This window comes from Candidatus Stoquefichus sp. SB1 (genome assembly GCF_001244545.1).
GTDB lineage: Bacteria > Bacillota_I > Bacilli_A > Erysipelotrichales > Coprobacillaceae > Stoquefichus.
Map to the genome: position 1 here is coordinate 230,686 of NZ_LN852695.1, position 57,671 is coordinate 288,356.

Annotated in this window: 55 protein-coding genes, 1 other RNA gene and 1 other annotated feature (2 of these 57 only partly in view); of the genes, 29 read left to right on the forward strand and 27 right to left on the reverse strand. The window is 40.6% G+C overall.

The window, feature by feature from the left end; translation table 11 throughout:
* The 3 genes in view from recF to gyrA are tightly spaced (at most 14 nt apart) and all read left to right on the forward strand, a layout consistent with a single transcriptional unit that may run on beyond the window.
* Positions 1 to 1,060: the 3' portion of a DNA replication/repair protein RecF gene (gene recF, locus BN1865_RS09200; RefSeq protein WP_050636973.1), read on the forward strand. The gene continues 50 nt to the left of window position 1, outside the view; only the last 1,060 of its 1,110 coding nucleotides appear in the window; its start codon lies beyond the left edge, outside the window; its stop codon occupies positions 1,058 to 1,060.
* A complete protein-coding gene (gyrB, locus tag BN1865_RS09205; protein ID WP_050636974.1) occupies positions 1,047 to 2,969 on the forward strand; it encodes a DNA topoisomerase (ATP-hydrolyzing) subunit B in 1,923 nt (640 codons plus the stop codon). Before recF ends, gyrB begins: the two co-directional genes overlap by 14 nt.
* A 14-nt stretch (positions 2,970 to 2,983) precedes the next feature.
* On the forward strand, positions 2,984 to 5,440 hold the full coding sequence (gyrA, locus tag BN1865_RS09210; RefSeq protein ID WP_050636975.1) for a DNA gyrase subunit A: 2,457 nt from the start codon (positions 2,984 to 2,986) through the stop codon (positions 5,438 to 5,440).
* Positions 5,441 to 5,453: 13 nt separating this feature from the next.
* On the opposite strand, the gene BN1865_RS09215 is transcribed toward gyrA, so the two are convergent.
* Positions 5,454 to 6,011 carry a hypothetical protein gene (locus BN1865_RS09215; protein WP_050636976.1) on the reverse strand — a complete coding sequence of 186 codons (558 nt, stop codon included), beginning with the start codon at positions 6,009 to 6,011 and terminating at the stop codon, positions 5,454 to 5,456.
* Positions 6,012 to 6,106: 95 nt separating this feature from the next.
* On the opposite strand from BN1865_RS09215, the gene BN1865_RS09220 reads away from it, so the two are divergent.
* From BN1865_RS09220 to BN1865_RS09230, 3 genes are all read left to right on the forward strand, one after another.
* Positions 6,107 to 6,721 (forward strand): DUF4230 domain-containing protein, encoded by a 615-nt coding sequence (locus BN1865_RS09220; RefSeq protein ID WP_050636977.1) that lies wholly within the window; start codon positions 6,107 to 6,109, stop codon positions 6,719 to 6,721.
* A 274-nt stretch (positions 6,722 to 6,995) separates the two neighbouring features.
* On the forward strand, positions 6,996 to 7,844 hold the full coding sequence (locus BN1865_RS09225) for a hypothetical protein (protein ID WP_050636978.1): 849 nt from the start codon (positions 6,996 to 6,998) through the stop codon (positions 7,842 to 7,844).
* Positions 7,845 to 7,949: 105 nt separating this feature from the next.
* Entirely contained in the window at positions 7,950 to 9,296 is a 1,347-nt protein-coding gene (locus BN1865_RS09230; RefSeq protein ID WP_050636979.1) for a dicarboxylate/amino acid:cation symporter, read from the forward strand.
* A gap of 182 nt (positions 9,297 to 9,478) precedes the next feature.
* On the opposite strand, the gene BN1865_RS09235 is transcribed toward BN1865_RS09230, so the two are convergent.
* From BN1865_RS09235 to BN1865_RS09260, 6 genes are all read right to left on the reverse strand, one after another.
* Positions 9,479 to 10,675 carry a tyrosine-type recombinase/integrase gene (locus BN1865_RS09235; protein WP_050636980.1) on the reverse strand — a complete coding sequence of 399 codons (1,197 nt, stop codon included), beginning with the start codon at positions 10,673 to 10,675 and terminating at the stop codon, positions 9,479 to 9,481.
* Positions 10,676 to 10,764: 89 nt separating this feature from the next.
* Entirely contained in the window at positions 10,765 to 10,968 is a 204-nt protein-coding gene (locus BN1865_RS09240; RefSeq protein ID WP_016284327.1) for an excisionase, read from the reverse strand.
* A 450-nt stretch (positions 10,969 to 11,418) separates the two neighbouring features.
* Complete coding sequence (locus BN1865_RS09245; RefSeq protein ID WP_016289899.1) at positions 11,419 to 11,679, reverse strand: helix-turn-helix domain-containing protein; 261 nt, start codon at positions 11,677 to 11,679, stop codon at positions 11,419 to 11,421.
* Positions 11,660 to 12,100, reverse strand: a complete 441-nt coding sequence (locus tag BN1865_RS09250; protein WP_050636981.1) for a sigma-70 family RNA polymerase sigma factor — start codon at positions 12,098 to 12,100, stop codon at positions 11,660 to 11,662. Before BN1865_RS09250 ends, BN1865_RS09245 begins: the two co-directional genes overlap by 20 nt.
* 536 nt (positions 12,101 to 12,636) lie before the next feature.
* Positions 12,637 to 13,626, reverse strand: a complete 990-nt coding sequence (gene rlmN, locus BN1865_RS09255; RefSeq protein ID WP_002569187.1) for a 23S rRNA (adenine(2503)-C(2))-methyltransferase RlmN — start codon at positions 13,624 to 13,626, stop codon at positions 12,637 to 12,639.
* Between the two features lie 23 nt (positions 13,627 to 13,649).
* Positions 13,650 to 13,829: a cysteine-rich KTR domain-containing protein gene (locus tag BN1865_RS09260; RefSeq protein WP_002588768.1), complete on the reverse strand. Its 180-nt coding sequence runs from the start codon at positions 13,827 to 13,829 to the stop codon at positions 13,650 to 13,652.
* Between the two features lie 383 nt (positions 13,830 to 14,212).
* Between BN1865_RS09260 and BN1865_RS09265 the strand changes: the two genes are divergently transcribed.
* The 3 genes from BN1865_RS09265 (at position 14,213) to BN1865_RS09275 (ending at position 16,477) form a co-directional block, all read left to right on the forward strand.
* Entirely contained in the window at positions 14,213 to 14,566 is a 354-nt protein-coding gene (locus BN1865_RS09265; protein WP_009447119.1) for a helix-turn-helix transcriptional regulator, read from the forward strand.
* Positions 14,567 to 14,834: 268 nt separating this feature from the next.
* Positions 14,835 to 15,164: a plasmid mobilization protein gene (locus BN1865_RS09270; RefSeq protein ID WP_002569185.1), complete on the forward strand. Its 330-nt coding sequence runs from the start codon at positions 14,835 to 14,837 to the stop codon at positions 15,162 to 15,164.
* Positions 15,125 to 16,477, forward strand: a complete 1,353-nt coding sequence (locus BN1865_RS09275) for a relaxase/mobilization nuclease domain-containing protein (RefSeq protein WP_050636982.1) — start codon at positions 15,125 to 15,127, stop codon at positions 16,475 to 16,477. Before BN1865_RS09270 ends, BN1865_RS09275 begins: the two co-directional genes overlap by 40 nt.
* A gap of 182 nt (positions 16,478 to 16,659) precedes the next feature.
* On the opposite strand, the gene BN1865_RS18015 is transcribed toward BN1865_RS09275, so the two are convergent.
* The 19 genes from BN1865_RS18015 to BN1865_RS09365 all read right to left on the reverse strand — a co-directional run bounded on the left by BN1865_RS18015 (position 16,660) and on the right by BN1865_RS09365 (position 38,258).
* Positions 16,660 to 17,025: a cysteine-rich VLP domain-containing protein gene (locus BN1865_RS18015; protein ID WP_082189949.1), complete on the reverse strand. Its 366-nt coding sequence runs from the start codon at positions 17,023 to 17,025 to the stop codon at positions 16,660 to 16,662.
* On the reverse strand, positions 17,022 to 17,237 hold the full coding sequence (locus tag BN1865_RS09280) for a transposon-transfer assisting family protein (protein WP_082189950.1): 216 nt from the start codon (positions 17,235 to 17,237) through the stop codon (positions 17,022 to 17,024). The genes BN1865_RS18015 and BN1865_RS09280 overlap by 4 nt, the downstream gene beginning before the upstream one ends.
* A 2-nt stretch (positions 17,238 to 17,239) precedes the next feature.
* Positions 17,240 to 18,193: a hypothetical protein gene (locus BN1865_RS09285; RefSeq protein ID WP_050636984.1), complete on the reverse strand. Its 954-nt coding sequence runs from the start codon at positions 18,191 to 18,193 to the stop codon at positions 17,240 to 17,242.
* A gap of 2 nt (positions 18,194 to 18,195) precedes the next feature.
* Positions 18,196 to 23,559 (reverse strand): YodL domain-containing protein, encoded by a 5,364-nt coding sequence (locus BN1865_RS18405; protein ID WP_082189951.1) that lies wholly within the window; start codon positions 23,557 to 23,559, stop codon positions 18,196 to 18,198.
* A 215-nt stretch (positions 23,560 to 23,774) separates the two neighbouring features.
* Positions 23,775 to 25,868: a DNA topoisomerase 3 gene (locus tag BN1865_RS09300; protein WP_050636985.1), complete on the reverse strand. Its 2,094-nt coding sequence runs from the start codon at positions 25,866 to 25,868 to the stop codon at positions 23,775 to 23,777.
* A gap of 194 nt (positions 25,869 to 26,062) precedes the next feature.
* Positions 26,063 to 26,791: a DUF4366 domain-containing protein gene (locus BN1865_RS09305; RefSeq protein WP_050636986.1), complete on the reverse strand. Its 729-nt coding sequence runs from the start codon at positions 26,789 to 26,791 to the stop codon at positions 26,063 to 26,065.
* Positions 26,781 to 27,050, reverse strand: coding sequence for a DUF4315 family protein (locus BN1865_RS09310; RefSeq protein WP_050636987.1), 270 nt, complete (start codon positions 27,048 to 27,050; stop codon positions 26,781 to 26,783). The genes BN1865_RS09305 and BN1865_RS09310 overlap by 11 nt, the downstream gene beginning before the upstream one ends.
* 35 nt (positions 27,051 to 27,085) lie before the next feature.
* Entirely contained in the window at positions 27,086 to 29,239 is a 2,154-nt protein-coding gene (locus BN1865_RS09315; protein WP_445082207.1) for a C40 family peptidase, read from the reverse strand.
* Positions 29,240 to 29,300: 61 nt separating this feature from the next.
* On the reverse strand, positions 29,301 to 31,727 hold the full coding sequence (locus BN1865_RS09320; protein ID WP_050636988.1) for a VirB4-like conjugal transfer ATPase, CD1110 family: 2,427 nt from the start codon (positions 31,725 to 31,727) through the stop codon (positions 29,301 to 29,303).
* Complete coding sequence (locus BN1865_RS18030) at positions 31,672 to 32,079, reverse strand: PrgI family protein (RefSeq protein ID WP_082189953.1); 408 nt, start codon at positions 32,077 to 32,079, stop codon at positions 31,672 to 31,674. The genes BN1865_RS09320 and BN1865_RS18030 overlap by 56 nt, the downstream gene beginning before the upstream one ends.
* A 19-nt stretch (positions 32,080 to 32,098) precedes the next feature.
* A complete protein-coding gene (locus BN1865_RS09325) occupies positions 32,099 to 32,794 on the reverse strand; it encodes an MT-A70 family methyltransferase (RefSeq protein WP_445082208.1) in 696 nt (231 codons plus the stop codon).
* 18 nt (positions 32,795 to 32,812) lie between these two features.
* Positions 32,813 to 33,682 (reverse strand): VirB6/TrbL-like conjugal transfer protein, CD1112 family, encoded by an 870-nt coding sequence (locus BN1865_RS09330; RefSeq protein WP_050636989.1) that lies wholly within the window; start codon positions 33,680 to 33,682, stop codon positions 32,813 to 32,815.
* A gap of 20 nt (positions 33,683 to 33,702) precedes the next feature.
* Positions 33,703 to 33,918: a Maff2 family mobile element protein gene (locus tag BN1865_RS09335; protein WP_050636990.1), complete on the reverse strand. Its 216-nt coding sequence runs from the start codon at positions 33,916 to 33,918 to the stop codon at positions 33,703 to 33,705.
* Positions 33,919 to 34,372: 454 nt separating this feature from the next.
* Positions 34,373 to 34,567, reverse strand: a complete 195-nt coding sequence (locus BN1865_RS09345; protein WP_050636992.1) for a hypothetical protein — start codon at positions 34,565 to 34,567, stop codon at positions 34,373 to 34,375.
* Complete coding sequence (locus BN1865_RS18615; protein ID WP_166459869.1) at positions 34,560 to 34,727, reverse strand: hypothetical protein; 168 nt, start codon at positions 34,725 to 34,727, stop codon at positions 34,560 to 34,562. The genes BN1865_RS09345 and BN1865_RS18615 overlap by 8 nt, the downstream gene beginning before the upstream one ends.
* Entirely contained in the window at positions 34,720 to 36,507 is a 1,788-nt protein-coding gene (locus tag BN1865_RS09350) for a VirD4-like conjugal transfer protein, CD1115 family (protein ID WP_050636993.1), read from the reverse strand. The genes BN1865_RS18615 and BN1865_RS09350 overlap by 8 nt, the downstream gene beginning before the upstream one ends.
* Positions 36,504 to 36,980, reverse strand: coding sequence for a PcfB family protein (locus BN1865_RS09355; RefSeq protein ID WP_050636994.1), 477 nt, complete (start codon positions 36,978 to 36,980; stop codon positions 36,504 to 36,506). The genes BN1865_RS09350 and BN1865_RS09355 overlap by 4 nt, the downstream gene beginning before the upstream one ends.
* Positions 36,981 to 37,021: 41 nt before the next feature.
* Complete coding sequence (locus BN1865_RS09360; RefSeq protein ID WP_016220940.1) at positions 37,022 to 37,249, reverse strand: DUF5348 domain-containing protein; 228 nt, start codon at positions 37,247 to 37,249, stop codon at positions 37,022 to 37,024.
* A 31-nt stretch (positions 37,250 to 37,280) separates the two neighbouring features.
* Positions 37,281 to 38,258 (reverse strand): DUF6017 domain-containing protein, encoded by a 978-nt coding sequence (locus BN1865_RS09365; protein ID WP_050636995.1) that lies wholly within the window; start codon positions 38,256 to 38,258, stop codon positions 37,281 to 37,283.
* Between the two features lie 468 nt (positions 38,259 to 38,726).
* Positions 38,727 to 38,916: a binding site (T-box leader), on the forward strand.
* Positions 38,917 to 38,951: 35 nt separating this feature from the next.
* On the opposite strand from BN1865_RS09365, the gene serS reads away from it, so the two are divergent.
* The 18 genes from serS to BN1865_RS09445 all read left to right on the forward strand — a co-directional run bounded on the left by serS (position 38,952) and on the right by BN1865_RS09445 (position 55,263).
* Positions 38,952 to 40,229 (forward strand): serine--tRNA ligase, encoded by a 1,278-nt coding sequence (gene serS, locus BN1865_RS09370; RefSeq protein ID WP_050636996.1) that lies wholly within the window; start codon positions 38,952 to 38,954, stop codon positions 40,227 to 40,229.
* Between the two features lie 109 nt (positions 40,230 to 40,338).
* Positions 40,339 to 41,850 carry an amino acid adenylation domain-containing protein gene (locus BN1865_RS09375; protein ID WP_050636997.1) on the forward strand — a complete coding sequence of 504 codons (1,512 nt, stop codon included), beginning with the start codon at positions 40,339 to 40,341 and terminating at the stop codon, positions 41,848 to 41,850.
* Position 41,851: 1 nt separating this feature from the next.
* Positions 41,852 to 42,082 (forward strand): acyl carrier protein, encoded by a 231-nt coding sequence (locus BN1865_RS09380; protein ID WP_050636998.1) that lies wholly within the window; start codon positions 41,852 to 41,854, stop codon positions 42,080 to 42,082.
* A gap of 3 nt (positions 42,083 to 42,085) precedes the next feature.
* A complete protein-coding gene (locus BN1865_RS09385) occupies positions 42,086 to 43,666 on the forward strand; it encodes an MBOAT family O-acyltransferase (protein ID WP_050636999.1) in 1,581 nt (526 codons plus the stop codon).
* A 12-nt stretch (positions 43,667 to 43,678) separates the two neighbouring features.
* Positions 43,679 to 44,668, forward strand: a complete 990-nt coding sequence (locus BN1865_RS09390) for a hypothetical protein (RefSeq protein WP_050637000.1) — start codon at positions 43,679 to 43,681, stop codon at positions 44,666 to 44,668.
* Between the two features lie 29 nt (positions 44,669 to 44,697).
* Positions 44,698 to 44,785, forward strand: an RNA gene (gene ffs / locus BN1865_RS18035) — signal recognition particle sRNA small type.
* Positions 44,786 to 44,801: 16 nt separating this feature from the next.
* Entirely contained in the window at positions 44,802 to 45,251 is a 450-nt protein-coding gene (locus BN1865_RS09395) for a nucleoside deaminase (RefSeq protein ID WP_050637001.1), read from the forward strand.
* A 124-nt stretch (positions 45,252 to 45,375) separates the two neighbouring features.
* Complete coding sequence (gene dnaX, locus BN1865_RS09400; protein ID WP_050637002.1) at positions 45,376 to 47,247, forward strand: DNA polymerase III subunit gamma/tau; 1,872 nt, start codon at positions 45,376 to 45,378, stop codon at positions 47,245 to 47,247.
* A 2-nt stretch (positions 47,248 to 47,249) separates the two neighbouring features.
* Complete coding sequence (locus BN1865_RS09405; RefSeq protein WP_050637003.1) at positions 47,250 to 47,558, forward strand: YbaB/EbfC family nucleoid-associated protein; 309 nt, start codon at positions 47,250 to 47,252, stop codon at positions 47,556 to 47,558.
* The gene (recR, locus tag BN1865_RS09410; protein WP_050637004.1) at positions 47,558 to 48,151 is read left to right on the forward strand and encodes a recombination mediator RecR; all 594 of its coding nucleotides are present in this window, start codon (positions 47,558 to 47,560) and stop codon (positions 48,149 to 48,151) included. Before BN1865_RS09405 ends, recR begins: the two co-directional genes overlap by 1 nt.
* Positions 48,152 to 48,164: 13 nt before the next feature.
* On the forward strand, positions 48,165 to 48,368 hold the full coding sequence (locus BN1865_RS18040) for a pro-sigmaK processing inhibitor BofA family protein (RefSeq protein ID WP_082189954.1): 204 nt from the start codon (positions 48,165 to 48,167) through the stop codon (positions 48,366 to 48,368).
* Between the two features lie 73 nt (positions 48,369 to 48,441).
* Positions 48,442 to 49,065 carry a dTMP kinase gene (tmk, locus tag BN1865_RS09415; protein ID WP_050637005.1) on the forward strand — a complete coding sequence of 208 codons (624 nt, stop codon included), beginning with the start codon at positions 48,442 to 48,444 and terminating at the stop codon, positions 49,063 to 49,065.
* Positions 49,062 to 50,015 carry a hypothetical protein gene (locus BN1865_RS09420; RefSeq protein WP_050637006.1) on the forward strand — a complete coding sequence of 318 codons (954 nt, stop codon included), beginning with the start codon at positions 49,062 to 49,064 and terminating at the stop codon, positions 50,013 to 50,015. Before tmk ends, BN1865_RS09420 begins: the two co-directional genes overlap by 4 nt.
* Positions 50,016 to 50,027: 12 nt before the next feature.
* Positions 50,028 to 50,858, forward strand: a complete 831-nt coding sequence (locus BN1865_RS09425) for a PSP1 domain-containing protein (protein WP_050637007.1) — start codon at positions 50,028 to 50,030, stop codon at positions 50,856 to 50,858.
* Positions 50,839 to 51,573, forward strand: a complete 735-nt coding sequence (locus BN1865_RS09430) for a tRNA1(Val) (adenine(37)-N6)-methyltransferase (protein WP_050637008.1) — start codon at positions 50,839 to 50,841, stop codon at positions 51,571 to 51,573. Before BN1865_RS09425 ends, BN1865_RS09430 begins: the two co-directional genes overlap by 20 nt.
* Positions 51,566 to 52,414: a 16S rRNA (cytidine(1402)-2'-O)-methyltransferase gene (gene rsmI / locus BN1865_RS09435; RefSeq protein WP_050637009.1), complete on the forward strand. Its 849-nt coding sequence runs from the start codon at positions 51,566 to 51,568 to the stop codon at positions 52,412 to 52,414. Before BN1865_RS09430 ends, rsmI begins: the two co-directional genes overlap by 8 nt.
* Before the next feature lie 64 nt (positions 52,415 to 52,478).
* Positions 52,479 to 53,405, forward strand: coding sequence for a 1-phosphofructokinase (gene pfkB / locus BN1865_RS09440; protein ID WP_050637010.1), 927 nt, complete (start codon positions 52,479 to 52,481; stop codon positions 53,403 to 53,405).
* Positions 53,395 to 55,263 carry a PTS fructose transporter subunit IIABC gene (locus tag BN1865_RS09445; protein ID WP_050637011.1) on the forward strand — a complete coding sequence of 623 codons (1,869 nt, stop codon included), beginning with the start codon at positions 53,395 to 53,397 and terminating at the stop codon, positions 55,261 to 55,263. The genes pfkB and BN1865_RS09445 overlap by 11 nt, the downstream gene beginning before the upstream one ends.
* 47 nt (positions 55,264 to 55,310) lie before the next feature.
* Here BN1865_RS09445 and BN1865_RS09450 read toward each other — a convergent pair whose 3' ends face one another.
* The gene (locus tag BN1865_RS09450) at positions 55,311 to 56,186 is read right to left on the reverse strand and encodes a LysR family transcriptional regulator (RefSeq protein WP_050637012.1); all 876 of its coding nucleotides are present in this window, start codon (positions 56,184 to 56,186) and stop codon (positions 55,311 to 55,313) included.
* A 123-nt stretch (positions 56,187 to 56,309) separates the two neighbouring features.
* On the opposite strand from BN1865_RS09450, the gene BN1865_RS09455 reads away from it, so the two are divergent.
* Together BN1865_RS09455 and BN1865_RS09460 are read left to right on the forward strand one after the other, a co-directional pair.
* A complete protein-coding gene (locus BN1865_RS09455) occupies positions 56,310 to 57,467 on the forward strand; it encodes a M20 metallopeptidase family protein (RefSeq protein WP_050637013.1) in 1,158 nt (385 codons plus the stop codon).
* 82 nt (positions 57,468 to 57,549) lie between these two features.
* Positions 57,550 to 57,671: the beginning of an L-lactate dehydrogenase gene (locus tag BN1865_RS09460; RefSeq protein ID WP_050637014.1), read on the forward strand. 832 nt of this gene lie beyond the right edge of the window; only the first 122 of its 954 coding nucleotides appear in the window; it begins with the start codon at positions 57,550 to 57,552; its stop codon lies beyond the right edge, outside the window.

A 57,671-nucleotide genomic window follows, 5' to 3' on the forward strand; every position in this document is an offset into this window, starting at 1 on the left:
TTCTGTAGAATTTAATCCATTTATTAATATTTTAATTGGTCAAAATGCACAAGGAAAAACAAACTTATTAGAGGCTATTTATATTTTATCAATGTCAAAAAGTTTTAAGACAAAGATTATTGATGAGTTGATTTATTTTGATGAAGATTTTGCAAAGATTCAAGGAGATATTGTAACTCATGAAAGGAATATGAATTTAGAAGTTGTTTTATCTCATATGGGGAAAAAAGCTTTTATTAATCATAATGAAATTAAAAAGACAAGTGATTATGTAGGCTATCTTAATGTTGTATTGTTTGTGCCTGAAGATTTAATGTTAATAAAGGGTAGTCCTAGATTAAGAAGAAAATTAATGGATATGGAAATATCTAAGATTTCTCCTATTTATATGTATAATTTAAATAAATATAACAAGCTTTTGAAAGAACGTAATAAGTATTTAAAGATGTTACATGACTCTCATAAAGGTGCGGATGAATATTTAGAGGTTTTATCTGAACAAATGGCACAAATTCAAGTGAGTTTAATGAAGAAGCGTTTTGAATTTATAGAATTATTAAATGACATAGCTGTAAAGATGTATGATTATATTGCAATGCATAAAGAAACGTTAAGAATTGCATATAAGACTCATTATAAAGAAATGAGTTATGAATGTATTTTAGATAAATATCGTTCTCAATATCAAAAAGATATTCTTTTTGGACAGACCAATAGTGGTATTCATAAAGATGATATAGAGATGTATTTGAATGATAATGATGCAGTGATTTATGCATCACAAGGACAACAAAGATCAATTGTATTGGCTTTAAAGATTGGTTTATTAGAACTTATAAAAAAAGAAATAGGTGAATATCCTATTTTATTGCTGGATGATGTTTTAAGTGAGTTAGATGATGTACGAAAAACTAAGTTATTAAATTTAATTCAAGGAAAAGTGCAAACATTTATAACTTCTACATCAATTGATGGAATTCATCATCAGGTGATAGATATGGCAAAAAAGATTGTCATTGAAGATGGACATGTGAAAGGAGAAGACAATGGAAGAAAATAAAGTACAACATAGTTATGATGAATCTGATATTCAGGTATTAGAGGGATTAGAGGCTGTTAGAAAAAGACCAGGTATGTATATTGGAACAACTTCTTCTAGAGGGTTACATCATCTTGTTTGGGAAATTGTTGATAATTCAATTGATGAAGCTTTAGCAGGATTTTGTACTGAGATAAAAGTTATCTTAGAAGAAGGAGATATTGTTAAGGTTATTGATAATGGACGTGGTATGCCTACTGGTAAACATGCAAAAACTGGGAAAAGTACAGTTGAAACTATTTTAACAGTCTTACATGCTGGTGGTAAATTTGGTGGAGGCGGTTATAAAGTCTCTGGTGGTTTACATGGTGTTGGTGCTAGTGTTGTTAATGCGTTGAGTGAATGGTTAGAAGTGCATGTTCATAGAGATGGACATATTTATTATCAACGTTTTGAAAAAGGTGGAGCTCCAGTCGGTGATTTAAAAATCATTGGTGATTGTGATGATACTGGAACGATTGTTACTTTTAAAGCTGATCCATTGATTTTTAATGAAACAACTGTCTATGATTATGAAACATTAAATCAAAGAATTAGAGAATTAGCATTTTTAAATAAAGGTTTAAAATTAATTCTTGAAGATCATCGTATAACTCCTCATAAAGTCAATGAATATCATTATGAAGGTGGTATTAAAGAATATGTTGCTTATTTAAATAGAAATAAAACAGCTATTCATGAAGAAATCATTTATGTAGAAGATGAAGTTGATGATATTAAAGTTGAAGTCAGTATGCAATATAATGATGGATATCAACCTAATATTTATTCATTTTGTAATAATATTAATACTCAAGAAGGTGGAACACATGAAGAAGGTTTCCGTTTAGCTTTAACAAGAGTTATTAATGCTTATGCTAAAAATAATAATTTCTTAAAAAAGGATGATGAATCATTAAGTGGTGATGATTGTCGTGAAGGATTAACAGCAATTATATCTGTTAAACATCCAGATCCTCAATATGAAGGACAAACCAAAACAAAATTAGGAAATGCTGAAGTACGTAAAATTGCAAGTAATATTATATCTGTAGCGTTAGATAAATTCTTGTTAGAAAATCCAAATACAGCTTCAATTATTATGAATAAAGCCATTGTTGCAAGTCATGCCAGAATGGCTGCAAAACGTGCAAGAGAAATGACACGTCGTAAAACAGCATTGGATAGTATTGCTTTACCTGGAAAATTAGCTGATTGTTCGTCTAAGGATCCAACTGAGTGTGAAGTATTCATAGTCGAAGGGGATTCTGCCGGTGGTAGTGCTAAGATGGGGAGAGATAGAAGAACACAGGCTATCTTGCCACTTCGTGGTAAAATCTTAAATGTTGAAAAAGCAAGATTAGATAGAATATTAGGAAATGCAGAAATTCGTTCTATGATTACTGCTTTTGGTACTGGTATTGGTGATGAATTTGATATTAGTAAGTTAAGATATCATAAAATCGTTATTATGACCGATGCCGATGTTGATGGTGGACATATTCGTATCTTAATGTTGACATTCTTATACCGCTTCTTAAAACCATTAATTGAAGAGGGATTTGTGTATGCTGCTCAACCTCCACTTTATTTATTAAAACATGGTAAAGAAGAACATTATTTATATTCTGATTATGAATTGGAAAGAAAAAAAGAAGAATTAGGACCAAATGCAAAATTCTCTATTCAGCGTTATAAAGGTCTTGGAGAAATGAATGCTGAACAGTTATGGGAAACAACAATGAATCCTGAAAATCGTGTATTATGGCAAATAGATTTAGATGATGCAATGCAGGCTGATGCAATGTTTGATATGCTGATGGGTGAAAAAGTAGAACCAAGACGTGAATTTATTCAAGAAAATGCCCAAGAAGCAGAACTTGATTTATAATAAAGGAGAAAACAATGGAAGAACGTGGAATTAAAAAAAGACCTTTAACATCTGAAATGAAACAATCATTCATTAACTATGCAATGTCAGTTATTGTCCAAAGAGCATTACCTGATGTCAGAGATGGACTCAAACCAGTTCAACGTCGTATTGTACATGGAATGAATGAGTTAGGATGTTATAGTGATAAACCTTATAAGAAATCAGCCCGTATTGTCGGAGAAGTCATGGGGAAATATCATCCACATGGAGACTCTTCAATTTATGATGCATTGGTTCGTATGGCACAGGATTTCTCATATCGTTATATGATTGTTGATGGACATGGTAACTTTGGTTCAATTGATGGTGATGGTGCTGCCGCAGCTCGTTATACTGAAGCCAGAATGTCTAAAATTTCAATGGAACTGGTTAAAGATATTAATAAAGATACAGTTAATTTTGTTCCTAACTATGATGGTGAAGAAACAGAACCAGAAGTCTTACCAGCGAGATATCCTAACTTATTGGTTAATGGAACAACAGGTATTGCAGTAGGGATGGCAACGAATATTCCTCCTCATAATTTAGGTGAAATTATTGATGCTATTTTAGCTGTTTCACATAATCCTGATATTACTATCATGGAATTAATGGAAGATTATATCCAGGGACCAGATTTTCCAACAGGAGCTTATATTTTAGGAAAATCAGCTATTAAAAAAGCTTATGAAACAGGTAATGGTTTAATTGTTATGCGTGCCAAAACGGATATTATTGATATTCATGGTGGTAAAAAGGCTATTATTGTTACTGAAATTCCTTATATGGTTAATAAAGCTCGTTTAATTGAGAAAATGGCAGAACATGTTAAAGAAAAACGTATTGAGGGAATTACTGAAATTCGTGATGAATCTAACCGAGAAGGAATTAGAATTGTTATTGAGTTACGTAAGGATATACAACCAGAAGTTATTTTAAATCAATTATTTAAATTAACTTCGTTACAAACAACTTTTGGTGTGAATTCAATTGCTTTAGTAAATAATGAACCACAAACATTAACTTTAAAACAAATGATTACATACTATCTAGAACATCAAGAAGAAGTTATTAAAAGAAGAACTGCTTTTGATTTAAAGAAAGCTGAAGATCGTGCTCATATATTAGATGGATTAAAACGAGCATTAGATCAAATAGATGCTATTATTGAATTAATTCGTACATCTAGAACAACAGAAGTTATTCAACAAAGATTAATGGATGAATTTGATATGTCTGAAAGACAGGCAAAAGCTATTCGTGAAATGCAACTACAAAGATTAGCTGGTTTGGAAAGAGAAAAAATTGAAAATGAATTAAATGAATTATTAGCACTTATTGCTGATTTAAAAGATATTCTTGAAAATAGAGAGCGTATTTTATCTATTATTGAAGAAGAATTATTACAAATTAAAGATAAATTTGCTGATAAACGAAGAACTGAAATTATTCAGGGAACATTTGATTTAGAAGATGAAGATTTAATTCCAGTTGAAGATGTTATTATTTCTTTAACAACAAATGGTTATGTTAAACGTACACCTGTTGATACTTATAAGACTCAAAATAGAGGCGGTAGAGGTATTAAAGGTATGGGAACAAATGAAGATGATATTGTTGATTCATTAATTCATATGAGTACCCATGATGATTTATTATTCTTTACTAACTTTGGTAAAGTTTATCGTATTAAAGGATATAATGTTCCTGAGTTTGGAAGAACAGCAAAGGGATTACCAGTTGTTAATTTATTAAATCTAGAAAAAGATGAATATGTTAAATCTATGATTTCTATTCATAAGGATGATATAGAAGATGATAAAGATTTATATTTATTCTTTGTAACATTAAATGGATTAGTGAAGAAAACACCAATTGATGAATTTAAAAATATTCGTCAATCTGGTAAGATTGCAATTAATTTAAGAGATGGAGATCAGTTAGTTGCTGTGAAATTAACAACAGATCATGATGAAATATTAGTTGCTGCTTCAAATGGTAAATTAATTCGATTTAAAGAAAGTGATGTTCGACCAATGGGAAGAACTGCTTCTGGAGTTAGAGGTATCAATGTTGATGGTGGACATGTCGTTGGTATGACAACAAATGGAGAAGGTCAATTTATTATGGCTATCAGTGAGAATGGTTATGGTAAGATGTCTCCAATTGGTGACTATCGTGAATCTCATCGTGGTGGTAAAGGTGTTAAAACAATTAATACAACTGAAAAGACAGGACAACTTGTCGCATTAAGAGCTGTAAATGGTGATGAAGATTTATTAATTATTACAAGTGAAGGTATTGTTATTAGATTACCAATGGAACAAGTCAAAATGGCTGGTAGAAATACACAAGGTGTGAGATTAATTAAAGTTTCTGAAGGTGCAACAGTTTCTAGTGTTGAAGTTGTAGAAAAAGCCGAGGAAGAAGAACCTGATGTAGAAGAATAAGAAAAGATGTGATTTATTCACATCTTTTTGCTTGCCCTATGAACTCATGACTTTGATTGTTAATTCTTATTTCTTCAGGAGCAGAACCACCAACATCAAGAACAGAAATACCATATGAGTAAGGATAAAACTCAGTATTATAGGTTGTTGTTTCATAAGCACCTAGTGGATAAAATTCTATGATTTCATCTTCAAAATTATAACCAAATGCAAAAACAGTATAATCATCTTGATTAGATATCACTTTATAATATATATTTTTATCTTTTACACCCATTGTTTTTGTATACAAAATTTCATAATAATTTCCTAATGTACTTTTAAAAAGATAAAAATAGATTTGATCTTTATATTGAGCAAGAACACCTATATATTTTCTTACAGTTATTGATTGATGAATTGTTATTTCCTCTTTATTTTCAATATGGTTAATCTGAGCTATAGTATCACTATAGCTTTGTTCTGTATTTAAATAATATTCTTGAGGAGAATTTTGTTTTATATAATAACCTGCTAATATTAAAATCAAAGATATAACGAGTCCTAATATAATGATTATTTTCTTTTTCATGTTTCCCACCTCTTATTTTATTTTATCATAAAAGAAAACATAAATTGACAAATTTAGCAATCTTTCATACAATAAGTTTAAAGTAGGTGAAAAAAATGGCAAAAGATAAGAAAATACATATAAATCAAACGTTTAAAAATATCATCATTATTATCGTGATTGCAGTTGTTTTCTTTTTCGTTGGAAAAGTTTGGCCAAGTGGTGAAGATCCAACTGTTATGACAAGTGATTTATTATCACAACAAATTCAAAGTATTAGTGAACTTGCTACTGTAGAATATAATTATACAAATATGGGAAAATTTGAAAATCAAGCAACTTTTTATGGATGGAAAGTTCCATTTACAACCAAAAGTTTTATTATTTCATATGATGGAAAAATAAAAGCTGGTATTGATATGAGTGTTGTAGAAGTTAAAATAAGTGGTAAGACAATTCATGTTAAGGTTCCACAAGCTAAAATACTATCACATGAAATAGATGAAAAGAGTATTGAAGTTTTTGATGAAACAAAAAATATTTTTAATCAAATAAGTATTACTGATTATAATCAATTTGCAATTGATCAAAAGGATAAAATGGAATCAAATGTTAAAGAAAAAGGATTACTAAAAGAAGCTCAAGAAAAAGCTCAATCAACAATAGAAACATTTGTAAAATCTTTAGATTTAAAAGATGAATATAAAATAGAAATAACTGAGCTTCAGTAAAGTCTTTGAAAACAAACTCTATGCTTATGTGTTTTCTCAATATATTTATTCATATCTAATTTTTATTCAAAAAATAAAATTGATTTAAAATAAGTATAAGAAAAAACTAATTTTCAAAATATGAAAGTTAGTTTTTTTACTTTAAAAAAGAAAAATGAACTTTTTTTGTGTATATATAAGTATAGGGATCTTTTGAATAAATATTTACTTTAAGCAATTATTATGGTATATTGTTATTAGATTCCTTATATCAATATAAGGAGGGATTTATTAAATGACTTTATTTGTTCATGAAGGCAATACTGATTATCTTGATTCTATTGCCAGACTGAGACTGATGGATGATGACTTCATGAGGATTGTCTTTAAGGATGAGGATGTTGTCAGACAGTTTCTTGAAATTATCCTTGATAGGAAAGTTGATATCATTGAATGTCATGCTCAGTATGATATCAATAATATTCTGGGTAGATCTATCAGTATTGATGTACTTGTCAGGGATGGTGATGACTATATCAACATTGAAGTGCAGAGAGATACCAAAGGAGCACATCCTAAAAGAGCGAGGTTTCATGGAAGCCTGATAGATGCGAATACATCATTTCCCAATGAACAATGGGATAAGCTACCCAATGTCATCATTATCTTTATAACAGAGACAGATGTATTGGGATATGGATTGCCAATCTATCATATTTGTTCAATAATTTCTGAAAATACTCAATGGTTTAAAGAAGGAAGGGAGATTATCTATGTGAATGCAAGCATTCAGGAGGATACAGCACTAGGGAGATTAATGCATGATATGTTCTGTACTGATCCAAAAGATATTCATTATGAGTTTCTAAGAAAGAGAGTAAGATATTACAAAGAAAATGAAGGAGGGAAAAGAAAGATGTGTGAGATATGGGAAGAAATCAAAAATAAAGGAAAACTTGAGGGCTTACGTGAAGGCGAATCCATTGGAAAGCAAGCTGGATTGGCTGAAGGAGAGATAATAGGAATCCTAAAATCAATTCGCAAACTTATAGCTAAGAATGGTTACACATTAGAAGAAGCACTAGATTTCTTAGATATCCCTAAAGATGAACAATCTAAGTACATAGAAAAATTCACTTCATAATAAAATTGGACAAATTAATTTTGTCCTTTTTTTAATATGTTATTGAAATTCATTTGATATATAGTATAATATTAGCAATTTGGGGATTTTTTTAGGAGGTTAGTTATGAATTCAATGAAAAACGGGAAGAAACTTGCATTTAAGATGGTTATTGCCTTGGTATGTGGTTTATTAGCAGGATTTGGATGTATCATGTTAAGAGAAAATTTATTAGCAAGTGGTCAAAGTGGTGTATGGACAACGATAAATAATATCTTTTTTCAAGACATTACTGCTGAAGGTGCAACTCAGGCTATAGGTATCTTCTATATTATTGGACAACTCTTTGTTAATTCTTTACAGTTAATTATTGTACCAATGGTTTTTGTTTCAATTGTCTTAGCAATCTGTGTTATTACTGATACAAAGAAATTAGGAAGAATATCATCAAAAACAATATTAACATTTTTTATTACAACAGTTTGTGCACTTATCTTTGCAGGGGCAATTGGATCTTTTGTTTATAGTACAGGTGCATTTAATGCGGTTGATGCTACAAATATAACAGTTCAACAAGGAACAGTAGGAACGAATCCTTTAAGCATTATTTTATCTATTGTCCCTAATAATCTTATTTCTGCATTTTCTAATAATGGTGGTGTTTTGGCTATCGTTTTCTTAGCAGTTGCAATTGGACTTGCTATGAATCAGTTAAAGGAAAAAACAAAGACACTCAAAAAGTTATTGATTGAATTAAGTGATATTATTTCTGTTTGTTTATCTTTCATTATTAATAAATTTGCACCTATTGCTATCTTTTGTTTATTAACAAGAACTTTTGCAGCTTATGGTATAGATTATTTAATGCCAGCATTAGCCTATGTTGTGACGGTTCTTATTGCATTAATTATCTATTTAGTGGTTGCTTATCCAATATATTTGCTAACTATGGCTAAAATGAATCCAAAACCTTTTATGAAGAAAATTGCGAAAGTTGCATTATTTGGTTTTTCAACATCATCTAGTGCTGCTACACTTCCATTAAATAAACAAACAACAGTAGAAGAAATGGGTGTGAGTGAGCAGATTGCATCATTTACATTACCGCTTGGTATGACGATTAATATGGATGGTACAGCTATCATGCAAGTGATTGCAGCAATATTTGTTGCAGCAAGTTCTGGTTATGATGTGACATTTACATCAATGGCTGTTATTGCTGTATTGGCTTTAATTGCTTCTATTGGAACACCTGCTGCACCAGGTGCTGGAGCCGTTATCTTATTTACAATTCTAACAGGAATGGGTTATACAAATGATGCAGCATTACTTGCCTATTCACTAATTCTTGCGATTAATCGTCCAATTGAGATGTTAGTGACTTCATTAAATGTTGTTGGTGATTCATCAACGTCTATCATAGTTGCTAAAAAAGAAAAAATGCTAGATGAAAATATATATAATCAAGATTAACTTTTTCAATAAAATTATTGGTGAATTTAGATTATCTCTTTAGAAGTTCTTATATGTCGGTATAGCCCGTATTTTCGGGCTTTCCCGGCATTTTAGATATGGGGAGAAGTTCTTATATACCCTCATAACCTTTTAGGTTTTCCCTCTCAATGGTAGTAAAAAAGTAGTAAATTGCTCTGCGGCTATGCTGCAATCAGCCTTTCCATTTCAGCCTTTGCGGAAGCGAAAGTTGCGTGTGCGTAATAATTCAGTGTCATGGTGATATTGGAGTGTCCCATAATATACTGTAACGCTTTCGGGTTCATGCCCGCATTGGCTAAGTTGGTGCAGAACGTATGACGCAGGGTGTGAGGTGTCATTACTTTGGGTAAGGCTTCCTCATGGCACTTGTTGTACTTCTTCGCAAGCCCCCGGAACATATTATCATAGCTTGTCGCCGTTTTCGGGCAACCGTCCCGGTTGAGGAAAAGGAAATTGCTGTAACCGTCAATCGTGATCGGCTTCGATCCCTTGCGGTTCTCCAACACGCGCCCCAACGCTTCATATACTTTTTCACTCATTGGAATTTGTCTGATACCGCTTTCTGTTTTGGGCTTCTCTATGTAGTAGCCTGTTTCCGCGCTCCGTAAAAGCTGGTGGTCTACATTGATTATCCTGTTTTCAAAATCAAGGTCGGTTTCAGTTAGTCCGCAGAGTTCGGAAACCCTAAGCCCTGTCCCCAGCAGTATGATAACCTCGTCACGGTATTTCTGATAGACGCTATCACCTTGCATAAAGGATAAAAGGCTTTCTTCCTGTTCCGCTGTGAGAGGTACTTTCGGCTCTGTGTCGTCCTCAATCACGGTGTTTAGCTGGAAGTCAAAGGGGTTCTTCCTTATACAGTCGTCCTGTATCGCTGTGTAAAAAGCAGCTTTCAAAGAACGCTTGTCATTGCTTATGGTCTTATAGGATATTCCCTTTTCTTTCATGCGCAACGCCCATTCTTTCGCGTCGGACAGTTTCACACTGTCAATGGGGCAGGAACCAAGTTTATCCGCTTCCAGCAGCTTCATCAGCCGTTCGCGCCCCTTTGTGGTGTTATGCCTTACGTTCCCCCGGTGGCGGTTCTGCTTTGCGTAAAGCTCGCAGACGGTCATTTTCTTTCCGATTGTGTCTATCCCGTCGTCAAGGTCTTTCCGTATCTCTTTTTCTTTTTCTCTAAGGGATATGTCGTCACGCTTCCCGGCTGGGGTCTTGTCCGTAGGTACTAACTTCCACGCATAGACAAATTGCACTTTACCAAAAGTATCGGTATATTTATAAGCATATCTCCCGTCTTTTCTCTGGCTCTCTCCCGAACGCAAAATGCGGTTTTTATTATCACGTCTTTTCTCCGACATTGTTTTTGCTCCTTTCCGTGTCGGAAAGAGCCTTGATATGCTTATATTTATTATAGCACATTCAAGGCTCTTTTTCACTATCTTTTTCGCTAAATTGCGTCCAGTGTGTCGATGATTTTTTCAAACTGTTTCCTCTTGATCTGAATACGATTCCCGTTCAAGATCACCCAGCCCGCCGTAGGGTTTTCCTCCGCAAGTTTCCGCAGTTTGTTCTCTCCAATGCGGAAATATTTTGACGCTTCCTCAATCGTAAGCGTGTACTTTTCCCAAATAGGCACATCAGCATTGTTCATTCTATAAATCCCCCTTTCAAAAATGGGTAAAAGGTTAATAGTGAAAAGGGGCTGTGATCGGACGGTTATTAGCATAACCTCATGGGAATTTCACCCCGGCATGGTTCTCATGCAGCCCTACCCATTGCCTGCGACGCTCTTAACGCTCGGACTGTGGCTGTAAGGAAGTATCATTGTATATTCTGCGTGTCGTTGCCCGCAAACCGCTACACTTGCTTTCCGGCGCGGTGTTGGTCGCTCGGCTGTCCGGGCGGTGATAACCTCGCCCGGATAGCGTCATGGCGCACCCGCCGTATGGCTCGACGCAAAAGGAACGTATCCGATTTGCCCTATGCTGCGCCGCCGTTATCTTGCGCCGCTTTCTTTTTCAAGGTTCAAAATGGCTGTGCTACCCGCGTCAACAGCGGAACGGAAAAGGGGGTGAGAGAAAGCGTCCCGCCGCCGTTGCGGTTATTCCTCTGTCCTAAAGGTGAGGACAGCCATCATCAGTTTTGCTTGCAGCCGTTCCCGAATGTCGTGGTCTACGCCGAAATAGACGTTCCCGCGCTCGTCGTACAGCTTCCGCATGGAGAGGCGGGCTATGTAGCCGCTAAAATGCTGCAAGACAATCTTCATGGCGTCCGGGTCACCCTTTGTCGCTGCCACAATGACAGGATAGGGAACAAGGGCATTTTCCGGGTAGCCGGGTTCGTTACCATTCGTCCCATTCATCAGCATTTTCCTCCAGATATTTTCTTAATTTCTCAAAAGAGCTTGTCCGCCTGTACTGTATCGTGCTTCTCGATGTATTGAACAACTTCGCAATCTCGGTGTCGTTCATTCCCTCGAAATAGTACAGGAGTACGGCTTTGCGCTTTTCTTCCGGCAAAGTACGGATTGCTTCAAGAAGCAGCTTCGGCGTGATTTTCTTCCCGGCTTTCTCAAAGACGGTTTCGGCGGTTTCCCGTTTGAAATATTCATCAAAGGTATGAAGCTGCCGCGCTTCGTCTAAGGGCAAATCGGAAAAGGTGACTTCCCTTGCCTTATGCCTGTGCAGCTCCCTGTGAGCGTCACACGCTTCATTGTGCAGCACCGTATTACAAAACTTCTGAAAAGCACATTGTTTGTAAAACTCCCTGCTATTAGGTTCCACATTCTCACCTCCTTTCTCGTTGGAAAGTTGGTGGTGCTTCCCCCTTTTCGCGGGGCAATACGGCGTTTTTGAAAAACGCCGAAGATTTTTTGAAATTTTTTCAAAAAATTTTTTGAGCAGCAAAATACGCCTGTCCGAAAAGCCCGGACAGGCGTATAGGTATTGTAAGCAGTATTTAGATGATTAGACAGTTCATAGTCAAGGGTAGAGAGGTTCCCGGCGGTGGTCGGGCTTTTTTTGATATGTCAATGACCGTCGGATTTTGTCGATAGGGTATGTGCTTCATGGCGGCTACCTCCTTTAGCCGCCGCTTTTAACAGTGATACCGCGTCATTTCATTAGAAGATAAAAAGAAACGGCGGCTTTGATTTTTCAAAGCTGCTGCGGAAATCAAAGAACGACAAGCAACATTTCTGATTTTGCTCCAATATGGTTATTAGGGGCACAAATTAAAATCAAAAAAGAGCCGATAACAGCAGTATTTCAAACTGCATATTATCGGCTCTGCGTCTGTGCGTCTGGCTCTTTTAATTAAATTATTTCTGTTGTTTTTTGGCTTTATTATATGTATTAGCTAACTGTCCACAAGCTGCTTTAATCTCTCTACCATGAGAAACTCTCATGGTAACTTCAAGTCCTGTTTGCTCTAATTGATGTTTGAACGCAACCATTTCTTGTTTTTGTGGTGCTCTAATTTTTGAATTACTCGTCGGGTTGTATTGCAGCACGTTAATCATAACATTTTTGCCCTTAAACCATTTTGCAAGTTGCCTTATATCTGAGGAACGGTCATTTATACCTGGTAAAAGCAAATACGCAAATACCACTTTTCGATTATGCCTTTGAGAATAGGACAATGCTTGCTTAACAACATCTTCAATAGCGTACATGTGCATATGAGGAATGATACAGTTTCTCGCAGCCTGTGTTGCTGCATGTAAAGATATTGTCAACTGAATTTTTAGATGTTCTTCGCGCAATTTTTTTAATTGATTAACTGGACCAACTGTTGATACGGTAATGCCGTCGGTTGGAAAGTTAAGTCCATTTCTATCTCGAAGAATATGGATTGCTGCAATCAAGTTGTCGTAATTGAATAAAGGTTCTCCCATTCCCATAAAAACGATACGATTTACTTTTTGACGTATCAATACAACCTGCTGCACAATTTCAGACGGTGTTAGATTACGAACAAAACCATTGCGTCCGGACTCACAAAAAATACAGCCAACAGAACAACCAACTTGCGTACTTACGCAAACAGTCCCACCATCTCGCCGTTTAATAAAAACCGTTTCAATATACCTGTTATCTTTCAATTCATAAACATACTTTTCAGTATCGCTACTTTTATAGACTTTTTTTGTTGATATTGATAGATTTTCTTTGTGAAATGGCTGTTTATACAATTCCGTATATAAGGCTCTTGCTTTATCCTCTCCAATTACTTCCGACATTTCTTTGTAAGTAAATCCGTATGGGTCATTCAATATTTCCGTAGGTGTACTTTTAGGTAAGTGTTTCATTTAAATATCCTTCCTTTTCAAAATTAAAAAGTTTGTTTTTCAGAGTTTTTGATTATGATTTCTAGTTTTTCAACATCAACGATATGCGTTAATTTACATTTAGGGCAGAAAAGAGGAAAATTTCTTAATACCGTATTATAAAATACTTGAACCCTCGTCTTTCCGTTACAAATTGGACATTTTATCCAATATTTTTCAAGCATAATATTTCTCCTTTTGCACAAAAAAATGCAGGTCAATTCTCAACATGAGCATTGACCTGCATTTATACATATAATACTACAACAAAATTAAGGCATAGTTTTTATACTATGTCTATACGTCGTTAGTTTTGTTGTATAGCATACGCAAAATAAGCATGACAAAAAAGCCCATATTGAAAATGGGAAAAATCTTTTTTGATTTCAATGCTTATCGAATACGCATGCTATGTAACATAAACATTCCCCCCTTTTATATAATATTATATACAAAAGCAGCTTGTTGTCAACATATATATATATGAATTATTTTGGCTAACTGATAGAACTATGTAGACATATCCAAGAAGAAAGGGGAACAGTAAAATGTAAGAGGGTGAATAACTATGGCAAAAAGACCAGTACCAAAATACGACTTCAAGGCTTTTGGGGCAGCGATAAAGGCAGCGCGTGAAGGACGCAAGGAAAGCCGCAAGAAAGTAGGCGACGAAATGTTTATCTCGCCGCGCTACCTTGCGAACATTGAGAACAAGGGGCAGCACCCAAGTTTACAGATATTCTTTGAGCTGATACAGCGTTACCATATATCCGTAGACCAATTCCTGTTAGACACGCCCGCTGCAAAGGACACAAAGCGGCGGCAGCTTGACGCGCTCCTTGACGGTATGAGCGATACAGGCATACGGATTGTGACCGCAACGGCAAAAGAGATTTCCGAAGTCGAAAAAGAGGGCGAATAGGAATGTCCGGCTTAAAACTGAACAGGATTTAGAGAGCGTTGTAATCTTTTTTGAGATTGCAGCGTTTTTCTTTTGCGGAAGTTTGGCAAAATCGCTTTTTCTCCGTAGTAGGGGATAAGAGCCTAAAGGATAAAAACATTCGTAGCAAGCATAGGAAGCGGGTACCCACTTCCGTATTTTCCCCCTCCCGCGCTGCGGCGCGTCGGTTGAAAATTGCTTGTTGGGAAGTGTCCCAAACCCTCGGAACGGAAAGGAAAGGAGCGAATACATGGACGGACGCAAAAGGACGGTACAAATCAAATTCAGAGTGACGGAAGCGGAACGGGATTTAATACTGGAAAAAATGAAGCTCGTACCCACCCGGAACATGGCGGCGTATCTGCGGAAGATTGCCATTGACGGATATATCATTCAGATAGACCACGCCGACATAAAGGCTATGACCGCAGAGATACAAAAAATCGGTGTCAACGTCAACCAGATAGCACGCCGCGTAAACGCGACGGGGAACGCATACCAAGAGGACATAGAGGAAATAAAGGGGGTGCTTGCGGAGATATGGCGGTTACAAAGATTAAGCCTATTAAAAGCACTCTAAGCAAAGCCCTTGACTATATCGAAAACCCGGACAAGACGGACGGAAAAATGCTTGTGTCCTCTTTCGGCTGCTCCTATGAAACGGCAGATATTGAGTTTGAATATACATTGTCCCAAGCACTCCAAAAGGGGAACAATTTAGCCTTTCATCTGATACAGTCCTTTGAGCCGGGGGAAGTGGATTATCAGAAAGCCCATGAAATCGGAAAGCAGCTTGCCGACGCGGTAACAAAGGGGCAACATGAGTATGTTGTGACGACGCACATTGACAAGGGGCATATCCATAACCACATTATTTTCTGCGCGGTGAACTTCGTAGACCACCACAAATACAATTCCAACAAAAGGAGCTATTACGGTATACGGAACATGAGCGACAAGCTGTGCCGGGACAATGGGCTTTCCGTGGTCGTCCCCGGCAAGGGCAGCAAGGGAAAGAGCTATGCAGAATATCAAGCGGAGAAAACGGGGACAAGCTGGAAAGGCAAGCTAAAGATCGCCGTGGACGCGCTCATTCCCCAAGTTTCCAGCTTTGAGGAACTATTGCAGCGGTTACAGGCGGCAGGATATGAGATCAAGCCCGGAAAATATATCTCATGCCGCGCACCGGGGCAGGAACGGTTTACCCGTCTGAAAACCCTCGGCACGGACTATACGGAGGAAGCCATAAAAGAACGGATAGCGGGCAAGCGTACCCGTGCCGCCAAAGCTCCAAAGGCAGAGCGCAAGGGCGTTAATCTTCTCATTGATATTGAGCACAGTATCAAAGCACAACAAAGCCGAGGCTATGAACAGTGGGCGAAAATCCACAATCTGAAACAGGCGGCAAAGACTATGAATTTCCTTACGGAAAATAAGATTGAGCAGTACGCCGATCTGCTCACCCGGATAGAGGAAATCACCACGGCAAGCGAACAGGCAGGGGACAGCCTAAAGGAAGTGGAAAAGCGTCTATCAGATATGGCATTGCTCATTAAGAATGTCACTACCTACCAAAAGACAAAGCCCCTCTATGAAGCCTACCGCAAAGCCCGGAACAAAGAGAAGTACCGGGCAGAGCATGAACGGGGTATTATCCTCCATGAAGCGGCGGCAAAGGCACTAAAGGCGGCGCAGATCGGCGGCAAGCTCCCCAGCGTCCCCGTCCTCCAAGCGGAATATGAAAAGCTGCAAGGACAGAAAGAAAGCCTTTATGCCGATTATGGCAAGCTGAAAAAACAGGTGCAGGAATATGATGTTATCAAACGGAACATAGACAGTATTTTACAGACAGAGAAGCAGCCGGAGCGGGAAAGGCAGACAGAGCGCGGATAAGGACACAAAAAAATAGCCGGGACGCGGTAGCTGTCAGATAGCCACCGCGCCCCGGTTTTCTCATGGGTGCAGAGATTGGATTGTTACGCAATAGAACCGCATTTCCGGGGGTAAAGGTATAAATCCCTTGCCGTCTTATTTCCCCGCCCGGAAAGCCGCATAAATCAAGGCTTATTTTGCCCCTATCGCGTCACATTCGCCCGCATTTTCCTCATACGCTCGGCGGTCTGTCTGCGGGTGATACGCTTCCGGCAGTCCGGGCAGTAGACAGCCCGGTTAGAGCTAGAAACAAAGGGCGCACCGCACACGCTACACCGCCTCATATCCTCCGTATGGCAAAGCTCGGCGTACAGCTCCTTATCTGCGGGCAGTACCGCAATGCGGAACCATTTACAGAGCAGGGAATAGGAAATGAGCTGCGGGCATACGCACTCGTCCCCGTCGTCAAGCAAGATACAGTTCCCATTATCGCAGTTACAGCACGTCCGGCGCACAAGGGTATTGACTTTCCGGCTTTGGGGCGGCGTAAGCCGCTTAATGTCGCTCATACCTCGTCGGCGGGGTAAAGGGCAAGCCCCGCAAACTCCGCTTCGGTCATGCGCCCCACTTTGGCAAGGGTACGGGCGGCAAAGTCCCGCATTTCCCCCTCCATAAAGGGCAGCGCGGCGTTCATAGCCACTACAAGCCCCTCCTTGCTGCCTGTCATGTAGATACTCAAAAGGTTGGTTTCCTCAACCGTGAAATTGTTATATTTGTTCATGCTCATACCTCCAATCCGTGATCTTTCTTTTTTGCCGCCGCCTTTTTCGAGACGGTTCTCTTTTTATCCTGTGCAAGCTGCGCCCGGACAGAGGGGCGGGGCTTCCTTACCTCCTTGTCCCGGTTCTCGTCCTTACCGATCAGTGCGTATGTACCGTAGCTGTTCTTGATCTGTGAGAAAGCAAGGGTCTTATAGGGCAGCATGGAGAAAAGGCGTTCCGTGTCCTTTGTGGACGCAAGCCGTTCAAAGGACGGGGACAGCTCCACCATGAAATGAGATTTATCCGGGCTGTTGGGGGCAGACAGCTTTTTCATGTCTGCCACAATGCGCCGCGCTTCATGCTCGATCATACCCTCATGCAATGCGGCGATATGTTCCTTTAAGTCCCCCGGTGTCAGCTTATCCCGGCTGTGCTTTTCTTCCCGTAACAGGGATTGCAGGGCTTCCGGGTCTTTCGGCTGTACTTCAAAATATTCAAACTTCCCAAGCTGGGGGTCGGGATAGCCATTAAAATGTTGCTCGGCTGGCTGCTCCCTCGTCCCATGCTCATAAACAAGCGTCACCGTCCCAGCGTCAACAGTATTGTCTTTGACGCGCTCATAGTGTTTTTCATAGTCCAGCTCATAGAGATTGCCCGTGATCTTCCCGTCCTGTACCCCGGTCAGCTCCACGGCGTAAGCAAGGATAGGGTCGCGGGTCTGCTCCTTGTAGAAACGCCATGTATTATGCGGGGCGGTGTCGCTGATGAAAACGTCACGCTCCCGAAAGCAGTATGTCCCGGACGGGCGGGAAAGCCACAAGAGCGTTTTGTCAGCGGGGTTTTGGCTTGCCGCCTTTTCCGCAATGATCTTTTTGTCAATGTCAAAATCACTCTGATAAAATCCCGTGTTCTGCTTCATAATGGCTTCAAGGGAAGCGAACACGTCCACATTCTCAAATTTATTCAATTTCCCCATAATCAGCTCCTTTCCAAGTCCTGCGACTTGCTTCTTGCCTGTTTCCTCTGCGCTGCCCGTTCCTTGTCGGCTTTGAGCTGCGCCCGAATAGAGGGCTTCTTTTCGGTCTTTTTCCCCGGTTTCGTTTCCTTTCCCTGTTCCTTTTCCGCTTTCAGCGCGGCGGCATACTCGGCAAGGGAGATCTGTTCGCCGTTTCTTGCCTTTGCTTCCAGCTCGTCAGCGGTAGGGGTATTGTTGATGATACCGTCAAAATGGTTGTCGTTCTGCTCGATAGCGTCCTCGACGTGCTTTAGGGTGTCTGCCTTTTCCGGCTGCTCGGCGGCAACTGCAAACGCCTGTGTCCCGTTCCCCATAATGAGATATTTTCCGTCCTCCGACGTATGGTGAAGTCCATACCCGGCTTCCCTCATTTGTTCGGCGGTCATATCGGTTACAGAAAAGCTCCCCCGTGGCGTTCTGATCTGCTCCCCGGTCATGCGGGTGTCGGGGGTAAGCTGCGGTGTCTGCTCCTGTAAAAACTCCGGCACTTCCTTATAGCCGAAACTGTCAACGTAATGCGCGGTGTCCTCCCCGTTGTGATGAAGCACCACTATATCCGATACGGAAAGGCTGTGTCCCTTAAAATCTTTGGGGTGGTCGATATTGAAACGGGTATAAATATCTTCAAGGGAAGTCCTCGGCGTAAGCTCGGCGGTGTAGATCAGATTATAATTTGCCGCTTCCACGGAAAGCCCAGCCGCCTGCAGACGGTCGTAAGGCTCAAAATGATAGTCCCGCATACCGTCCCCGTCCTTTAACTGGTAAATGGAAAAGGTGTCTTTGTCCGGCTCTTTCCCGGTGGCGGTCGGCTCCGGCGTTCCCTGTCCCGGCTCGGCGGCGGGCTGTGCTTCCTGTGCCTTTGCATAAAGCTCTTTTACGTCGCCCTGTGTCAGTTCCCCGGTTTCCAGCTTCCCCAAAAGCTCCCGGCACTTTTCCGGGGTTCCCGTGTAGAGAATATCCCCCAGCTTTGCCATGCCGTTATCCTGCGCGACATACTCCTGCAAAATGTAGCTGTTTTCCGGGCTGTCACTGTACGGGTTCTGCCGCACCTTGTAAAAGGTTTCCGGCGTGACGGCGTTCCCCGGCTCCGCGCCCTGTGTTTCCTCCTGCGGCTGCTCCGGGACGGCTTCTTTCTGTGCGGCGGCTTCCCGCCTTGCCCGTTTCTGTAACTCGGTGGGGCTTTCCCCGTTAAGGGGCTGTATGCACTTGATACGGTCGGCGGCGTAGATCGCATTGTCGTTTAGCTGCCGCTGCCATGCTTCCGCGCTGGGCGCATAACGGAAGCCGTTCCCTTTTAATTCCTCCCGGATTTCCTTGTCCGGCTTTTCATCAAAGAAAATCTGCAAGCGGTTATCCGCTGTATTGGCTTCCACACGTCCCCCGTCAAACTCCCAGCCCACATATCCAAGCTCTTTCCTGCGGGTAAGGGCGGTAATGCGGTCTTTCAGCCTGTGGATTTCCGCGTTGTTGTTGGATAATTCATAGCTTTCAAAGGGTTTCGGGTTCCCCCGCCAGCTCCCGGACATGGACGCTTTCATTTTTTCAATCTGCTCCGGGGATAAATGGGGGCAGCCGTCAAGGGTCTTATGCTTGCGGTAGTAAGCGTTGACCGCTTTCATGGTTTCCTGCAAGGCTTCCAGCTTTGCAAGTTTGCTTTCCAGCTTAGAAACGGCGTTCGGGTCGTCGGCACTGATACCGCCCATGCCGGTACTGCGGATTTTGTCAAGCAAACCCTGTATCTCCCGGTATTCCTCCATGTTCTTATCTGCGGCGGCGTTCTGCTTCTCCTTTTTGCGGACAGGGAAGTTGCTTCCCCCGGCAATCATAATGGACGGGACGCGGGCGGTGATCTCATAGCCCTTATTCATGTTCGCCGCCAGCTTCCGGGCGTAAGCGTCAAGCAGCCCGTCAATCCTTTCATGGAAAGAGGGGTCAACGCGCTTTTTCTGCCTTGCAGCAAGCTCGGCGGCTTCGTCTACATAGTGGCGGTATTCTGCCGTTGCGCTTCCGGGCTTGTAATCGGAAAAACTGATTGCTTCCTTTGCGCGGCGGGCTGCGTTCTCATTGATCGGGTAGTATGTAACCTTTGTTTCCGTCTGCTCCGGCTGTTCTGCTGTATGGCTCTGCGGGTCGGCGGCTTTCTCCGTCTGCACTTCTTTCCGCTGTGCAAGCGTCTTTTCCGCACGCTCCCGGACTTCTTTGCTAATTGACAGCGAATACAGGTCAGAGGTTGAGGAAAAGCCTACGTTGTTAAAAACATAATCAACATCAGTTTCTTTCAATGCCCCCGCTGTAAAATAATCTTCCCTTGTGGGGTTCTCGCTCACTTTTCCGTCTGATATGGCATAATTCAGCCCCGTTTCTATGTGGGAACAGATTTTACCGTCAACGGCAAGCGTCACATAATACCAGCCCATGTGACCGCCGCTTTTCTCGTCCGTACCGTCGTTAAATTCCACATTGAGCAGGGTGTAGGGCTTCAAGCCTTTCTGTCCGGCAATCTCATTGTCTTTTGTTTCCCGCTTCCTAAGTGCGGAAATGGCGGCTTCCTTTGTTGCGGCTATGATCTCCGGGTTGTACCGTACCAGCGCGGCATTGACACATTCAGTCTGCACTTTTACGGTTTTCGCTTGCGGTGTCCTGTGGTTGCCGATAAACAGGGACGCGCCATTGTCAAACTTGATAGATATGTCGCTTGTACCGCGCCATTTCCCGGTACAGGGGGAAGTTTCTATTTTGCCCGACGTACTGCCGAAAGCCTGTGCGACAATCCCGATCTTATCCTGCAAGGGGAGATTTTCGTACTGTTTGGCGATCTCAACCGCTTTTTTCTGTAAATCTGTAAGGGGTTTGTCGGCGGTCTGTCCTGCCTGTTCCGGCGTGTCTGTTTTTTCAGAAACAGGGCTTTTCGGCTCCTGCGGCTCTGTGGTCTGTGCTGCTTCCGGCTCCGGGGCGGCGTAAGGTTCGTACCCGTTGGCAGCGTATTCCTCCACGGTCATTCCTGCGGCGGCTGCTTCCTGTGCGATTTCCTCCTTGACGTGTTCCTTGTAGGCGGCAAGCTCCACGTCAAAATCTCTAAGCTGGGGAACAGGCGGCAAGTTGTATTCGCCTTGATTGACAAGCCCCCTGCACTCGGCAACATAGGCTTGCATGGCGGTATGGTAGGCGGTTTCCGTAGAGGTAAGGCTCTCCCCGGCTTGCAGGGCTTCCGTAGAGATACGCTCCATTTCGGATAAATTACAGTGCAGTTTGAGATAGGGGATAAATTCATTCAGCAGCATTGCCCGGTGTTCCTTGTCGGCTTCCAGTGCTTCCTTGCCCTCGTTGTGCAAAAGGTAGTTTTCCCATTCTTTATCGTTCAGATAATAGGTGTGGTGCTGCTCGATATGCTCCACAAGGGAACCGTCCCCGTCGCCCAAGTCCTGCCGCCCCTCGTAGTGGTCGGCTATACCGTTCATCACATAATCAATGCGGAACGCCACTTTATCGTAACCGGGGCTTGCAAGATTCGCTTCGTCCAGCCCTGCGATAAGGGTATTGGCGCGGGATAGGGGGATTGTTTCGCCCTCCCGTAGCTGGGGGCTTTCGCTCCATTCGATTGTAACGGTCGGCTCTGCCGCAAGGTCGGGTGTCGGCTCTTTTTCTGCTTCCTGTGCTTTCGCAGCTTCCCGTTCTTTTTGCAGCTCTGCAAAATGCCCGTCAATGCTGTTGATGATCTCGGCGGCGGTGGCACGGATTGTTTCAAGGGACGTTTTCAGCTCCGCAAGCTCCCGCCCGCTGCTCCACCCGGCGACGTACCCAAAGGAATAGTCGGAAGTGTCAAGCCCGTAGTGCTGGCATACGGTATAGGCGATACTTTCCGCCTGAACTTCACGGGTGCGGCGGTCGGGTCTGTCCCCCTGTTCCTCCTGCGGGGCGTTAAGGTCAATGTCGTGCAACTTCGCGTGGGCGATCTCATGGATAGCGGTCTTTAGGTTCTGAAGCTCGCTCATGCCCTCGTCAATGGCAATGCGCTTTTCCTCCAAGTGGTAGTAGCCGTGGGCTGTCCCCTCGATCTTCTCAAAGCCCATAGGCACGGGAGAGGTCTTTTCCAGCGCGGCGAAAAAATCCTCGTACTGTTCCACGTCCCCGGTCAGCTCGTTTGCGCCAATGGCGGGAAGCTCCCGCCCCTCGGTCTGCGATACGTCAAAAACGGCGACGACTTTATAGGCGGGGATTTGGATTTCTTTTGTTTCCATGACGGGCTTCCCGTTGCTGTCTGTCACCGTCTTTCCCGTCTGCGGGTCTTTTTTCTCTACCTCCTGCCGGATTTTGTACGGCGACGGGGCAAGGATACGGATACCTTTTTCCCCGCGCATTACGTTCCGTCCAAAGTTATTTTTCCATGCGTTAAATCCAGCGATAAGGGAAGCGTCGGGCTTCTGCATGGCAATCAGCAGCGTATTGTTGAAGCTGTAATTATGGAACTTTGACATGACTTGCAGATATTCCTTGTAGCGTTCACTGTCAAATAAATCCGTGATACCCTGCTCTAAGCGGTCTGTGATCTCCTTGATCTTTTCAGCGGGCTTGTCGGCGGTGAGGATAATCGGGTTGACCGGGCGCGGCTGGGGCGGCGGTTCCTGCTGTGTCCCCGGCTGGGGTTCCTCCTGCTCCGGCGCGGCTTCGTCCTTTTCCAGTTTATCCGGGGTGGGGTGTTCCGGCTCCGGGAAGCTCATTACCTTGTATTCTTTCGGTATGTCATTTTCCCGCCCATTGTACCACTGTGAAAAGGTGTTGCCGTTGTTGTAGATATAGCCTTGATCGGTAAACTGTCCCCGGTCTTTCAGTACCGCGTCCCGCCCGTATTCCTCGTACTTGAAATATTTCTTTGCTTCTTCGGGCAGCTCCAATTCGTCCAGCTCGTCAATAAGGTAATAGCCATAGTCGGCTTCGGTTCGGACGGTGGGATAAATCCAGTAGCAGTCAAGATTTTGTGCAAGGTTGATAAGGTCTTTCACGCTCCCGGCGTGTTCCCCCAGCGTTACCGCCGCCGTGAATTTGTTCCTGTCCTCGTCGCCCTGCATTTCTAAGAGCTTTCCAAGATAATTCAGCTCGTCAATGGTGCTTTCCTGTATCACGGAAAGCGGCACGTCAAAGGGGTATTGCTCGGTGTTGGAAAATCCGTTAATGAAAAAATCCTGCGGGTTCTCCGCTGTAATGCCGACGCTTTTCATGGCGGCGTGAAGCTGCTCCGTGGTGGTCGGCATGGATAGCCATTCGCCGCCCGGTTGCCCGGTTTCAAAGCGGCTGCGGCTGTCGATTAAGATTGAAAATGTTTCGCTCATTTGCATTTGCTCCTTTCTTTTATGGCAGCATTGCGGAAGCTGCTTTTTTTATTGTTGCCCGGTCTGCCTTGCAGCACCCGCGCTTTCTGCCAAGATTTTAATTTTTTCAAGAGGGTTTGGGACACTTCCCAACAAGCAAAATCCCCGTCCGGCGCGTCAGCGTCGAAAGGGGATTTACGGAAAAGGGTACTCTTTTCCTATGCTTGCTACGAAACTTATTTTTTCTTCGGTATCTCTATCTTGTAGTTGACGTACTTCCCGCCCGTATCGGCTAAAACAACGGTTCCGTCGTAGGTTTTGCCTGTTTTCGGGGAATACAAGCCCTTGACATTTATCTTGCCGGATTTTAAGAGGGCGGCGGCAATCTTCGGGGTAAAGGTGACTTTCCTTTCTTCAAAGAAACGGTCATTTTTCCACATGGTAAAAGCACAATCCCGGTTAGAACAGTAGAAATTCTTCCTGCCCTCATGGACGGGAGAACCGCACCGGGGGCATTTCCCGATAGAGGGCTTTTCTTCCCCGCCCGTGAAAGCTACCTTGTCCTTGTCGGCGGTGGCGTTCTCCTTTACCAGCTCCCGCGCCATAGCTTCAATGCGCTGCATGAAGTCCCCGGCGTCGGCGGCTCCCTTTGCGATCTGCGTCAGATTGTTTTCCCATTCGGCGGTAAGCTGCGGGGAAGTGAGCATATCCGGCAGCACCGACACAAGGGCGGCTCCGTTCTGTGTGGGGATAAGCTGCTTTCCCTTGCGCTCTGCAAAGCCAGACTTCACCAGCTTTTCAATAACGGCGGCGCGGGTGGCGGGAGTGCCAAGCCCCCGGCGTTCTGCGTCCGGGTCGGTGTCCTCGTTCCCGGCGCGTTCCATTGCCGACAAAAGGGTTGCTTCGTTGTGGGGCTTTGGCGGCGTTGTGAAATGCTCCGTCACCTTTGCCGTGGGACTTTCAAAGCTCTGTCCCTCGGAAAGCTCCGGCAGGGTGTTTTCCCCGTCACTGTCTGCGTCCTCCGGGTCGGGCTTGCCTTTCAGCGTTGCCCGGTAGCGGCGTTCAAGGTCTTTCCAGCCGCCCGCAAGCACCGTCTTTCCCCGCGCCGTAAATTCTGTATCTGCGCATGAGAAAACCGCCGTGACCGCTTCAAAGATATGCGGCTCGGCGGCAGCGAAAATAAGACGCGCCCCGGCAAGGGTGAGGATATTCCTTTCACTTTCCGGCAGCGCGGCAAGGTCGGTCTTTGCAAGCTCCATAGTAGGGATAATGGCGTGGTGATCTGATACTTTGCTGCTGTCAAGTGTCCGGGAAACCTCCGGGGTAAACTCTGCGCCCTCCATAAAGGGGAGCTTGCCGGATAACATGGCAACGGTCTTTGCCGCCGTGTCCCCCATGTCGTCGGTCAGAAATGCGCTGTCTGTCCGGGGGTAGGTAAGCAGCCGCTTTTCATACAAGGTCTGCGCAAGGTCAAGGGTCTGCTTCGCCGTGTAGCCATAGATTTTATTGGCTTCCCGCTGTAAGGAAGTGAGGTCAAAGAGTTTCGGCGGGGCGGCGGTCTTTTTCTCTTTTGTGAGGGAAACACAAACCGCCGTTCCTGCTTCACAAGCTGCTTTCAGTGCGTCGGCTCTCGATTTATCCGAAATCCTTTCGCTGGCGGCTTCCGCGCCGGACAGGTCAAGGCGCACATGGTAGTATTTTTCTTTCTTGAAATGGGAGATCGCTTCGCCCCGGTCAACCAGCATTTTCAGTGTGGGGGTCTGCACCCGCCCCACGTTCAAGGTCTTGTCATACAGGCAGGAGAAAAGGCGCGTCGCATTGATACCAATGATCCAGTCGGCTTTTGCGCGGCATAATGCGGAAGCATAGAGCGCGTCATAGTCCCGCCCGTCTTTGAGGTCGGCAAAGCCCGCCTTGATCGCCTTATCCTCCATTGAGGAAATCCACAAGCGGCGCATGGGCTTGTTGCAGCCCGTCACTTCATAGACAAAGCGGAAGATCAGCTCGCCCTCGCGCCCAGCGTCGCAAGCATTGACTACCTCGGAAACGTCGGCGCGGTGCATAAGCTCCTTTAAGATTGAAAACTGCTTCCCCTTGTCGGCGGCGACGTTGTACTGCCATTCCTCCGGCAGAATGGGTAAGCTCTCATAGCTCCACTTTTTATACTGCTCCCCGTAGGCGGCAGCTTCCGCAAGCTCCACCAAATGACCGACACACCAAGAAATGAGGTAGCCCCCGCCCTCGATATATCCGTCTTTTTTCTCTTTTACCCCAAGCGCGGCGGCGATACTTGCCGCGACGCTGGGCTTTTCTGCAATCACTAACTGCACTTAAAAATCCTCCTTTCATTTTCCCATGTTTTTCTCTGTCAGCTTCTTGATACAGTACCCCACGCAGGGCGGCTCCCGGTTGTAGGGACAGCCCTTGCAGCGCGGGGGAATGGAAGCGGGCGGCGATTTTCCACGCCGCCCGTCACCCGGTTTCTGTATCATCATTCTTTCTAAGGGGTTGTCGGTGAACAGGGTCATGCTTCCTCGTCCTCCGTTCCCCCGCCGTCCCCGGTTTCGTCGGGTTCCGGCTCGTCCTCGTCGTAATCGTCAAAATCGAAATCGTCAAGGTCTGTGCCGCCTTTTACGTCCTGCTTCGGCTTCATAACCTTAAAGTAGTAGGCTGCGCCCCCGCCGCCAAGAAGTGCCACAATGAGGAATACCAAAAGCCCGCCCGTGTTGTTTTTCTTTTCCGGCTGCTCTGCGGGTTCCTCCGTTTCCGGCTCCGCTTCCTTGCCGCTGCAAGCGGTCATGTTGTCCTTGCAGACGGGGCAGCTTACATTTACTTTCCCGGCTTCGCATTTCTCCGTACAGTTGCAGACTGTGGGCGGCTCCGTGGCGGTGTTCCCGTCCTCCATGAGTGCCATAAGGTCGGCTTCGTCCACTTGATTGAGGAAATGCACGGTGTTCTCGCCCTTGTCGTCCCGGTCAATGAGGATATAAAAGTAATTGCCGTTTTTGGTCGTCACGGTGATAAGCTGCTTGTTGCCGCCAAAATCGTCCACAAGGGTAGCGTTCCCGTCCGGGGTGAGGGGTTCTTCCTTTTCGGGTTCCTCGTAGACAACGCCGCTGTCGTCGGTCGCGTCGTCCTGTCCCTCCGGGGTCTGCGCGTAAGCGGTAACGGAAAAGCCGCCCATAAGGACAAGGGCGGCGCATAAGGTCAGCAGGGCATTAAAAATCTTCTTATTCTTATTCTTATTCTTCATCTTCGTTTTCCTCCTTATCGTCGATGTCTGCGCCGCTTAAAACGGGCGCGGGGGTCATGCCGGGGATTGCGCCCCCGGACAGCATGGAAGTAAGCTCTGCGGGGGAAAGCCGCATGGAGCGCACAAGCTGGACGATCTGCAAATTCTCCGCTTCGGTTTTCTGTGCTTCCAGCCCTTTCAGTTTGTTCTGATACTCGGTGATCTTCTCGCGGGTCTTTTCAATCTCCCGGTTGATACGGTCAATCTTGTTTGCTGCCATAATGTAAAACTCCTTTCATAGTCAAAAAATGTTGTTCAGTTCCAATTCATCAGTCCATAGCCTTTAATGCAGCCATAGTCAAGGGAATAGCTCTTAATCTTGCAAGCGTCCCCGGAATTGCCCTCGACGGTGTAAACGCGCTGCCCGTCCGTGCCGATCACAAGCCCTACATGGTCTGCGCTCCCGTCCCCGTCCCAATCAAAGAAAATCGCGTCGCCGGGTGCTATGTTTGGATAATTGCGGTCGCCCCATTGCCCGTGTGACTGGAACCACGGGATACCCTGTGACTGGCAGGCGGCAAAGCGCGGCTCGCTTTTCCCGGCTTGATTGTAGCACCATGAAACGAAACAGGCGCACCATTCCACGCGGCTGCTGAAGCCGTACCAGCTCCAATAGGGCTGTCCCCCTACATTTCCTACCTGTGACTTCGCCCGGTCTACAATGGCGGTATTTCCGGGGCGTGTGCCGTTCACAAGCTGTACCCCGCTTAAATCCTCGGACGGGTTTGTGTCCGGGGAACCGCCGCCGAAAATGAGGGGCTTGTTTCCGCTGGTTTCCAAGTACACACGGAACATTTCAAGCTGCTCCGGCGTGAGTAGTCCCGGCGCAAGCTCGGATATGGGCTTGTTCTCCAGCTTGACGTTGAGAATGTAATAGTTATAGGCTACGTCTACCTCGTATTCGTAGGTTTCCGTAGAGGTTTCCCCCGTTACCGGGTCGGTGACTGTCCGCGTCCCTGTCCGGGTTTCCGTGCGGTGGCGTACCTCCACTTCCTCCGTGAGAGTGAGGGTATATTGCAGCGCAAAGATACGATCTATTTCTGCCTGTGCCGTTGCCGGGGTATAGGTCTGTAAAAGCGCGGTAAGGTAGGACGCTAATTCATGGGGGTTATGCCCGATACTGTCAAGGTCATAGCGGTACTCGTCATAGCCGGGGTTGTCGCGCTCAATATTGTCAATCTCGCGTTGTAGCTCCGTTTCCAATGCCGTATAGTTATTTTCCACGGCGACTAAATCCGCGTCCTCCGACGTGTAGGAAGTCCCAACAATGCCGTTTACCATGCCGGAAAACATAGCCCCGCAAGAGGACAGCGCGGAAGATACCATAATGAAAAGCAGCAGCGCACCTATGGCGATACAGACACCCGCCGGGTGCCGCCCTACAAAAGCGACTGCCTTTTTGGTTTCCTCTGCGGTCTTTTTCGCCGCTTTCCGGGTGTTCTCCGCTGCGTTCTTGACGGACTTTGCGCCCTGTGCCTTGACGGTCTTTGCATACTGCTTTTTGATACGCTGCTTCTGCATATACCGGGAGAGCGGGTTGGACGCGGCGATCTGCGGGTTGTCGTGGAGTGCCTTTTGGTAGAGGTAATTGGCGTTTGCTTTTTCCGCTGCCTTTTCAGCTTTTGCCGCCGCCCGGTAGGGTTTGAGCTTGTGACTGCGGTAGCCCTCCTTAATCTTCCTCGCCCCGTACTTTGCGCCTTTCTCCGCTAATTCCTCGGATTTGTGCGCACCCTCCACGCCGGAATTGTCCTTTTCCACGGAATGTACCTTGTTATGGACGAAAATACCCGCTTCCTGCGCGGGGCGGGATAACGGGTTTTTATGTGCCTTGCCGCCGTTCATAGGCTTTTCCCGTTCCTCAAAACGCAGGCGGGTCTTGCCTTTCCCGGCAGCTTCGTCAAAGGTTCGCTCCTTGACAAGTTTCTTTTCCTTTGGGATTTTCGCCCTTGCTTCGTCCAGCCTGTCAGCGGCTTTGTCGGATTTCTTGATGTATCTTTCCAGCTCCGGCGTTGCCCGTTCTTCCTCGGTGAATTGCAGCCGGGAAGTGCGGGCGCGGCTTTCCGCTTCTGCCTGTGCTTTCCTTGCCACCTTTTTGCTGGCTGCGCGGGTGTGCGCCCCGTCGATATGCTCTAAGACGCGCTCGGCGGTTCCCGTGTTCTGTGCGGCTTCCGTCCCCGGCGCATGGGGCAGGGGCGGCGCGTTAGGGGAAATATCCGGGGCGGGATTGCCCGGTAGGGGCTGTGCTGCCTGTGCGTCCTGCGCCGCCTGTTGCTCCGGCGTTTTCAGCAGGGCAGCTTCCCGCGCCCGTTTGCTGATACGCTTTTGTTTCCCGGTAGCCGCGTTTACTTCGATAGCCCCGTCACGGGTCATTTTCTGCGTGATCTTGTCGCGGGCTTTGTACTGCTTCATGGTCTGTCACCTCCGATCTGCGCCCAGCAGAGGGCGCAAGGTTGATAAAATAATCTGCAAATTACGCGCCGCCCACTTCCTCCGGCTTTGTCGTCATAACGCGGTACAGCTCGGTATCTTTCGGGAAACGGTCTACAAAGGGCAGAATGACGTTGCCATAGAACAAAAGCCCCTCGCCCGCTTCGGAATGGGTGACATAGCTCATTTGCTGCGGGGAGATATTGAGCTGCTTTGCAAGGATAGCCCGGTCGCCCGCCGCCTGATTGAGCATGAGGACAAAATCGCTGTTCTCAAAGATATTTTCAACTTCCCGGCTTGCCAAGAGGTCTTTCACGTTCTGCGTGATCGCCGTGGGTATGCCGCCCCATTTTCTGAAACGCTTCCAAATCTCCACGCTGTAAGCGGCGGTCTGTTCGTCTTTCAGTAACAGGTGAAATTCGTCCATAAAATACCTTGTGGATTTCTTCGCCGCCCGGTTCACGGTGACGCGGTTCCATACTTGATCTTGCACAATGAGCATACCTAACTTTTTAAGCTGCTTCCCAAGCTGTTTAATGTCAAAGCAGACAAGGCGGTTGTTCAGTTCCACGTTGGTACGGTGGTTAAAGACGTTAAGGCTCCCGGAAACGTAAAGCTCCAATGCCGCCGCGATACGCGCCGCTTCCGGCTCCGGCTGCTTCAAAAGCTCGTCGTAAAGGTCGCCCATGATCGGCATTTTTGCCGGGTCGGGGGCTGCAAGGAAAGGGCGGTACACATTCCTAACAGCGCGGTCAATCACGGTCTTATCCACGGGCTGTAAGCCCTCCTTGCCGCCGACGATCAGCTCACAAAGGGAGAGGATAAAGTCAGATTTCAGTGCAAGCGGGTTGTCGTCCTCGGAATAGTTGAGGTTAATATCCATAGGGTTGACGTAGTGCGGGCTGGTGGGGGAAAGCCTTATCACCTGTCCCTGTAACCGCTGCACAAGGGGGTAATACTCGGCTTCCGGGTCGCAGATAATTATATCGTCGTCCGTAATGAGGAAAGCGTTTGTCATTTCCCGCTTTGCCGCAAAGGATTTTCCGCTTCCCGGCGTTCCCAAGATCAAGCCGTTGGGGTTTTTAAGCTGCTTGCGATCGCAGAGTATCATGTTGTTGGAAAGAGCGTTCAGCCCATAATAAAGGCTTGCGCCCCTCTGAAAAAGCTCCTGCGTGATAAAGGGGATAAAGATCGCCGTGCTGCTGGTTGTCAGTCCCCTTTGAATGGGGATAAGGTTCTCACCGATAGGGACGCTTGACATAAGCCCCGCTTCCTGCTGGTAGTCAAGCCGGGTGAGGGCGCAGTTATATTTCTGTGCAATACCCGCCGCCGCGAAAATGTCATTTTCCAGTTTCCGCTTCGTGTCTGCCATGTTCACCACAAGGAACGTCAAGAGGAACATTCTTTCATTGCGGCTCTGTAAGTCCTGCAAGAGATTTTTCGCTTCGCCGCCGAAAGTGGCAAGGTCAGACGGTATAATATCCATGTCGTACCCGGCGCGGACGGCTTTCTTCTGTTCCTCAATCTTCATTTTGTCAAGGTCGGTGATCTTTCTCTTGACGGTCTTAATGGCTTCCGTCTGGTCGATACTGTGGATATGCAGGTTTACGATCACGCCCGTTTCAAGGTCTAACATATCCGCTAAAATGCGGTCGTTCAGCTCCGGCGCAAGTATCTGTAAGAACGATACCGCGCCGATCTTTTTCCCCATGCGGAAGTACCGCCCCTCGCCAAAACGGAATGAGGGCGGGGCGATAAAGTCCTTTGTGGTAAGCCCGGACGGGGCAAGCCATGAGAAATCAAAGTTGAACGGCTCCCCCTCCGGGTGGAATACCCCGTGCATGGTCTGTAAGCGTTCATAGCCTGTCATGGGGCGGGCGGTCACGCCTAAAACCTTAAAATTGTTCAGTATGTCCGTTTCGATACGGGAAAGGCGGGATTTTGCCGCGCTCATGTTATCCGCTTCGATACTGAACGTGATATATTTGTGCTTCACAAGCCCGTTGTTCCCTTTGGAAAGCTGGCTTTTCAGCATATCCCCGTATTCCGTGCGGATAGAGTTGAAAGCATCGTCCTGCGCCGGAATGTTGATTGCCTTTTCCGCTTCCTCCCGCTGCGTCCCTTGATTGATGAAAGAGAGCTGCACTGATACGGAAGCGTCAAAGTAGTTGAGGAAGTCGCACCAGTTCTCAAAAATGGCGGTCTTGTCGTCCGCTTGTGCAAGCTGGTAGTTTATATCCTCAAAGACAATGCTCTTGCTGTATTTCCTTTCCGTCACCCGGCATATCCCGTCCGGGTACAGGTTGATGTAGGGGATCGTCTGCTGGGCGGTGTGCGCCTTTCCGTCCCCCTTTGCCTGTCTGATAATGGCGGCGATCTGCTTCTTTTCCTCGCGGGTCAGTTTCCGCTTCGGTTTAGCCTTTCCGGGGTCTTTTCCCGGTGCGCCGCCTTTGGTTGTTTCCTTTGACAATCGCTGATACCTCCTTTTCCAGTTTTCGCTGCTTCTCCAAGACAGCGTATAAATTCTGCGTCTGATAGGGTCGCTCCTTTGGTCGGACAAACTTTGTCTGAATGATGTTCTTCACCACGACTTCAAGGGGCTGTCCGTGTTTCTCGTACATTGCCATGAGGAAGCAGGGGAGCATGACGACGATCATCACGAACGACGCTGCGCTGGTTCCCGCGCTGTCCTTTAGCAAGAAAAAAAGTGGCAAGCCCACAATGAGGGCTACCGCGAAACAAACGATCTGCCGCTTCGTAAGGTTGAAAGCGACTTTCGTTTTTATCTTTGATAAATCCTTTGGTACGGGTACATACGCCATACCGAAAACCTCCTTTCTGTCAGAGTTCTATGCTGTTTTTGGTTTCATTCCCCCATGTGTCCCAGCCCGCCGTTTCCTGCCTTGCGAAAAGCTCTATCCGGGGAATGTCGCCCATGAGGGCAACGATTTTGTCCCGCGTAATGTCCGGCTTTTTGCTGTGCTGCTCTATGGGGGAGATAATGAATTGATGAATACCCGCCGACTTGCGCTTTGGGTGTCCCCGTGTGGCAAGCAGACAGATTTCCGCATTTCCCCGCGTCCAAAATCCCAAGCCGTAAAACCATGTGTAGGATTTTTTATTGAGTTTCAGCCATACAAAGGCGGCGGTCTTATAGGTAAAGCCCCAAGCCTTAATTAGCCGCAGGGCTTCGGGAAGCTGTGGGAATGTCGCCCACAAAAAAAGTGCGCTGTCCTCTGCCGCAAGGTCAGCCACGGGGAGCGCACATAATTCCTCTATGCTCATGGTCGGGTAGTGGTGTTCTGCCGCGCCGGAAAGCCGCTTCTGTGCGTACTTCCACGGGGGATCGGCGTAGATTATGCCGTATTTCTTTTCAATGGTTTCTTGTCCCTCCTTTCTGTGTGCTTCCTGCAAGTCCCCCATTATGGCAGTTAAGGCAAAGGTCAGTTTATGCCCTTTGCCCGTCCCTATTGTATGGGGTTCCTCCCGCGTCAAGGTCGGGTTGTATTTTCGCCGCTCCGCTCTGAAAATCTCCACCCTACCCTTGACACGCCTTTAGTGCGCCGCGAAAATTGACTTTGCAAGTGCGCCGGATTTGAACAGGGAAAAGCAGAGGATAACCGTATATGCCGCAAGGGAAAATATCGCGCTGTGTAAGTTATCCGCTACAATCATGCTGTTTACCAGCACCGCGTAAATACCGACACATATCATAATGAGGAAGCCTTGAAAACCGATAGCGAACAAGGATTTTAGGTAGTTGTTCCCGATCTGTCCCCATTCCCGGTTAGTCATTGTTGCAAATGGGATAGGCGACACGGAACAGTAAAGGTATATTTCAATCATTCTGCCGTACAGGATAACCGTGATAAGCACCGACATGATCTTCATGCAAAGGCTCACAAGGCTTGTTTCCATGACAAGCAGGAGTAATTCGGGGATTTCCATTGCGTCAAGCCCGGACTGCATGGAAGCAAGGGCGGCGGCAACATCAATGTTCGTGCTGCCGCTTATCACCCCTGCCGCGCCGGAAACGACGTGCTGCGCAACGTCAAAGACTGCCATAGTAATATCAAAGGTGTGGGTGACAAGGTACACCGCCACCCACGCCTTGAAAAACCACTTGAAAAACATAAATGTGTCAACGTCGTGCATGTTGTTCTTTTCCGTTACCATGCTGATAAGCTCCACGCATAGGACGTAGGTAATGACAAGCCCCGCAATGGGTACGATCACATTCTCCGATAACGTGCGTATCATGTTGAATATGCCCGCGTTCCACCCCTGCGGGGTCTGCCCTACCTCGGCGGCGATAGTGCCGACTTTCTCGTTTACGTCCCCGAACATAGTTGACAGGTTCCCGTTAATGGCTCCTATGAGGATTTCCTTTATCCATTCCGTGATCGCGTCAAGTATGCTCTGCATAAGCGTTTACCTGTTGCCGATTAGGAGAACAGGTTCGCAAGCAGCGGTACAAGGGTCGTGCCGATCAGCGCAACGCCGCCGCCCGCCATGAGCTGTTTCATGCCCTGTGACTTCGCGCCGGGGTTGTCGTTGCCGTAGCCCTCCATGAGATTGACAACGCCCCAAATGCCAAGACCAGCCCCAAGAGCGATAACAAGTGTTTTCAAAACGCCTACTGCGGAAGTAAAAAATGCCATGATAAAATCCTTTCTGCCGCGTGTGCGGCTGTCCGTCAAGCGGACAAAAGGCGGTCAGCGATCAGTCGCCGCCGCATAAAAAAACCGCCCTGTATAAAAGGCGGTGTCCCCACGCTGCGTAAGTTCTGCGGCGCGGCGGTATTCAGTTGTAAGGGTTTGGGCGGTACGTCCCCCGGTAGGGGCGCGTATCATGTAGCCCGTGTTTACGTTCTTCATTTCCGATCAGCTCCTTAAAAAATCTTTTTATGAATGACAGGCAGGAAAGGGTCTGTTTCCGTAGCCGTCGGCGGTGTGGGAATGTGGGTAACTGGCTGCTCTTTTGGGATTGTGGGTAACTCTGTTTGCAGGACGTGGGAAAGCCGCACTTTGGCTTTTCCATGTGCTGTGAATGGAGTTATCCATGATCCCATAGCCTGTTATCCACATTTCCATGCCGTAAATCTTTTAAGCCCTGTCACTGTTTCGGGACAAGCCCCATGCGGCGGGCTAATTCCTCCGCGTAAAGCTCCACATAGCGGCGTTCCATTTCTTCCCGCCACTCCCGTATTCCCGCGTCAATGGTGTTTGCCATATCCAGCAGCCACTTCATTTCAAGCTGCTTTAGTTGCTCCCGCTGCTTCTGCTGTTTCTTTCTGATACGCTTATTCATGGTCTGCGTCCTCCTGTAAATGCGCCCGGTTCTTTTCGTAAAGCCGTTCACAATCTTTGATAAATTTCCGCAGGGCAGCTTGCCGCCGCTGTTCTTCCCGGATTTTTGGGTTGACAAGCACCGTAAACCGCCGCTTATCATTTCCGGGGCTTTTATTCACTGTCTGCGTCCTCCTGTAAATCTGCCCCGTCGATCTCGTAAACGTCAAATTCCTCGTCCGGCTTCACTATGGCGGGGCGGCGTTTGATGTGCTTCTCCATGTCAAAGGCGTTCTTCGGGTCTGCGTCGGAGAGGTACTTGTATTTCGGGTGTCGCGTTATATCAAACTTATCTGAAAAGAACGGGCGCACACCGCGCACCTGTAAAATGCACTTGCCGCCGTCCATAACGGCGATCTCGTCCTGCGTCATAAGTTCCTTTCCCAGCTTTTGGTAGTTCATGCCGTGGGAAAGCTCCCGCCCCCGCGTTTCGGACGTGTTGAAGCTGTCTATGGTTTCCTTGCCTAAAATTTCCGATATTTCTTTGAGGGTGCTTTTTTCCTTGCCGCCCAAGAAAAGGGTGGTGTCGCAATTCCCTACAATCGTGTCAGCGTTGTCTTTGTAGATTGCCTTTAGCTGGCTTTGTGACTGCAAGATAATTGACGCGGAGATTTCCCGGCTTCTTATGGTAGCAATGAGCTTTTCAAACTTCGGTATCTGCCCGATATTCGCAAATTCATCAAGTAAGCACCTTACATGGACGGGAAGCCGCCCGCCGTATTCATCATCAGCCTTGTCACACAAGAGGTTGAATAGCTGGGTGTAGAGTATGCTCACGACAAAGTTAAAAGTGTCGTCGGTGTCGCTGATAATGACGAAAAGGGCGGTCTTTCTGTCCCCCAGCGTGTCAAGCTCCATTTCGTCCGTTTCCATAAGCTCCCGCAGCTCCTTAATGTCAAAGGGGGCTAACCTTGCGCCGCAGGAAATGAGGATAGAGCTTCGCGTCTTGCCCGCCGACAGCAGGAATTTTTTGTACTGCCGGACAGCGAAATGCTCCGGGTCTTTTTCTTCCAGCCGTTCAAACATGAGGTCAACCGGGCTTTGAAATTCCGGGTCGTCCTCGCGGGCTTCGCTGGCGTTTATCATTTCAAGCAGCGTCGTGAAGTTCTTTTCTTCCTCCGGGGCTTCATAGTGGATATAGCCGATAAGGGCGCAGTAGAAAAGCCGTTCCGACTTCACCCAAAAATCCTCGCCGGATTTCTCCCCGTCGCCTTTGGTGTTGGCGATTATGGTATTTACCAGCTTCAAAATGTCTTTCTCGCTGCGGATATACGCAAAGGGGTTGTAACGCATGGACTTCTTGAAATTGATTGTGTTCAGCACTTTTATTCTGTACCCGCCACGCTGTAAGAGCTTCCCGCACTCGATTAAAACCGTGCCTTTCGGGTCTGTGACAACATAGCTGCTGTGCATTTGCATAAGCGACGGTTTGACGAAAAAGCGGGTCTTGCCGCTGCCGGAACCGCCGATCACAAGGATATTTTTGTTTCTTGCATACTTCGGCTGCTTCGGGCGGCTGTTCATGGTAAGCCGTTCCGTCTGCGTAAGCGGGATATTGTTCTCAAATACCGGGTCTATGTACGGCTTTATGTCCTCGGCTGTCCCCCAGCGTGCGGAACCGTACTCAATGCCCTTGCGGTATTTTTTCGCGTTCTTGCCCTTTAGGTAAACGGCAAGCCGGATAATCACCGCCCCGGCAATACCGATCAGTAAATCGGCGGGGTGGAAGCTGGGGGCTGCGCTGGCAAAGGCGGCGGTGAAGCCCTCCCCCAAGTTCAAGATTTTTTGGCTTGCGTCCATGCCGGGGGAAAGCCGGACAGCCGCGCCTGCCTTGTCAAACAGGTACACAAAGAGCAGATACGGGAGATTGAGGATAAGCAGCTTCTTGATTTCCGGCTTCATAGCGATACCTCCCTGTCCTTGTGTTTGGTCTGCTGGCGGCTGGCGTTCAGCTCCTTTGCCTTTTCCCGGAAAGCGGCTAATGCCTTTCGGATTGAGGGCTTCTTATCCTGCGTCAGCTTCTTTGCGGAAAACTCCTTGAAAGCGGCGGTCAGTGCGTCCGCGTCCCTGCCCTTGAAGAATACAAGGTAGCGGGGCGGGGTTTCCGTCGCGTCCTTTTTCAGCGCAAAGTCGATACCGTACTTTTTGGCGATACTCTCAAACGCCTTGATATTGTCTTTTGTGATCTCTATGTTGGAAACGCCCGTGTTCTGCTTCATAAGCTGCTTTAGGGTCTGTTTCCCGTGGGGCTGTTTGCCGATCTGCTTCTTTGCCTGTGCAAGCGCGGCTTTCATTGCCTTTTGCAGCACTTCGGCGGTCAGCTTCCCGGTCTTGATATACAGGGCAACGGTTTTCTCGTTGATCTCGTCCTGCATGGGGTCTTTCCCTCCTTTCGGGGTGGTCTATGGGGCGGCGGTCAGATACGCACCCGCAGCCCGTTAAGATCGTCGGCTCTGATACCAACTAAGTACCATTCCTGTTTCATGTTCATTTCAATGCGGGTCGGCTTCCACTTGCCGCGGGTGAACACGTCGAAACAGTCCCCGCAATGCAGCCCGCCGTAATAGCTGGCAAGGTCAAAGCGAATGTCATAGCGGTCTGTGCGCTCGTCAAATACCAATGCTCCCGTCGTTTTCTGTGCCATAATAAAATCCTCCTTTTGTGGTTGTGGGTGGTTACAGGCTTTCGCCCGGTTTGAATGAATAGGGGTCGTGCGGCTCCTGTGGCGCAAGTGCGCCGCTTGCCATATCGTGAGCCACAAGGGACGTATAATAGTTGCCGATTGTGGACGGGGCATTGAAAAGCACCGCCCGTAGATACTGCTTGATGTTGCGGATTTTCGTTGTGTTCTCCCGCATACAGTCCAGCACAAAGCGGATATGTTCACTGTCCAGCTTCATAAACTTTGCTTTCACCAGCTCGGCGGGGTAGTCGTCCCCGGCAATACGGATCGTCTTTCTCCGGGTGCAGACAGTTTCAAGCATAATGTCAACAATTTCGTCCAGCCTGTCCCCGTCAAACTTCATATCCTGCATGAGAATGTCATAGGAGATATTGTCCTTGATGATCTCCCGGTAAATCTCATATGCGCTCTGTGTTTCCGTTTCCTTTCGCTTCCGTTCCGGCGGCGCAGCCGCTTCTCCGTCAGAGGGAGAGGGGGTAGGGGAAAGGATAGGAATGGAATGGGTACTTTGTAAATCTGTATTTATTTTTTCTTTTGTTGGTAAGTCAGTCTTTTGTATATCTTTATTTAATTGCATTGGATTTTCCAACGTAGGTTTTTCCAACATTGGTTTTTCCTGCGTTGGATTATCCAATGTTGGATTTTCCAATGTAGGTAAATCCGGCGTAGGTTCTGTATGCGGCTGCTCATAGATCACATAATCAGCTCCGCGCAAGCGTCCCTTTTCGTCGCGTTCCCGTGAACGGACGATATACCCGGCGCGTTCCAGTTCCTTTATTGCTTCCCGGATAGCGTCTATCTTTTCCCGGTTAATCTGTGACAGCCCTGCAAGGGTGTAGTCCCAATCTTCGGGAAGTGACAGCATTTGCGATAAAAGCCCCTTTGCCTTTAAGGTCAGCTCCTTGTTGCGTAAATGGTGGTTGCTCATAACGGTATAGCCCTTGTTGCGCTCCACTCGGAAAACTGCCATAGCTTCATCACTCCTTTGGTTGTGGATTTGTTACGCGATAGAACGCCGTTTTGCCGGGGTTAGGTATAAATCCCTGTCCCCGTTAAAAACGCGCCCGCAAAGCCGCATATAGCAAGGCTCTTTTCGCCCCTACTGCGTAACATGAGGGCATAAAAAAAGCGGCGTTCCTGTTCTCCCTGTTATGGGATAGAGAAACGCCGCATTTGCGTCGTATTCAGTTTTCATTTATTCTTTCTCAATGCTGTGTGCTGGTGTTTGGGCTTGCAGGGTTCCGGGTGGCATATCAAGGCTCTTTCCCTCAAAAGTAGTAAATTGGTAGTAAATTCAGCTTGAAATCCTGCTTGTATGCCCGTAAATCAAGGCTTTTTTGAGATAATCAACCATTTTAATATAAAAGTTAATCTTTTTTTAGAATATATCGCTATTTTTCTACTTTGTTTTATAATCCAACTGTGTTATAATCTATGTGTTAAATCGATGCGTTGGATAAGTAAATAACATAATATGATAGAGAACTGATGGGTGGTGTAAATCAGTATAGCATGTTATTGAAATCTCCCAACAAGAGAAGCTAATCACTTCCGGCTGATCCGTTATCTCATATAAAGATATCTTTTGATATGAAATAGGGTGGCACCACGATATATTCGTCCCTTGAATGGTGTTTTTATTATATAAAAAGGAGAGAGAAAAATGATTGATATAGCAAAATTAAGAGAAAATCCAGAAGCAGTTAAAGAAAATATGAAGAAAAAATTTCAACATGATCGTTTACATTTAGTAGATGAAGCTTTTGATTTAGATAAAATGTATCGTGAAACTTTAACAAAAGCCAGTGAACTTCGTGCTATGCGTAATAAATTATCTAAAGAAATTGGTCAATTTATGCGTGAAGGTAAAAAAGACTTAGCAGAAGCAAACAAGAAGAAAGTTAGTGAAATGGCTGATCTTTTAAAAGAATTGGAAGTTAAAGAAGAAGAGTTAGGACCTAAATTAAAAGAAATTATGATGAAAATTCCTAACTTTATTGATGATTCTGTACCTGTAGGTAAAGATGATAGTGAAAATGTAGAAATTCAAAAATATGGAGATCCAGTTGTTCCTGATTATGAAATTCCATATCATGCTGATATTATTGCTAAATTTAATGGTTTAGATAAAGATGCAAGTGGAAGAACAAGTGGAAATGGATTTTATTATTTAATGGGAGATATTGCACGTTTATCTTCTGCAATGATTTCTTATGCAAGAGATTTTATGATTGATAAAGGATTTACTTATTGTATTCCTCCATTTATGATTAGAAGTGATGTTGTGACTGGGGTTATGTCATTTGAAGAAATGGATGCAATGATGTATAAAATTGAAGGTGAAGATTTATATTTAATTGGAACAAGTGAACATAGTATGATTGGTAAATTTAAAGATCAGATTGTAAAAGAAGAAGATTTACCAATTACAATGACTTCTTATTCACCATGTTTTAGAAAAGAAGTGGGTGCACATGGTATTGAAGAAAGAGGAATTTATAGAGTTCATCAATTTGAAAAACAAGAAATGGTTGTTTTATGTAAACCAGAAGAAGCAATGGAATGGTATAATAAGATGTGGTCTTATACTGTTGAATTGTTTAGAAGTTTAGAGATTCCAGTGAGAACATTAGAATGTTGTAGTGGGGATTTAGCAGACTTAAAAGAAAAATCTTGTGATGTTGAAGCATGGTCTCCTCGTCAACAAAAGTATTTTGAAGTTGGATCTTGTTCAACATTAGGTGATGCTCAAGCAAGACGTTTAGGTATTCGTACAAAAGGTGAACAAGGAACTTATTATGTAGCCACTTTGAATAATACTGTTTTAGCAAGTACACGTGCATTAATTGCTTTTATTGAAAATAACTATAATGAGGATGGAACAATTCATATTCCTGAAGTTTTACGTCCTTATATGGGTGGCAAAGAAAAAATTAGTTAAAATGGGGGTTTCTCCATTTTTTTCTTTAGAAAATCTTTTCTTTATTTTTCACAGGATTTACACATTCGTCTGTTAAAATATCTTTCGAATGATAGAAAGGGGACTATTTATGAAAAACATCCTAGAATATTTAGAACAGTCTTCTCGACAATATTTTACAAAAGTTGCTTTTACTGATGAAAATCGTGAAATGACGTATGGAGAATGTGTTGAGTGTTCACAAAAAGTAGGAACAACATTATTAGAATTAAACCATAAAAGAAAACCAATTGCTGTTTTGATGGATAAAAATGTTGAAAGTTTGTCGTGTTTCTTTGGGGTAGTTTATAGTGGCAATTTTTATGTAGTGATTGATTCTTTTATGCCAAAGGACCGTATAGAAAAAATATTTGAAACATTACAACCGATTGCATTAATTTCTGATTATCAGCATCAAGAACTTGCTACTTCATTACATGAAACTGTTTATTTTTATGAAGATATGATGAAATCAGATATTGATAATGAAAAATTAGGATTGATAAGAAAGCAAATGATTGATACTGATCCGCTATATGCTTTATTTACATCAGGATCAACTGGTGTGCCAAAAGGGGCAGTTTTATCACATCGTAATGTTATTAATTATGCATCATGGTATAAAGATACATTTGAAATTACTGAAAATACTGAATTTGGAAGTCAAACACCTTTTTATTTTAGTATGTCAGTATCTGATGTTTATAGTACAATTATGTCAGGAGCAACTTTACATATTTTACCTAAAAAATTATTTTCATTTCCAATCAAACTTATTGAATATATGAATGAAAAGAAAGTCAATACAATTTATTGGGTACCATCGGCATTGTGTATTGTCGCTAATTTAAAAGTATTGGATTATTTAATGTTAGAACATGTTGATAAAGTTCTATTTGCAGGTGAAGTGATGCCAACAAAACAATTAAACTATTGGCGTCAAAAATTACCAAATGCAATGTATGCTAATTTATTTGGTCCTACTGAAACAACAGATATTTGTACTTATTATATTGTTGATCGTGAATTTAAGGATGATGAGGTTTTACCGATTGGTAAAGCTTGTGATAATACAGATGTATTCTTATTGGATGAAAATAATTGTGAAGTTCTAGGTAATCAAGAAGGGGAACTTTGTGTTAGAGGTTCTTTCTTGGCTTTAGGATATTATAATAATGATGAAAAAACAAAAGAAGCATTTGTGCAAAATCCTTTGAATAAAGCTTATCCTGAAGTTATTTATCGTACAGGTGATTTAGTTAAATATAATGATAAAGGTGAGTTAATCTATATAACAAGAAAAGATTTCCAAATCAAACATATGGGTTATCGTATTGAACTTGGTGAAATTGAAGCTGCTGTCAATTCTTTAGAAAAAATACAGAGTTGTGCAGTTATATTTGATGAAATAAAAGATAAAATTGTTTTGATATATACAGGAAAAATTGATGATAAAGGTATCATGGATGGGGTTTCTCATAAAATTCCTCATTATATGCATCCAAATGTTATTGTCAAAACAAAATTAATGCCGTATAATCAGAACGGTAAAATTGATAGAAAATGGCTAAAGGGTCATTATGAAGAAATGGGAGGAAAATAGAGTGGAAGAATTATTAGATATTTTAAAAGGATTAAAACCTGGTGTTGATTTTGAAAATGAAAAGAATTTAATTGATGATAGACTTTTAGATTCATTGGATGTTATGAATTTAACTGTTGAATTAAATGATGAATTTGATATTGAAATTACACCATTAGATATATTACCTGAAAATTTTCAATCTGTTGATGCAATGTATGCATTAATTACACGTTTACAAGACGAAGGATAATTTATGGCATATACAACTTATGTATATTTAATACTTTTTTTAGGAAGCACATTTCTTTTTTATAGTGTGTTTCCTAAAAAATATAAATGGGTTGTTTTATTATCAGCAAGTTATCTTTATTATATTGCAGCTAGTCGTTTATGGTTAGTTATTTTTATTTTAATGACATCATTATCCGTGTATTTAAGTGCAATATGGATTGATAAAATAAATGATCTATTTACAAGTGTTAAAAAATTACTAGATCGAGAACAGAAAAAAGCATTTAAAGAAAAATTATTATGGCAAAAGAAAATGGTTGTTATTTTAATGTTAATAATTAATTTAGGAGCATTAGTTTTCTTGAAATATTATAATTTTTTTGCAGATGTACTTAATTTTGCATTATTTGATTTTTTAAATATTCATATACCTATGTTGAAATTATTTTTACCATTAGGAATTTCATTTTATACTTTGCAGGCAATTAGCTATGTAATTGATGTTTATAGAGGAAAATATAAAGCTGATAAGAATTTTGGGAGAGTTGCTTTATTTTTAACTTTCTTTCCTACAATTGTTGAAGGACCTATTGCAAGATATGATCAAGTTGCACATCAATTATATGAAGGACATCCTTTTCATTATGAGAATTTAACACAAGGTGTGCAGTTAATTCTTTGGGGAATGTTTAAAAAGATTGTAATTGCAGATAGAGCAAATATGCTTGTTAATTTTGTTTTTGGTGATTATTTGAAATTTTCAGGATTAAGTGTTGTTTTTGCAATTATTTTTTATACAATTCAGCTTTATACAGAGTTTTCTGGTGCTATGGATATTGTTCGTGGTAGTGCTCAAATATTTAGTGTGAATTTACCAGAAAACTTTAAACAGCCATTCTTTGCAAAGAGTATTAATGAATTTTGGCAAAGATGGCATATGACTTTAGGTGCATGGCTTAGAGATTATGTTTTTTATAGTGTTTCTTTATCAAATCCATTTAAAAAATTCAATCATTATGTAAGAAGTCATTTTAATGAATATTTTTCTAAATTATTACCTGCGACAACAGCATTATTCTTTGTTTGGATTTGTAATGGTTTATGGCATGGTGCCAGTATGAAATATGTGATGTATGGGATGTATTATTATATTATTATGGTTATTGGTATGTTTATGGAACCTATTTTTCACAAGGTTAAAGAGAGTTTACGTATTAAGAAAGAATCACATGCATTTCATTTATTTCAAATTTTAAGAACTGTTGTTATTGTTAATATTGGAATGTTAATTTTTAGGGCAGATACTTTATCACAAGCATTTAATATGTTTATTTCATGTTTTAAAAACTTTAATTTTGATATTTCACAATTAGCACATTTAGGCTTAAGTGTTCCTGATATTATGGTGGTATTAATAGGGACATTGGTTGTCTTTATTATTGGGTTATTTAAAGAAAGAGGTATTGAAATTAGAAAAAGTGTGGCTAAATGGAATATTGTGCCAAGATGGGCATTTTATATAGCTGGTTTATTTATTGTTATTATCTTTGGAGCATATGGTAGAGGTTATGATATTGTTAGCTTTATCTATGCACAATTTTAGGAGGAAGATGGAATGGAAGGAAAAATGGATATAAAAAGACGACTTATTGATATATCTAAGATTGTTATCTTTTTATGTATTTGTGCTTTCTTATTAACTTATATTTCTCCAATCTTTGTTCCTAAAAATAATAGTGATCAAAGTGGTATTAAATATGAAAATGCTCGAGGTTTCTATGGTGAGAAAAGTAAATCTGTTGATGTTTTAGCTATAGGTAATAGTGATTTATATAGTGCTATGAATCCATTACAAATATGGAAAGAACATGGTTATACTTCCTATGTTTGTGCGGAACCACAGCAAAGTATATTTGCTGCTTATTATATGTTAAAAGAAGTGTTGACTTGTCAAAAACCAAAGGTTGTTCTATTAGAAGTTGATGAATTATTTTCTAAAAATGAATCAGAAGATATTGATGAAGCATTAAATAATGCTATAAAATATACATTTCCTTTATTTGAATATCATAGTCGATGGAAAGATTTAACTGCTGAGGATTTTAAGGATAATGATCCCGACTATAATACACGAATGGAATCTAAGGGTTATATTTTCCATAACAATATTAAATCAAATCCAGATGGATTTAAGTATTTGCTTAAAAATAGAAAAGCTTCAATTACTCAAACAACACAATCATATCTGAAAAAATTTATTAAGTTAGCTCATGAAAATGGAGCAGAAGTGATGTTTGTTTGGTTCCCATCAGCGACTACAGCAACAACAAAACGTCATGAAACAGTTCAAAGACTTGCGAAATCATTAAATATTCCATTTGTTGATTTTAATATTGATCAATATGGAACAGGATTTAATTGGCAAACTGATACACGTGATGGTGGAAATCATTTGAATTATTCCGGAGCTACAAAAATTACTCGATTCTTAGGAAAATACTTACAACAAAATTATCAATTAACAGATCATCGTCATGATCCTCAATATGAACAATGGAATAAGGATTATGATGCATTTATGAAAAAGAATAAATTACATTATTGATTTGTTGGTTAATTCTTGTTATAATAAATCTTGCCATTACAATAGGCGGCTTCGAACCATGTCAGGACCGGAAGGTAGCAGCATTAAGAATGTCCGTTTATGTGTAGTGGCTTTTTTTCAAAGGAGTAAGAATATGGATGATGAGAAATATATGAAACTTGCCTATCAACAGGCTCTTCTTGCAAAAGAAGTAGATGAAGTTCCAATTGGTGCAATTATTGTGAATCATGATGGAGAAGTTATTGCACAAGCATTTAATCAAAAAGAATCATTACAAGATGTAACTGCACATGCGGAAATGTTAGTGATCCGTAAAGCATGTCAAAAACTTGGAACTTGGCATTTAGATAACTGTGTTTTATATTCAACATTGGAACCCTGTATTATGTGTAGTGGTGCGATTATTCAAAGTCGAATGGATAAAGTTGTTTATGGAGCGAGTGGGCAAAGATGGCATGGTATTTCTGAATATTTAAGATGTCATCAATTTAATCATTATCCAGAGGTTATTGGTGGAATTTTAGAAGAAGAGTGTTGTCAGTTATTATCTGATTATTTTAGAATGAAAAGAAATCGAACATAATGATTTGATTTCATATAATGAATTAGAATTTAATGAGTTGTTTTTAATGATATCGAAAGATATCTTTTATTATCTTTTGAAGGCACATAAAATGTGCTATAATTGACAAAGGAGCGTGATCAAAATGGCTTATAAAACATTATATAGAGCATATCGTCCACAAAAATTTGAGGATGTAGCAGGACAGGAACATATTATTACAACATTAAGACATGCTGTAGAAGAAAATAAGATTGCGCATGCTTATTTGTTCTGTGGACCACGAGGAACAGGTAAAACAACTATTGCTAAATTATTAGCAAAAGCAATTAATTGTACAGGTCATCCTAAACCTTGTGATGAATGTGAAAACTGCCAGGAAATAACTTTAGGATCGCATCCTGATGTGATTGAAATTGATGCAGCTAGTAATAATGGTGTAGAAGAAGTTAGAAGTCTTATCGAAAAGGTGAAGTATGCACCAACACAAGGAAAATATAAAGTTTATATCATTGATGAAGTTCATATGATGTCTACTGGAGCATTTAATGCTTTACTCAAAACATTAGAAGAACCTCCAGCACATGTTGTTTTCATTTTAGCAACAACAGAACCACATAAGATATTACCAACGATTATTTCAAGATGTCAGCGCTTTGATTTTACAAAGCTAAGTATGCATGATATTATCCAAAGAATGAAAGATGTTATGAATAGTGAAAATAATCAGTGTGATGATGAAGCTTTGGAGATGATTGCAAAATTAGCTGATGGTGGAATGCGTGACGCTTTATCTATTTTAGAACAATGTTTGGCTTTTAATGATAAACATTTAACAGTTCAAGATGTTAATCAAATATATGGAATTGTTTCTTTAGAGAATAAAATAGATTTTATAAAGGTATTGCTTACAAAGGATATGAAAAAAGCATTGACTTTATTAGAAGAAATGAAAATGAATGGAATTGATATTAAAAGATTAACACTTGATTTAGTTGATATTTTAAAGGATATTGTAATATATAGAAATACGAATGATGAATCAATATTATTTGTTTTATCTCGATATTATTTAGATATGATTGTTCCATATATATCATGCGAGGAAGCTTTAGAGTTTATTGATATATTAATGGAAGCAAGTGAAAAATATGCTAAGGTTATCAATCCGGCTATTTATTTTGAATTAGCTATTCTTAAAATGTGTAATCAGGTTAAAAATGAGTCTGTTAATCATATTGATACAGTCACTGTTCCAGTCAATCCTAACATGTCACAAGTAGATTCTGTAAAAGAATATATTGAACCTAAGAGTGTAGTTGAAGAAGTTCCTTTAGTGGATACACCACCTTCTATTGAAACACCAGTGATAGAGGATATCATTGATGATCCTATCGAAGATATTATTGATGATCAAATGATAGGTGAACCATTAGAAGAACCTATTTTTGAACAAAATATAGCAATTGAAGAAGAAATTCCTGTTTTTGAATTTGAAAAACAAGATGAAGTCAATGATCAAATTGATTCAGATATACAAGTTGACCCTAATGATATTCTTAATATTTTAGTTCAAGCAAAAAGAGATGTCTTAGAATCTGTTCAGGAAAGATGGCCAATTATTAAACGCTATCTGGCTAATCTTAATACAGCTAAAAGTGCTTCTATGCTTTGTGATGGATCAGCAGTTGCAGCTTGTCCAGGTGGTCTTGTGATTTCTTTTGAATTCCAGCCAGCAGTGAATGCTGTTAATTATTACAAGAATTATAAACAGTTAAGTTCTTTTTTAACTGAAATATTGGGTCAGGAGTATCGTTTTGTTGCTATTCAACAAGATAACTGGATTCGTATGAGAAGTCAATTTATTGATTTAAAGAAAAAGGGTCAATTGCCACAACCGCATGAATTAACTTTAAAACATATCGATTCACATGATCTTGATCATGTTGATTTAAATGAAGCACAAGAATTTGCCATTAAATTGTTTGGTGATATTGTTGAATTTAAGGAGGATTAAGTATGAATTTTAATAATTTAGTAGCACAAGCACAACAAATGCAAAGAAAAGTTAATAAATTAAAAAAAGAATTTAATGAAAAAGAGTTTGATATAACTTCACAAAATGATCTCATTACAGGTAAGATGAAAGGTGATCTTACTATGACTGAATTACATATTGATCAATCATTAATCGATATTGAACACAAAGAAGATATGGAAGACTTATTAATGATTACAATGAATCAAATGATTCAAAAAATTGAAAAAGAAAGGGAAGATACATTAAATAAAGCAACAAATGGTGTTGATGTATCTGCATTCTTATAATGGAATACCCAAGTAGTTTTGAAGAACTGGTAGAATGTTTTAAAATGTTACCTGGTATTGGTACGAAAGGTGCTGAGCGTATGGTCTATCATGTTTTAGAAATGGATTCTCAGCAAGTTCAAAGATTTTCAAATGCTTTGATTGATTTTAAAACAAACATTCAGTACTGTAAGAAGTGTGGTCATATTTGTGAAGGTGATATATGTGAAATCTGTGAGGATGAGACTAGAGATCAGACGACAATATGTGTTGTAGAGTCTCCTAAAGACGTCTTTGCGATGGAAAAGTTAAAAGAATATCATGGATTATATCATGTTTTACATGGCACAATGTCTATTATGGATGGAAAGACAATTGATGATTTGAATATTCAAAGTTTATTTGATAGATTAAATGAGAATATTAAGGAAGTTATTATTGCAACAAATCCAACAAGAGAGGGCGAAACAACAGCACTTTTTCTTGCTAAGCTTTTAGCTAAACACAATATTCCAGCATCCCGAATAGCAAATGGATTACCAATCGGTGGAAATTTAGATTATGCTGATGAATTAACTTTATTAAAATCATTAGAAGGAAGAAAGAAAATATAAGTCACCTCATATAATGAATGAGGTGATTTTTTTGGTCAGAAGAATAACACGTATTTTCTTTAGGTTGCTATTTGCAACATTGTTTATATTTGTTTTTAATTCATTACAATCGTTAACACATATGACGCTAACATTGAATGTTTTTAATATTCTCATGATTTCTTTATTTGATGTTTTTGGTGTTGCGTTATGCATTATTCTTAAATGTATACTGTAAGTGAATTGATAAATAATGCTTTATATCTGAGCGGATTTTTTATATAATAGAAGTTGAAATGAGGTGTTTATAGATGCCAGGAGTATTTATTACTTTTGAAGGTGGCGAAGGTAGTGGAAAGACAACAATTGCTGCTTTAATTAAAGAGGCTTTAGATAAAGAAGGATATCAGGTTACTTTAACAAGAGAACCAGGTGGTGTTGAGATTGCGGAAAAAATTAGAGATATTATTCATGATGTGAAATATACAAATATGGATAGTAAAACAGAGGCTTTGCTTTATGCGGCAAGTCGTCGTCAACATTTGGTTGAAAAGGTGATCCCTGCTTTAAAGAGGGGAGAAATTGTTATTTGTGATAGATTTGTAGATAGTTCAATGGTATATCAAGGAATCGCAAGAGGAATCGGAATGAAAGAGGTTTATGATATGAATCTCTTTGCTACAGAAAATATTCTACCAAAACGTACAATATTTTTCGATATCAAGCCTGAAGATGGATTAAAGCGAGTTTATGCTAATAAAGATCGTGAAGTTAATCGTTTAGATCTAGAAAATATTGATTTTCATAAAAATGTATATCAAGGTTATTTATCTATATGTGATATGTTTCCAGAACGTATTGTTAAAATCGATGCAAGTAAAGATATAGATGCTGTATTTTCTCAAGTTTTAGAAAGAATTAGAGAAATTATATGAGTTTCCAGGAAGAATTAAAGCAGCAACAACCTATTCTCTATCAAATATTAATAAAAAGTTTTACGAATCATAAAATTCCGCATGCTTTTTTATTAGTAGGAAAGAATAGTGGACCAGCTGCTCATTATATTGCCAAAAGTTTAATTTGTGAACAGGATATTCTCGCATGTAATGAATGTAATAATTGCCGACGTATTGATGAACATAATTATGGTGATTTTATTTATGTTAATGGAAATGATGAGACTATTAAGAAGGGGAAGGTAGAATATATACAGGAGCAATTTGCAAAATCTTCAATGGAAGGTAGTGCTAAAATTTATATGCTGGAAAATATTGAAAATTCCACACCAGAGGCAATGAACAGTTTATTAAAAGTTCTTGAAGAACCTATTGATGGTGTTTATGCAATATTTACTTGCCAGAACCTTAGTCGTGTTTTACCAACAATTCAATCAAGATGTCAGGTTATACAATTATTACCAAATTCTAAGTTGATGCTTAAGGAACAATTAACAAAAAATGATATACCAATTGATGATGTGAATATCCTTACTGAACTTTTTGATACTTATGATGAATGTCAACCTTATATTGAATCAGAAATGTTTGATTCATTAAAATTAGAAGTTTTTCATTTCATTGAGGATTTATATTTTCATAGGGATAATCTCATTATTAATGTAGAAACACATTTAATGAAAGATTTTAAAGATAAAGAAAAAGTTCAATTATTTTTAAATATGCTAGTGCTTGGTTTAAGAGATTTGTTTCACGTGAAACATTCAATGGAGTTAACTTATCCATCGTACAGATCACTTTATGAGAAAATCAACGAACCAGAGGATGAACTCGTTAGAAAAATTGATATTATACTTAATGCAGAATATTTATTAAGTACAAATGCAAATGTCATGTTATTAATTGATAGTATGATGTGTAAAATATAGAAAGGAGAATTTATGGAAGAAAAATTAGCGCTTATTCGTTTCAATAATGTAGGAAAGTCTTACTATTTTTCTACTGACTTAGATATACATAAAGGTGAAAAAGTTGTTGTTGAAACGGTAAGAGGATTAGAATTAGGAGAAATGATTACAGAACTCAAAGATTTATCTGAGTTTAATTTGGATACTGAATTAAAAAGAATTAAAAGACGTGCTAATCGTGCGGATTTGGATTTATTTGAATTCAATAAAACAAAAGCTATGAAATCTTTAGAAATCTGTAGAGACATAGTAAAAGAGTATAAACTTGATATGCACCTAGTCAATTGTGAATATACATTGGATGCATCAAAAGTTATATTTATGTATACTTCTGAAAGTCGTGTGGATTTTAGAGAATTATTAAAAGAATTAGCAAGTGTGTTTAAATGTCGAATAGAGTTACGACAAATAGGACCACGTGATAAATCTAAAATTATTGGAGGTATTGGTTCATGTGGTTTACCATTATGCTGTTCTTCATTTTTAGGAGAATTTGACGGAGTCTCAATCAATATGGCAAAAAATCAGATGTTAGCTATTAATATTGATAAGATATCAGGAGCATGTGGACGTTTGTTATGTTGTCTTAAGTACGAAGATGAAGCATATACAATTGAAAAACAACGTTTTCCTAAAATTGGTGCAAGAGTAAGATATGAAGATAAAATTGTAAGAGTTGTTGGTTTAAATGTTATCAGTGATCTTGTTAAAATTGAACATGATGGCAATATTTCTTTTGTTTCTTTAAATGAAATTAAAACACTACCATCTAAGGATCGTAAACATGACCAAAGAAGTCACTAATTATTTATTAGCTTATAAAAACATGAAAATTATCCAAAGAAAAGATATGTTTAACTTTTCTTTGGATACTGTTTTATTAGCACATTTTTGTACAATTAATAAAGATTTAAATGAAATTGTTGATTTTGGAACAAATAATGCTGCAATACCTTTATTATTAAGTCGAAGAACTGATAAAAAGATTATTGGTATTGAAATACAAGAAGAAGCTGTTGAACTTGCAAGAAAGAATGTTCTTTTGAATCAACTAGAAAATCAAATTGAAATTGTACATAGTGATATTAAAGAATATATTAAAGAACAAAAGAAAGTAAAGTTAATTGTCTGTAACCCACCTTTTTTTAAGGTAGGAGAACGTAGTCATTTAAATGATAACGAATATTTACAAATAGCTCGTCATGAAATAAAAATTAGTCTTGATGAAATCGTACAATGTGCAGCAGCACTATTAGATAATAAAGGACGTTTTGCAATGGTTCATCGTCCTGATCGAATGATTGAAATTATTAATTGTATGCAAAAATATGATATAGAACCAAAGCGTGTTAGATTTGTTTATCCTAAAGTCGGGAAAGAATCACATATTTTTCTTATTGAAGGAATGTATAAGGGAAATAAAGGGTTAAAAATAGAGGCTCCTCTATATGCTCATGAAGAGGATGGAAGTTATACAAAGGAGATACGTTTAATGTTTGGAGAAAATGAAAATGAATAGACAGAAAAGTTTTGAAAATAATCAACCTACATTATTTCTAGTTGCAACACCAATAGGAAATTTAAGTGAAATGACTTATAGAGCAGTAGAAACATTGAAAACTGTTGATTTTATTGCTGCAGAAGATACACGTAATACTGTTAAGTTATTAAATCATTTTGAAATTACAACAAAATTAATTTCACATCATGAACATAATCTTGTCACTTCTATTCCTAAAATTATTCAAATTTTACTTGAAAATCATAATGTTGCGTTAGTAAGTGATGCGGGATATCCAGCAATCAGTGATCCAGGTTATGAATTGGTTAAAGAATGTATAGAGAATAACATTAATATTGTTCCAATTTCTGGAGCAAATGCATGTTTAGATGCTCTTGTGGTATCTGGTATTGCCCCTCAACCATTTTTATTTTATGGTTTTCTAGATCATTCAGATAAAAGAAAAAAGAAAGAGCTAGATAGTCTTAAAAATTATAAAGAAACAATTGTTTTTTATGAAGCACCACACAGAATCAAGAAAACATTAAGTTTGATGTTTGATATATTTGGAAATAGAAATATTGCTTTGTGTCGTGAAATAACTAAAAAACATGAAGAGGTTAATCGAGGAACAATAGAGGAAATCTTAACAGTTGTAGATGATATGAAAGGTGAAATGGTTATTGTTGTGGAAGGTAACCCTCAAGAAGAAATACAAGTTGTTTATGAACAGTCTATAGAAGAACATGTTAATGAATACATTGATAAGGGGATGTCTACAAAAGATGCCATAAAAGAAGTAGCAAAACAAAGAAATATATCAAAGAATACGGTTTATCAAGAATATCACAAGAAATGAATATAAAATGTTCATTTCTTTTTTTGAATGAAGTATAATATAAGTAATGATAGGAGGATATACAATGATTTATACAATTACATTCAACCCATCAATTGATTATATTGTTTCAGTTGATCATTTCAAGATTGGTGCAGTTAATAGAGTTTCAAAGGAATATCTACTTCCAGGAGGGAAAGGTATTAACGTATCTATTGTTCTAAATAATTTAGGAATTGATAATGTTGCATTAGGATTTATTGCAGGATTTACAGGTAATGAAATTAAGAATAGGATAGAAACAGATTTTCATGTAAAAACAGATTTTATTGATGTTCAAAATGGATATTCGAGAATTAATTTTAAAATGAAAAGTGATGAAGAAAGTGAAGTTAATGGTAATGGTCCAACAATTGATCGTGAACATATTAATCAACTTTACAATAAACTCAATGCTTTAAAAGCAGGAGATATCTTAGTTCTTTCAGGGAGTATACCAAACTGTGTAAGTAATGATATATATAACCTTATTATGAAAGAGTTAAAAGATAAGGGTATTAAAATTGTGGTTGATGCAACTGGTGATTTATTGATGAAAGTATTGGAAAACAAACCATTCCTGATTAAACCAAATAATCATGAATTAGGAGAAATGTTTCACGTGAAACTTTCTGATAAAAAAGACATAATCAAGTATGCAAAAAAACTACAAGAACTAGGAGCAGAAAATGTTCTCATTTCAATGGCTGGAGATGGTGCTTTATTTATATGTCAAAATGGAAAAGTGTATTTTAGTGAAGCACCAAAAGGAGTTGTAAAAAATTCAGTAGGTGCAGGAGATTCAATGGTTGCTGGTTTTATAGCTGGTTATGTACAAAATGATAATTATTTAGATGCATTTAAAATGGGTGTAGCTACAGGCAGTGCAAGTGCTTTTTCAGAAAATCTTGCAACTAAAGAAGAAGTTGAAAAACTCTTTCATTCAATTCAAGAGGTAGAGTATGAATATTAAGAATCTTTTAAAAGAAGATAGTATTATTTTAAATAAGCACTGTCTGACTAAAGAAGAAGTAATAGATACACTTGTTGAATGTCATTATCAAACAGGACATATAAAAGATAAAAAAATTTATAAAGAAGCTATATTGGAGAGAGAAAAATTATCTTCTACTGGTGTTGGTAATATGATTGCTATTCCACATGCACAAAATGAAACTGTTAATTATCCTTCATTAGTTGCAATGGTAGATAAAGAGGGCGTTGATTTTCAATCACTTGATCAACAGCCTGCCAAAATATTTTTTATGATTGCTGTTCCTAAAGAAGGAGGATCACAGCATTTAGAAATACTTGCACAATTATGCCAAATTTTAATGGAAGAAAAAATTGTCAAACAATTATTAAATGCATTAACACCTAAAGAATTTATAGATATATTAACTGGAGAAATAGGAAAATCAGTTGATGAAAAAGAAAACAAGGATTTTGAAATTCTTGCAGTTACTGCTTGTCCAACCGGAATTGCTCATACATATATGGCTGCAAAAGCATTAGAAGATACAGCTAAGCAATTAGGTATTCGGATTAAAGTCGAAACGAATGGGGCAAGTGGAGTTAAAAACAAATTAACTGAAGAAGAAATATCAGCAGCAAAGTGTATTATTGTTGCTGCTGATAAAAAGGTTGATATAAATAGATTTAAAAATAAAAGAATGATTCAAGTTCCTGTTGCCAAAGGAATATATAATTCTAAGGAATTATTAGAGGAAGCAATGAGTGAAGAGAAAGAAGGGGTAACACATTTATCAAAAAATAAATTTGAGATAAAACCTATTAAGGCTATATATAAACATTTAATGAATGGTGTTTCACAAATTATTCCGATATTAATGATTTATGGAATTGTAAGTACATTTTTGAGTTGGTTTAGTACAAGTGATGTTGGAACCTTTTATACTGGAACTATGGGAAGTTATAGTAATAGTTATTTAAATTACTTATCCTTAATTTCAACTATATTATTAACAACTTTTATTATTCCATTGTTTAGTGCTTTTATTGCAGATAGTATAGGTGATAAGCCAGCATTTGTTGTTGCACTTGTCAGTTCAATAGTTACGTTAAGTGTATTTAATAATGAAATAACAATTTGGCTAGCCATTTTAATAGCATTTGGATCAGGATATCTTGTTTTGGGATTAAAAAAACTTTTCTCATATTTACCAAAAGTTATAGAAACAATTATACCTAATTTATTATTACCATTATGCGGAACTGCTATCATGATTTTTATTGTAATTGTCGTGTTACAGAATGGTCAAAATATACTCATTAGAAATCAAACATCAATGATTCCTTTAGTAACAAATGAAATTGTTTTAGCAATCATTGGTTTTGTTATTGGTGTAATGATGTCTATTGATATGGGTGGACCAATTAATAAAACTGCCTACCTGATAGGAATTATTGGAATTTTCATAGGAAGATATACAGCGATGTCTGCAGCAATGATTGGTGGAATGATTCCACCAATAGCAATTGGATTGGCTAGTCTCATATATCCTTCTATCTTTACAGAAGAAGAAAGAAAAGGAAAATGGAAATGTATAATTAAAGGATTATGTTTCGTAAGTGAAGAAGCAATTCCGTATATGATTAAGGATAGAAAAGGCATTCATATTCCATGTATTATTGCTTCAGGAATTGGTGGTGCATTGTCTATGTATTTTGCATGTAGTCAAATGTTCCCACATGGAGGTATCTTCACAGTGATCTTTATTAACCATTCTTTGGAATTCTTAATTTCATTATTAGCTGCCACTCTGATTGGAGCAAGTTTAATTATTCTATTTAAAAAGACTTCAAATTGAAGTCTTTTTCTTTTATTAGCATTAAAGAAAAGTTTTATAAATAATAACTAAAGAAAATGGATTGTTCTTTTCAAGAATTCAATCATTTCATATTCTTTTTCAGTAAAACTTGTAGTAGTTAATGAAATAGCGTAAATACTCATTTTAAAGTTATCATCCTTTATTGGTATATAAATTAATTCAGGATTTTTTGATTCCTCAGTAAGTGTTAAAAGAGAAAAATATTTATTACTTTTTAATGCTAAAAATAGTTCATCTCGATTCTCTACTTTTAAAGAAATATGAGAGTTATAAATATTTTTTATTATTGATTCTTCTGGCATAGATGTATAATAAGTTAAGGGAAATTCTTGAGTTTCTTTAATAGAAATGGATTTTCTTTTGGCAAACATATGATTTTTACTAACAACAACATACATTTGAATGGATTCAAAAAGCAGTAAGAATTTTAAATTATATTTTTTCATTTGATTTATAAAATTATTTATATCTAATTGATTGATTAATAAAATTCCAATACGTGCTCTTTGAGATATTATGTCATTTATGATTTGGGAATCTTGTGTCCTACGAAGTATGTTAGAAAATGAAAATCCTTGTTCTTGAAGTTTAAGAAATGATTCAAGAATATATGATAAATAAATAAAAGAAACAGAAGAAATTGTATTTTGAATAGAAGATAAATCCTCTATTTTTTTATACTCTGTTATAATTTTTTGAGCTGATTCTATAAATTGAGTTCCTTTTTCAGTTAATTTGATACCTTTGGGCGTTCTTAAGAAAACTGTAAATCCTAATTCTAGTTCACAACGTTTTACAGTATTGTTTAATGAGGGTTGAGAAATGTACAGTTTTTGAGAAGCACTATTGATGGAACCACACTGAGAAATAACAATAAATTGCTTTAAATGATGGATCTCCATAATATCATTTCCTTTCAGTTATAATGTATATGTTATAACACATATAAAATTTTGCTTCAAGACAAAAGAATGAAAAGAAGATAAAATATAAATATTCATAAAATTGAGAAGGAGAGTGGTTAAATGTATTCCTTAATTTATAATGAAGCAATAGAAATGTATGAAGAACTTGTAGAATGGCGTAGGGAGTTACATAAAATACCTGAATTAGGCTTGGAATTACCTCAAACTGTTTCTTTTATAAAAAACAAATTAATAAAATGGGATATTCCATTTAAAACAATGGTGAATGGAAATTGTATTGTAGGATATTTAGGTGCAGGAGATAAATGTTTACTTTTAAGAGCTGACATGGACGGATTACCGATAGAAGAAGAAAGTGAACTTCATTTTGCTTCTTTAAATGGGAATATGCATGCATGTGGACATGATATGCATACAACTTCATTACTAGGGGCAGCAAAAATATTAAAAAAACATGAAAAGGAATTAAAAGGAAAGATTAAACTGTTATTTCAGCCAGGAGAGGAAACTTTTACAGGTGCTCAAGCTGTTATTGATGAAAGAATATTAGAAAATCCAAAAGTAGATTCAGCTTTTGCAACACATGTAGCATCAGTTTCTCCAGTGGGTACAATTGCATATGGAACATTAACAGCAACTTCAGTATATGGGTTTAAAATAACCATAATTGGAAAGGGTACACATGGAGCAATGCCTCAAAACGGAATAGATCCAATCAATGTTGGTGTACATATTTATCAAGGGTTACAAGAATTGATTGCAAGAGAATGTGCACCAAATAAGGAAGTTACATTAACAATAGGACAGTTCAATGCTGGAACTGTAAATAATGTTATTCCAAAGACAGCGATATTACAAGGAACGCTTCGAACTTTTGATAATGATATAAAACAGTATTTAATGAAAAGAATAGAGGAAATTGTTAATAATATTTCCAAAGCATTTCATGCAGAATGTCAGATAGATGTATTAACAGACATTCCTGTTCTTTGTTGTGATAAAGAAAGAAATGAACAGCTTGCAAAAGTTTTTCAATCAATGAATCCAGCTTTCAATATTGTATCTGGACTTCATACAACTGGATCAGATGATTTTGCAATGTTTTCTGAAAAAGTACCATCATCATATTTTATGATAGGTGCAAGAGTAGATTCAAATAATGTTTTTGCTCATCATAACCCAAAAGTTTGTTTTAATGAACAAGTCTTACCAATTGAAACAGCTGTATATGTATGTGCAGCTATGGATTGGAAATAAAAGAATTTATGAATAATCATATTTTCAATATCAAGTTTTGAATAAAATGGAAATATTCTATCATACTTAAGAAGGTGATATAATGAAGGAAAATAGAAAAGTAACGTTAATAGGAACTGGTATGGTTGGAATGAGTATGGCATATTCTTTATTAAATACAGGTGGAATTGATGAACTTGTTTTAATAGATTTAGATGAAGAAAA

Coding starts and splice junctions, on each gene's coding strand:
- gyrB (WP_050636974.1), top strand. CDS start 1,047: ATGGAAGAAAATAAAGTACAACATAGTTATGATGAATCTGATATTCAG.
- gyrA (WP_050636975.1), top strand. CDS start 2,984: ATGGAAGAACGTGGAATTAAAAAAAGACCTTTAACATCTGAAATGAAA.
- BN1865_RS09215 (WP_050636976.1), bottom strand. CDS start 6,011: ATGAAAAAGAAAATAATCATTATATTAGGACTCGTTATATCTTTGATT.
- BN1865_RS09220 (WP_050636977.1), top strand. CDS start 6,107: ATGGCAAAAGATAAGAAAATACATATAAATCAAACGTTTAAAAATATC.
- BN1865_RS09225 (WP_050636978.1), top strand. CDS start 6,996: ATGACTTTATTTGTTCATGAAGGCAATACTGATTATCTTGATTCTATT.
- BN1865_RS09230 (WP_050636979.1), top strand. CDS start 7,950: ATGAATTCAATGAAAAACGGGAAGAAACTTGCATTTAAGATGGTTATT.
- BN1865_RS09235 (WP_050636980.1), bottom strand. CDS start 10,675: ATGTCGGAGAAAAGACGTGATAATAAAAACCGCATTTTGCGTTCGGGA.
- BN1865_RS09240 (WP_016284327.1), bottom strand. CDS start 10,968: ATGAACAATGCTGATGTGCCTATTTGGGAAAAGTACACGCTTACGATT.
- BN1865_RS09245 (WP_016289899.1), bottom strand. CDS start 11,679: ATGAATGGGACGAATGGTAACGAACCCGGCTACCCGGAAAATGCCCTT.
- rlmN (WP_002569187.1), bottom strand. CDS start 13,626: ATGAAACACTTACCTAAAAGTACACCTACGGAAATATTGAATGACCCA.
- BN1865_RS09260 (WP_002588768.1), bottom strand. CDS start 13,829: ATGCTTGAAAAATATTGGATAAAATGTCCAATTTGTAACGGAAAGACG.
- BN1865_RS09265 (WP_009447119.1), top strand. CDS start 14,213: ATGGCAAAAAGACCAGTACCAAAATACGACTTCAAGGCTTTTGGGGCA.
- BN1865_RS09270 (WP_002569185.1), top strand. CDS start 14,835: ATGGACGGACGCAAAAGGACGGTACAAATCAAATTCAGAGTGACGGAA.
- BN1865_RS09275 (WP_050636982.1), top strand. CDS start 15,125: ATGGCGGTTACAAAGATTAAGCCTATTAAAAGCACTCTAAGCAAAGCC.
- BN1865_RS18015 (WP_082189949.1), bottom strand. CDS start 17,025: ATGAGCGACATTAAGCGGCTTACGCCGCCCCAAAGCCGGAAAGTCAAT.
- BN1865_RS09280 (WP_082189950.1), bottom strand. CDS start 17,237: ATGAACAAATATAACAATTTCACGGTTGAGGAAACCAACCTTTTGAGT.
- BN1865_RS09285 (WP_050636984.1), bottom strand. CDS start 18,193: ATGGGGAAATTGAATAAATTTGAGAATGTGGACGTGTTCGCTTCCCTT.
- BN1865_RS18405 (WP_082189951.1), bottom strand. CDS start 23,559: ATGAGCGAAACATTTTCAATCTTAATCGACAGCCGCAGCCGCTTTGAA.
- BN1865_RS09305 (WP_050636986.1), bottom strand. CDS start 26,791: ATGAAGAATAAGAATAAGAATAAGAAGATTTTTAATGCCCTGCTGACC.
- BN1865_RS09310 (WP_050636987.1), bottom strand. CDS start 27,050: ATGGCAGCAAACAAGATTGACCGTATCAACCGGGAGATTGAAAAGACC.
- BN1865_RS09315 (WP_445082207.1), bottom strand. CDS start 29,239: ATGAAGCAGTACAAAGCCCGCGACAAGATCACGCAGAAAATGACCCGT.
- BN1865_RS18030 (WP_082189953.1), bottom strand. CDS start 32,079: ATGGCGTATGTACCCGTACCAAAGGATTTATCAAAGATAAAAACGAAA.
- BN1865_RS09330 (WP_050636989.1), bottom strand. CDS start 33,682: ATGCAGAGCATACTTGACGCGATCACGGAATGGATAAAGGAAATCCTC.
- BN1865_RS09335 (WP_050636990.1), bottom strand. CDS start 33,918: ATGGCATTTTTTACTTCCGCAGTAGGCGTTTTGAAAACACTTGTTATC.
- BN1865_RS09345 (WP_050636992.1), bottom strand. CDS start 34,567: ATGAATAAGCGTATCAGAAAGAAACAGCAGAAGCAGCGGGAGCAACTA.
- BN1865_RS09350 (WP_050636993.1), bottom strand. CDS start 36,507: ATGAAGCCGGAAATCAAGAAGCTGCTTATCCTCAATCTCCCGTATCTG.
- BN1865_RS09355 (WP_050636994.1), bottom strand. CDS start 36,980: ATGCAGGACGAGATCAACGAGAAAACCGTTGCCCTGTATATCAAGACC.
- BN1865_RS09360 (WP_016220940.1), bottom strand. CDS start 37,249: ATGGCACAGAAAACGACGGGAGCATTGGTATTTGACGAGCGCACAGAC.
- BN1865_RS09365 (WP_050636995.1), bottom strand. CDS start 38,258: ATGGCAGTTTTCCGAGTGGAGCGCAACAAGGGCTATACCGTTATGAGC.
- serS (WP_050636996.1), top strand. CDS start 38,952: ATGATTGATATAGCAAAATTAAGAGAAAATCCAGAAGCAGTTAAAGAA.
- BN1865_RS09375 (WP_050636997.1), top strand. CDS start 40,339: ATGAAAAACATCCTAGAATATTTAGAACAGTCTTCTCGACAATATTTT.
- BN1865_RS09385 (WP_050636999.1), top strand. CDS start 42,086: ATGGCATATACAACTTATGTATATTTAATACTTTTTTTAGGAAGCACA.
- BN1865_RS09390 (WP_050637000.1), top strand. CDS start 43,679: ATGGAAGGAAAAATGGATATAAAAAGACGACTTATTGATATATCTAAG.
- BN1865_RS09395 (WP_050637001.1), top strand. CDS start 44,802: ATGGATGATGAGAAATATATGAAACTTGCCTATCAACAGGCTCTTCTT.
- dnaX (WP_050637002.1), top strand. CDS start 45,376: ATGGCTTATAAAACATTATATAGAGCATATCGTCCACAAAAATTTGAG.
- BN1865_RS09405 (WP_050637003.1), top strand. CDS start 47,250: ATGAATTTTAATAATTTAGTAGCACAAGCACAACAAATGCAAAGAAAA.
- recR (WP_050637004.1), top strand. CDS start 47,558: ATGGAATACCCAAGTAGTTTTGAAGAACTGGTAGAATGTTTTAAAATG.
- BN1865_RS18040 (WP_082189954.1), top strand. CDS start 48,165: ATGAATGAGGTGATTTTTTTGGTCAGAAGAATAACACGTATTTTCTTT.
- tmk (WP_050637005.1), top strand. CDS start 48,442: ATGCCAGGAGTATTTATTACTTTTGAAGGTGGCGAAGGTAGTGGAAAG.
- BN1865_RS09420 (WP_050637006.1), top strand. CDS start 49,062: ATGAGTTTCCAGGAAGAATTAAAGCAGCAACAACCTATTCTCTATCAA.
- BN1865_RS09425 (WP_050637007.1), top strand. CDS start 50,028: ATGGAAGAAAAATTAGCGCTTATTCGTTTCAATAATGTAGGAAAGTCT.
- BN1865_RS09430 (WP_050637008.1), top strand. CDS start 50,839: ATGACCAAAGAAGTCACTAATTATTTATTAGCTTATAAAAACATGAAA.
- rsmI (WP_050637009.1), top strand. CDS start 51,566: ATGAATAGACAGAAAAGTTTTGAAAATAATCAACCTACATTATTTCTA.
- pfkB (WP_050637010.1), top strand. CDS start 52,479: ATGATTTATACAATTACATTCAACCCATCAATTGATTATATTGTTTCA.
- BN1865_RS09445 (WP_050637011.1), top strand. CDS start 53,395: ATGAATATTAAGAATCTTTTAAAAGAAGATAGTATTATTTTAAATAAG.
- BN1865_RS09450 (WP_050637012.1), bottom strand. CDS start 56,186: ATGGAGATCCATCATTTAAAGCAATTTATTGTTATTTCTCAGTGTGGT.
- BN1865_RS09455 (WP_050637013.1), top strand. CDS start 56,310: ATGTATTCCTTAATTTATAATGAAGCAATAGAAATGTATGAAGAACTT.